Genomic DNA, 57671 nt, shown 5'->3' with positions numbered 1-57671 from the left:
ATTTGTCCTCGAGTTGGGTGGGGAAAGATATTTCCGTTGGCAACCTTTGAGCAAATCTTTAATCGCTGCCTAGAATTACCGAAATAACACGGGTACTAAAATATCCCTCCCTCAAACCCTCTCCCCGGAGAGGGAAACTTCATTTATTGAGAGTTTGTTGTTCCTCCCTCACCCTTTGCTATTTATTTTTAGAACTGATATTACCTCAAGATATGGCTAGAATCCCCTAGATTCCCAGCGCTGAAAGCGCCAAGGTTTTGACCAATAGGCTTTTATCTGTCTATTTCCTTCTTTCCAAGTGCATTGAATCTGAGAATTAGCAGGATTCGCACCACATTGGGGCTGAAGATTCAAAATACTAGAGATTTCCCTAGGATTAATCTGAGGATCGGAACCAAAACTTTTTTCGACAATTCTTCTCTCCACTGCCACCTTATTAGTGGGAGTCAGATGGAAATAATCAGACTGGGTAAGCAAAATCGAAGATAATAGAGTTTCAAACATTGTGATTAATCGCAACCTCAGAGATAAAACCAATAGATATCTCCAAAATTTATAACCGACATTCCGCACATCTTCACATACTTTTATATATTTTTACATTCCCCAAGATGTTTTATTGTTCTTCGATTCCCCAGTGCGGTTACTCAGGCCTAACACTCCCAGCTTAATCGGTACAAAAGAACTGATAATTGCTGCTGGCAACCCTGGCTGAAAACTGTCTTAATTTTGCCAGTTGACCTAGGTGAATTTGCCATAACATGGGATATGGTTGCCGCAAAAACCTAGGAGTTAGATCGTGACAGTAAGAGTTCGTATTGCCCCCAGTCCCACGGGAAATTTACACATTGGAACCGCACGCACAGCCGTGTTTAACTGGCTTTTTGCCCGTCATCACCGGGGGAAATTTATCTTGCGCGTGGAAGATACAGATTTAGAGCGTTCTCGACCAGAATATACGGAAAATATTCAAGCGGGCCTACAATGGTTAGGACTGAATTGGGATGAAGGTCCTTTTTTTCAAACTCAACGCCTTAATTATTATCGTCAAGCCATTCAAACCCTGCTCGATCGAGGTTTAGCCTATCGTTGTTATTGTACCCCGGAAGAATTGGAAAAAATGCGGGAAGAACAAAAAGCCCGCAATCTTGCCCCCCGTTACGATAATCGTCATCGTTATCTCACCCCCGAACAACAAGCTCAATTCGAGCAAGGGGGGAGAAAAGCAGTAATTCGTTTTATTATTGACGATGATCGAGAAATTATTTGGCAGGATTTAATCCGGGAAAAAGTTATCTGGAAAGGTAGTGATTTAGGTGGCGATATGGTGATCGCTCGTACCTCGGAAAATGGGGAGGAACAATTCGGTCAGCCTCTCTATAATTTAGCGGTAGTTGTTGATGATATCGATATGGAAATTACCCATGTTATTCGTGGGGAAGATCACATCGCTAATACGGCTAAACAAATTCTTTTATACGAAGCTTTAGGGGCAAAAGTGCCGGAGTTTGCCCACAGTCCTTTGATCTTAAATCAGGAGGGTCGCAAGTTATCTAAACGGGATGGAGTCACTTCGATCGATGATTTCCGAAAACTGGGTTTTCTGCCGCAAGCTTTGGTTAATTACATGACTCTACTGGGTTGGACTCCTCCCGATTCCACTGAAGAAATTTTTACCCTTGAAACGGCCGCAGAAGTGTTTAGTTTAGAACGGGTAAATAAAGCGGGGGCAAAATTTGACTGGACTAAACTGGATTGGATTAATAGTCAATATCTCCATCGTTTAACCGGTGAGGAATTAGTGCCTTTACTTCTCCCATACTGGCAAGAAGCAGGGTATAATTTTGATGCTGAAACCGATCGAGCTTGGTTGATCGGTTTGGCTACTCTCATCGGTCCGAGTTTAACTCGTTTAAGCGATGCTGTCGCTGAAAGTCGCTTACTTTTAACCCCTCTGGCTAATTATAATCAGGAGGCTTTAAGTCAATTACAATTAGAGGGAGTTAAGGATATTATCAAGGATATTCTCGCCGCTATTACTCCCGATTTGACTGGAGAAGTTGCCAAGGGAATTGTGGAGACCACAACTAAAGCCCATCGGGTTAAAAAAGGTCTAGTAATGAAGTCTCTGCGGGCCGCTTTGATGGGGGAGTTACACGGTCCTGATTTAATGCAGTCTTGGCTACTTCTCAATCAAAAAGGTTGGGATCTATCCCGTCTTCAGCAAGCAGTAAATAGTTAAATTGATTGGCTATCAGTTATCAGAAAATTTCTCGTATATTAGGGTTGACAAATGCCCTAATATTGTTATATACTTTTTAGTATAATGGGAATCCGTGTCGCCCTGCATACCCTGCTCGTGATCGATTACTGAGGGGATGGGGGTGAATTTTTCCCCTAGCTGTCAGGGACGATCTAGAAACTTTCTTAATTTTTAGGCATTATCCGCAACTTTTCCCTAAATATAGATTTGTTAATCTCCTGACAAAAACCTATGGGTGAAAAAAAACGAATTGGACTTCTCACCAGTGGCGGTGACTGTGCGGGTTTAAATGCCGCCATTCGTGCCGTTGTCCACCATGCCAGTGGCAATTATGGCTGGGAAGTGGTGGGTATTCGAGAAGCAACGAACGGATTAGTTAGCCGTCCCCCCAAAACCACTATCTTTGATATTGAAGGAGTCGATCGCCTGTTGGTGATGGGAGGAACAATTCTCGGTACTACCAATAAGGGGGATCCCTTCGCTTTCCCGATGCCCGATGGAACCTTGATCGATCGCTCTCAGGACATCATCGACGGCTATCATAGTCTGGGACTGGATGCCCTGATCGGCATCGGTGGCGATGGTAGTCTGGCGATTTTGCGCCGTATTGCCCAACAGGGAGGCATTAATCTGATTGGTATCCCCAAAACCATCGATAATGATGTGGGAGCTACAGAAGTCTCCATCGGCTTCGATACAGCTACTAATATTGCCACAGAAGCCCTCGATCGCCTCCATTTTACCGCCGCTAGTCATAACCGGGTGATGATTCTAGAAGTTATGGGTAGAGATGCCGGCCATATCGCCCTGGCTGCCGGTATTGCGGGGGGGGCCGATATCATTCTCATTCCCGAAATTCCCTACCGATTAGAGAAGATCTGCGAGAAGATCCGGCAACGGCAGCGTATGGATAAACAGTTTTCTCTGATTATTGTCTCCGAGGCCGTGCGTACCGAAACCGGCAATCGCCTAGTGCAAAAGGAAGCCCTAGGAGAAGATCGTCTCGGGGGTATCGGTCGCTATTTAGCCGAAGAAGTTGCTAGGGAAACTGGGGCCGAAACGAGAGTGACTTTCCTGGGCCATATTCAACGGGGGGGTATTCCTTCTCCGATGGATCGCTTACTGGGGGCGGCTTTTGGCGTAGCGGCCGTGGATCTGATCGCTCGGGGAGAATTCGATCGCATGGTGGCCTGGCAAAATCGGCAAGTGGTCAGTGTTCCCATTGAGGAGGCGATTAAAACCTATCGCGTCGTCGATCCCGAAGAAACTTTAGTCAAAACCGCCAGGGGTTTGGGTATTTGTCTAGGGGATTGAGATTAAATCTAGGGGAATCGGTGCGAGAATTAATTCTTAAGTATCGCCCTTTCCCCACCGATTAAAATTACCCCTCAAATAAAGATAAATTTTGATAATTATTTTTCGGCAATTTTGCCAGTAAACCTAAATGATTAATAGTTCGGTTAATGTAGCAGAAAGATTGTTAGAAATCAACAATCTTGATCGAGAATTATTTAATTATTTTCAAGACAAATTACTTGATTCTGAGCAATTATCTCGTACCCTAGTCAGTTTTCAAGGTAATAAGAACCAACCAGTTTATCGCTGGTATAAATATAAAGAGGGTTTTTCCGTTGATCTGATAGTTTATCTTCTAGAAAAATATGGTATCAAACAAGGAAAAATACTAGACCCTTTTGCGGGCAGCGGAACAACTTTATTTGCGGCGGCGGCCAGGGGTTTATCAGCAGATGGAATAGAACTATTGCCGATTGGACAAGAATTAATTATTACTAGACAAATTTTAGAAAATGGCTTAAATAGTGATGATATACATCGTCTAGAGTATTGGTCTAACCATAGCCTTTGGCAACAGGTAGATGACAAAGTTAAGTTATTAGAATTACCAATTACTCAAGGAGCATATCCCCAAGAAAATCAGGCTTGTATAGAAAGTTACTTAGGGTTGATTGCCCAAGAGAATGAGCGAGTGCAAGCGATCTTAAAATTTGCCTTACTTTCTATTCTCGAATCAATTAGCTATACTAGAAAAGATGGTCAATACCTCCGTTGGGATTATCGTTCTGGTAAACAACAGGGTAAAAATATATTTGACAAAGGAAAAATTTTAGACTTTAAAATTGCCCTACATAGCAAGTTACGAGAAATTCTCGCAGATTTAGAGCCTAGTCAGCAACAATTGGAACTTTTTTCTAGAGATTATCCTCGGGGAAAAATTCAACTATATCAAGGTTCTTGTCTTGAGATTTTGCCAGAGATTTCGTCAGAAAAATACGATTCTATTATTACTTCTCCTCCTTATTGTAATCGCTATGATTATACTCGTATCTACGCTTTGGAATTGGCTCTATTGGGAATAGATCAACTACAATTAAAACAATTACGTCAACAAATGCTTAGTTGCACTGTTGAAAATAAACCCAAAGAGTTACTAAAAATCAATGAACATTGGTCGCCAGCCATTGCCATAACTGATCGTCAAAAATTATTAGAAAGTATCCTAGGTTGTTTAGAGGAATTAAAATCAAGCAAGGCCTTAAATAACCATGGTATTCCTCGGATGATTAGGGGGTATTTTCTGGAAATGTCTTGTCTAATTTATGAATGCTTTCGGGTTATGAAATCCTCGGGTATTTTCTGTATGATTAATGATAACGTGCGCTATGCGGGAGCTAGTATTTCTGTAGATTTAATTTTGTCAAAAATTGCTGAAGAAATTGGATTTAAAGTAGAAAATATTTTAGTAGTTCCTCAGGGAAAAGGTAATAGTAGTCAGCAAATGGGATGTCATGGTAGAGAATCTTTAAGAAAATGTATTTATGTGTGGAGAAAGCCTTAATGGAAAAACCCTATCTCTTGCATTTAAACCAAAGTTGTGATTTGGAGACTACCTATGAAGCTATCCGTTCAGGATTTATTGCTCTAGCCTTAGAAAAAAATCAGAGAGCTACTCCTTTAATTGCAGAAGCAAGAACCTTAAAAATTATTGCACAAACCGTAAACAATCCTAGAGATTTACTAAACATCCCAGATATTCAAGCGGCTTTATTAACTGCATCGGGAATTTCTGATAAATCTAAAAATTATTTACATCCCCAAGACAAGGTAGAAGCAATTCAAGAATTAATTGTCAATTTTCTGGAACCTGCGGGGACTAATTTTGTCGAGGAGTTAGTCTATAGATTTCTATTGATTCGGGGTGACACTTTAGGAGGAATCATGAGAAACGCGGGTGGCTCCTTAGCTCAAAGTAAATTTACTCGTTCTCTATTAGCAACTTTAAGAGTAGCAGGAATTGCTTATGATTGGCTCAATTCTAGTAATAATCAATGGAGAGAAGCTGAAGAAATGACACCTAATCTAGAAATCTTGGTTAGAGGTGTTAGCTGGTTAAATAACAGCCAACCAAGAACAATAATTTATAATGTCAATGTTCCCATTGTTAATAACAGCAATATTCATTTGTGTCTTTTAAAATGTGATTCGACGCAATTAGCTAATCAAAAAAACAAAAAACAAACCTTACAATCTCCTGATTTATACATTGCTTTGGGAGAATTGAAAGGTGGGATTGATCCCGCGGGAGCAGATGAACATTGGAAAACTGCTCGTACTGCTTTGCAGAGAATTGATGATGCTTTTAGAAAAATATCTAAGCATCCTTATACTTTTTTTATCGGCGCTGCTATTGAAACAAAAATGGCCAGGGAAATTTATCAGCAATTAGAGACGAAAAAACTCACCAATGCCGCTAACTTAACCAATGATAATCAACTGGTTTCAATTATGCGTTGGCTATGCCATCTTTAACCTAGTTAATATCTAGAAAATTACCAGTCAAATAAAGTCCAGTTGGGTTGGTTAGCAACGCATAAACCACCCAATTCTGATTGGATGGCAAGAAGAATTAACCAGCCTAATCTTTGTGTCTTTGTGTCTTTGTGTCTTTGTGGTTATTTTCTGCGATCGCTTGTTAATTTTCCCTCAATCTTGGTCCCATTATTTGTGATAGTATATAGTTAGACTTCGACCATTTGGGAGAGGCAAACTATGATAGAGTATAATTTAGATGCCGCGCATAGCATTCTCTATATGCAACCTAAATCTGCACTTGCGGCGGAAGATTTCATCAAGATTGCGGAGGCAGTGGACCCCCACATTGAGGCCACTGGTGGCCTTGCTGGCGTAATCATCGAAGTTCCCACGTTCACTGGTTGGGAGAGTTTTGGTGCCTTGGTCGCTCATTTCCGGCTGATACGCGACCATCACAAGTACGTCAGTAAAGTTGCAGTGGTGACTGATTCCACTCTGGTTAAACTGATTGAAAGTCTGGCTTCCCACTTTGTCGCGGCTGAAGTCAGGCAGTTTCCTTGGGGGGAAACCGAGGTAGCGACTCAATGGATCTTGGGCGGCTCCTGATTCCCTTACAGTACAATGGACATTTCCAGAAATTAACCTCAATCTAGCCCGAATTTTGGAGATGTCTAATACACGGTTGGATCGATAGAGAAAGAATCCGAGTCATGAAATAGAAGGTAAAATACTGGTCTTATACCAAATCCGTTTTTAATAGTATGATTAACTCCCAAGTTATCAGGATTTAGGCATAATCGGTGGAGTTTTTGGGTTTCGTTGCGAGGGACTAACCGACAAAACTCACCCCATCACCAGCCAATTGACTTTTTGCCGCAAACCCTAATCAAAAAATCTCCCCGTAATAAGGGAGATTTTAGCTAATATCTAGAGTTATTACCCGAAAAATTACACTAATTTCAGATCGGGATAATTAGCGAGAATGTCATCTTGACTGAGAACATCACCCTCGCTTTGGGGGGTCCAAATCACTTCTACTGCTAAAAGTCGATCGCCTCCCATACTACCAATTTGTTGCAGGGCCTGTTTCAAGTCTTGGGAATCATTAATTTTGGGTAGAGAAAATTTACCAACAATGCCGGCTAAAATAGTCACCAAAATATAGCCTTCCGGTGCGGTTTTAGCTAATTCTCCGGCCGATTCGGGTAAAATATTTTCTGTAGAACCTTGACGCAGTTGATTATTGTAATTAGTTAAGGTTTCCGCCGTTAGTTTACCGCGTTCGTTGAGGGACCACTGATTAAACTTCGCTTCTGCACTGCTGAGGCTGGTTTGTTGGCAATCGACGTTACCATAAACCCAGTATTCCGGATGACGTAACAGGGCGAGGGCCGATTCTTGTAAGACTTCGACTCGTCCCTCGGAGGTGCTAGTATCGACAGTTAGGGCGATTTGATTTAATTCTTGTTGCAGATAACGGGCATTAGCCAACAAACCCACCTGTACTTTAGCCACGGAGACGGTTTCATAACCGGATTCTATCGTCATACCATTCTCGTCACTGCCTCCACCATTACGGAAAGCATTAACGAGGAAATTGGCAATAGCAAAAAAGATTAACAGAGAAATTAAGCCACCGCCACCACCACCCCAAAAGAAGGGTAAAAGGAAGGGAAAACCAATACCTCCACCGTAACCCGGGGAACTGTAACCACCACCTCTAGAAGGGCTAATACTGCGACTAGGGGCGCGAAAACTACCGCCCCCCATTCTACCCCCCGATGCCGCTAAAGCACTGGGAATAGAACCGAAAATCAGCGTTGTCACTAATCCCAGAACTAATAGCGGCTTGGCAAGCGATCGAACTTTAGTTAAAATTTTGTCAATCATAAGAACACCGAAGCAACCCTTTATTTACTAGCATAACCAGTTTCTCGCTCAGAGATAGACAAATCCCGAATAGGGATAACCGAATCAGTTATCAGTGATCAGTTATCAGTTAGAAGGTGTTGGGTATTGAGATTTTAGGGTTTTGGGGTTTTGGGGTTTTTTAGTTGAATTCCCCCATTCCCCCATTTCCCCATTCCCCCATTCCCCCATTCCCCCATTTCCCCAAATTTATGACTTGGAATTTCTCCCCTCCCACGGATTCGGACTTAGGCGATCGCGAAGTACCCTTAGAAAATCATCATCTCTGGGGTAAAAGGATTGCTTTACTGGTGACAGGAGGGATTGCGGCCATGAAAGCGCCGCTAATTGCCCGATCTTTGCGGAAATTCGGGGCCACAGTCGTGGCTTTTGTCTCGGAAGAAGCTTTAAGATACGTCACTAAGGAAGCTTTGGAATGGAGTACGGTTAATCCCGTAATTAGCCAATTAACGGCAAAAGCAGAACATTTAAGCGATCAATCTCCCTTTGATCTTTATTTAGTCGCTCCCGCTACCTATAACACCATTAATAAGTTTCGTTACGGAATCGCTGACGGAGTGATCACTTCATGCTTGGCCTCGGCCTTGGGACGACAGGAAAAGGGAAAAACTAAAATTCTGCTTGTCCCCACCATGCACGGCAGTTTACATAATGCTATTCTGAGCGAATCTTTGCAAACGCTTGATCGCTGGGGAGTTCAGATTATGCCACCCCGGGATGATTACGGTAAACACAATCTCCCCGGGGAAAAAGAGATTACCGTGGCAGCCTGTGGGATTCTCAGTAATTCTGTCCTGAAAAATATGCCGATTTTAGTCACTGGTGGACCCACACCCGTGATTATCGATAATATTCGTCGTTTAACCAATCGTTTTACCGGACAATTAGGGGCCGCTATTGCAGAAGAATTATACCTGCGCGGGGCCAAGGTGCAGTTAATCCACGGACGGGGCAGCTATACACCCCCCGCTTATTTACCCCATGAAATTATTGAAACTTATGACGAGTATCTAGGGAAGGTGATGGGAGAATTAGAGAGTAAAGATTATAAATTTGGCATTTTTTCGGCAGCAGTGGCAGATTATCGCTTAGAAAGCCCTTTTTCTGGTAAGATTCCCAGTGGAGGGCAGTTAAATCTTAATTTTGTGCCGACGGAAAAGGTGATTGACAAGGTGAGAGAAAATTTTCCCGATTTAGGGATGGTGACTTTCAAGTATCAGGAGGGAGTTAGTCAGGAGGAGTTACTGGAAATCGCCCGTAAACGCCTAGAAAAGGGCTATCAGGCCGTCATTGCTAATAGGGGTGAGGAAAAGGGCGATCACGGGGAACAGGTGGCTTATTTGGTGACAAAAGCGGCACTGGGGAAATTTATCGGCAAAAAAGCGATCGCTATTGGCATCGCCGAATATTTAGAAGAGCGAGCCAAAAATGTTACAATCAAAAAAATTTAATATTTTTTAATATTAATTTGCAAAAATTTAGGGTAATACAGTCATGGGTAACATCAACTTCGTCAAAGAGAATAAGATCGTGGTAGCGGCAGATGGAGCGAATTTACGAGAGAAAGCAATCCAGAATGGCGTTGATATCTACACTTTTGGCGGTAAATTGATGAATTGTGGCGGTTACGGTCAGTGTGGTACTTGTATAGTGGCAATTGTCGAGGGGATGGAAAATCTCTCCGCTAGAACCGACTTTGAGCAGCGCTGTCTGAAGAAAAAACCCGAAAATTATCGTTTAGCCTGTCAAACCATGGTTAATGGCCCTATTAGCGTCCAAACTAAACCAAAATAGCATTTATCGGTTTTTTAGCTGCGGCCTGGTCGGTGATCACTGATAACTGATCACCGATCACTAATACAAACTAACTAGGAACAATATTTAAGAAAGCATCGAAGTCTTTTAATGCTTCTTGGAATTGATTAGCAGCGAGACTAGCATCTTTTTCTTTGGCTGCCGCATCGATACGTTCAAAGTGAACGAAAAGATTTTTCGCTAACTGCTTGGCTTTTTCTTGGTCTTTGGGCAGTAAATTACGCGATAATCCTACCATTTCCTGACGCAATTGCCCCAAAGGGCCGTGGATATAGGTGCGAGTATCTACCCAATTTTTGTCAGCGATGAGGTCTTGCAAAACGCTCATTTTTTGGCGAAATCCTTCTATGGGTTGGATGTAAACCTGTAACTGTTCGATTTTTTGCGGACTATAGACGGTGGGGATAGTTGCTTGGGGACCACTGCAACTAACCAGCAGCGTAGTAACTAGGACTAAAACTAGGGAAATAATCGAGCGAAGACGTGGCATTGGTTTATATGTACTATTTAACAAACTATTGACGTTCTCTCCCTTAACCAGTCAAGGTATCGGGACGATTTTTACTTTATCAGAATTTTGGGTTTAAAACCTCGCCCCTTTTAGGGTATCCATTGGTCACATCTTTCATTAACAAAAAGAGAAGAAACTTAAAAAAGGGCTCTTCTCGACTTTGTGTGATAAGTTTAACTTATATAGTAGCGATCGGTCTTTGTGTCCTCTGTGTCTCTGTGGTTCGTTCCACTGAAAAGTTCCTGAACAGTAATGATTGTAAAGGAAATGGAATGACGGGACGCATTAGCAATAACTTGGGGATGATTGCGAAGAATTAGGGAAATATGGTCAGTATCGAGAATATATTGAGACACAAATCTTTATCCTCTACAGATAATATGAGGGATCTACTTCACTGTCATCATCTAAAGGGTGAGGGGTTATCTAGAGGTGTTGTCCATGATATCGTTTCAATTTGGCTAATTTGTTCGATAAAGGTTGTTTGTAGTTGGGAAATGGCTTCTTCTTTGGTGGGTGCTTGGACTCGAAAATGAGGCAATTCAGCGATAGATACAGCATATTGACCATTTTTAAGGGTTTCTATCAGTATTTTTACCTTTAGATTAGCTGATGGTTGGGAGGGTGGGATATTGAGATTGATGACCATAGCATTTTGTTGATTTATCGCTTTACTTCCTTATTTTATTGGAAGTCATGATAAGTATGAGGCATTTTTTGGTAAGTTAGGATTTAGAGAGTTGCGTTGCCGAAGGCAGACTGTGTGATCACTCGTTTTCAATTATGGGTAATATCAATTATGGCTAAAATGTTTCCCCCAGATGCGCCTTCTAATCCTAATTTACGGGGAGAATCAGACGTATATCATTTACTATCTCAACTTGACGATGATTTTTACATTTTTCAAGACAGATACTGGATTTTTAAGAATAAATATGGAGCTAGAACTGAAAGAGAAACGGATTTCTTGTTAGTTCATCCCCAGAAAGGTCTATTGATTATTGAAGTCAAGGGAGGAACTCGATTTTCTTACGACGGGGAACATGATAAGTGGAAATCGGGAGATAATATTTCTTATCAAAATCCCTACAAAAAACAATTAGCTAACTCAAAGAATTTGCCGTTATTCCTAAAAAGTAAACTACCTAGTTTGACAAATCGTTGGATAACTTGTGGATATGCAATTTGTTTTCCTCATATTGATATTTTAGAGGGAAATTTAGCTCCCTTTATGGAAAGAGAAGTTACTTTATTTAGAGATGATCTAAAAAATCTAGGTGAGAAAATCAACGAAATATATAGTCATTATAGTAATAATAGTCATAAACATCTTGGTAAAAATATAGTAGAAGAAATTAAAACTTTAATTACCCGTAATTCAGAATTTAGAAAATCCCTCAGTGCAGAACTAGAAGATGAGAAACAAACTATAATTAAGCTGACTAAAGAGCAACAAGAAATTTTAGATGGTTTTTATAAAGTTAAAACTCCAATCCTTATTGATGGACCTGCGGGAACAGGAAAAACTCAACTCGCAATCTCACAAGCTATTTCAGATATTCAATCTGATAGATTAGTTTTATTCATTACTAATTCTCAGGATTCAAAAGATTATATCTATAAGGAAATTTCGCTTAATGTTGCAATTAATAATGATCTTTTAAAGATATTTACGCTTAAAGAACTTAGTTTATTACAAAAAGTTTTAGAAAATAAAGAAAATTTAGAAGAAGTCAGAATTATTATTGATGAGGCACAACAATTAGATGGTGATTTTTTAAGAAAAATAGCTGACTATGCTAGTCAAATGTTTAATCGATCAATTTTAATTTTTAAAGATGATTCTCAAAAAACTAATGAAAATGATATACAAGAGATATTTAAACCCTTTAATTATACCCTGCAAAAAGTAATCAGAAACACAATTAATATTTTTGATTCTTACGAAGAATATATTAGTCCAACCTATAAAGTAAAAAAGCCTGTCAGACAGTTTAAGGAAGTCATCACAGATTATTACATAACTGATGAAGACTTAATTAAAGCCATAAAAAGCAATATTTTGGCATTAATAAACGATGAAAAGGTTTTACCTAAACACATAACAATCCTCTTTTCTAAACAACCAAGTCAAAACTTTCTTGACTCGATAGCATCAAAAATTTCTACTTTCAAATTTAAGCGATTCTCTCTCGCTAGTCCTCAAACAATTACTTGGTCAACTATTTACGATTTTCAAGGCTTAGAAAATCATATAATTTTATTAGTGGAATTAGAACCAGAACCCATTTCTGAGACCATTCGCTTAAGAAGATTAAGATATATTGGTCGCTCAAGAGCTTGTAGTATTTTATACATCTTTTTAAGAAAAGATATGTCTTCAGATATAATTAATATTGCCGATATATTTTAAAATTTGTAAAAGTCATCAAGTCATCTAATCCTTCACTCTCACTATTCTAATCCTTCACTCTCACTATTATTCGATAGCTCAGTAAAATCAAAGTAATCACAAAAGTTGAAATTATCTTTATGGGAAAAAATTGATGACAAAACCCTTGAAATAGTATGAGAAATTGGTCGAGGTAAATAATTTTCTACATTTTTACGAAATAAATTTTCATCAAAAGTCTGGCCATTATCTTGATGAGATAAGATCCATAATGCGTACAATGCGTTGAGATTTAAGTCAATGGATTTTGTAGAAAGAAAGGTTTGAAATTGAGCAATTAGTTTTTCACGCAATCTTTCATCATTTTTAATCATCATGAGAATATATGGCGGATCTTTTTTTCGAGGTTTTACTAAATGATGAATTAATCTTGTTCTGGCATAATCCATGATATTTTGATTCTTAAAAATATCATTCATTGCTTTGTATGCGGAAAATATTATGTTATTAGGAAATCCAAAGATAATAAATTTAACAACAGTCCAAGTATTTTTTTTGATTGTTTTTGGATACTTAAAAATGATTTCTGGGATTTTATTGATTAATTGTATAACCAAGTTTTCATCGTAATCATGATCATCTTCTAAAGAAAATAAATAATTAGTTATTCGATGACAATCTTTTTCTTGAAGGTTGGCTGTAAGATTAATAGTATTTATGTCAAAATCTTCATCTTCATCTTTTTCTGTTTTCTGATTATCTTCCCAATGTTCCTCATTTATAAGTTCATTACCATAAGCTATTTGATGATCTTTTCTAAAAAAATCTTTGACATATTTAGGATTATGTATAATTTCCGTTTTTGCCGAGTTTAAGTTTAGTCCTATCCTATGTAGTTCTTCTTGCAAAATATTAACCGCTTTGATTACTTCATCTTTAGTATTAGTAATAATTTTAATATCATCAACGTATCGAGCATAATGAAAGCCATAAGCAATCATCAATTCATCTATTTTACTTAGTAAAATATTTGCCAAATAGCCATCAGTTATATTACCTACTAAAAGTCCTTGTTCTTTTTTTTCTAACTTTAATAATTTATCAACAACTGAGTAAAATTCAATTTCTGGCTGCAATATTTTCTGCAACAACGGTTTATATTTTTGAGGTAGAATACTCCCTGTTAAATCAAAAAGATTATTGATTAAGTAATTAGGTGATACACTATCATAAAATGATGTTATGTCGGCGTTTAATAAATAAGACTTTCTCTGCTCTTTTTTAAATTCTTTAATAAGATTTTCCCCCCATTGGATGAATTCTTTATATTGACGATCATAACGTTTAAACAAATCGATAAATCCACTGAGTGATCGTTGAGTTCGGTTAGCATAGCTTGTTTTAATAAAAGAATTTTCAACTGCCAAGGAGAGGACATTAATCAAATGATATCTAATTGCATATTCTTTGAAAGGCAAATATACACATCTTCTAATAAAGAAATCTTCTTTGGGATAAGTATAAGCAAATGACTCATCTGGTATATAAGGTTGTTTTAAAGAGTAGATATTTTTAATATATTCAACTAAAGGGTTGATTTTATTTTGATTTTTACAATTGATACTTAGTTCAAAAAAATTACAAAATTGATCGTCATTAAGCCTACTATTCATTGCATAGTAAATCGACATTTTAATTAATTTTGTATCCGTTAAATAGTCTTCTATGTTAAAATTAAGCATAAATATCCTCTTGGCTCTAAATCTATATTAGAGCTATATTGCTATTTATTTTTCCCTTAGAGTCAAATTTTTTAAGATTCTTTCGATGTTTGCAGTTTCTCATCTCAGCAAAAGAGAGAAAACAGCGATCGCAAACTGCGCCTTCAAATTCTTCAAACTCCCACAAAGCAGCAATCTTAAACTTTTTCTCACGATTTGGACATTTAGACAACAACTTTAAGTCATGCTTCTCACACCTCCCAACCGACTTAAACTGCCATTCAATCCTATGACAAAGCAACTCATCATTTCTGTTCAAACTGTTTCATAAAAGCTCGATCGATCCGATCTTTCCATAACCATAATAACGGTGATTGCCACGCGAAACTGCCCCAAGATGCGATCGCTTGTTGGTCTCCTGTGCCGATTAAACTCAGATAATTTTTCTGGGGAAAATAGGGTTTTAGGGGCTGATTTTGCAGAATTCTTGCTAAATTATCGAACAGTGGTTTTCCTTGTCGGACGGCAAAAACTCCCGCTTTCGGACGGGGATAATCTGGAATCGTGGCAATATCTCCCACGGCAAAAATATGGGGATGGGAAAGAGATTGCAGATAATTATTCACTAAAATAAACCCTTTTTCATCTGTCAGTAATCCTGACGCTTTTATCCAACTAGGGGCCGAGGCAGTCGTTACCCAAACTGTATAATCCATGGGCAAAATTAACCCCGATGAACAGATAATCCGATCTGCTTGCACTGCTGTCACATCCGTTGATAAATATAATCTAATTCCCCTTTGTTTAAAAATATTCTCTAAACGTTGACCGACCCAATTATTATGGGCTGGTAGGAGTTTTTTTCCTCGATGAATTAGAGATAAATTCAAATTACTGCTAGAGTTGAGAATTTTGGCCAAACGGGACTGCATATTTAAAGCTAATTCGACCCCGCCTGCGCCACCACCAACAATGACGATATTGAGAGGATTATTAGGGTTACTAACCGCTTTTTTGAGGATTTCTTGCCATCCTTCCCGAAAAATCGGCACTGGTTTGGCGGGGATAGCGTACTCTTTAGCACCGATAACATTATCCACTGCCGGAATGCTGCCGATATCGATCGAGAGATAATCAAAGGGAATCTGTAAAGAATTATTACAAATTACTTGACATTTTTCCGTATCTATAAAATTAGCCTTGGCTAAACAGAATTGCGCTTGAGAATACCTAGCTAGAGAAGGTAAATCGATATGAGTCTCGGCAAAATCATAAAAACCGGCGATGTGGCCAGGTAACATTCCCGAATAGGGGGTATGGGTGACATCGCTAATTAAAGTTAATTGAACGTTTTTTAGGGGTGATTGCCCCCAAAGACGAAGGGCGATCGCATGACTATGGCCACCACCGATAAAAACTAGACGCTTGACTAAATCCATAAAAAAAGGGGATTGCTGCCGGAAAAGTTAAATTCTAATGAATATATGTTCTGACACAGAAATTCTGTTGCAAGATCGAGGGTAGATAGACAAAAACTCAAGGCATCGGGGCCAGGAACTTTTAACCAATGACAGTAAATTGGGATTTTGATCTTTTCGGACTCGATATTCTTAAGCAAATTCTATCTAGTATCTTCGCTTCCCAATAGAGAGAAGTCTATGCAAGAAGTTTATATCGTGGCCGCTGTCCGGACTCCAATTGGTCGTTTTGGTGGGGGATTAATGGGATTATCCCCGGCGGATTTAGGGGCAACAGTGATGAAATCCGCCCTAGAAATCGCTAATTTGCCCCCAGAAGCCCTAGATTTGTACATTTTCGGCAATGTTTTGGGATCTGGTCATGGTCAGTTAATTCCCCGACAAGCGGCGATTAAAGCGGGAATTCCCGTAAGCGTGGACGGATATCGGGTGGATATGGTTTGTTCTTCGGGAATGATTGCCGTTAGTAACGCTGCCACCTCAATCCGCGCCGGAGAAGCGGATCTCGTCCTCGCTGGTGGTATAGAATCCATGTCCCAAACTGGCTTTTTTCTCTCCCATCGGGCCCGGTGGGGTTATAAATTCCTTATGGGTGCGCCGGAACAATTAACGGATTTATTACTGCACGATGGCTTAACCGATGCTACCACGACTGAGGGCATGGGTTCCCAAGTTGATCGCCTCTGTCTCGATCGCGGGGTTTCTCGGCAAGCATTAGACGAAATTGCCGCCTTATCCCACCAAAGAGCGGCCACAGCCACAGAAAAAGGCTGGTTTAAGGGCGAAATCGTGCCAATTGAGCTTAAATCTAAGAAAGGTTCCACAATTATCGCTCAAGATGAGGGTATTCGTTCCGATAGTACCCCAGAAGGGTTAGGAAAACTGCGGCCGGCTTTTAATCCATCGGGAGTTTTAACCGCAGGGAATAGTAGTCAGATTTCCGATGGGGCCGCCGCTATCCTTTTAGCCAGTCAAAAAGCTGTGGATCAGTACGGTTTAAAACCAATTGCCAAAATCCTTGGCGGCGCTGTGGGTGCTGGAAAAACTGATCGCTTTCCAGAGTTCCCCGTCCTAGCGGTGAAAAAATTACTATCATCTTTAGATAAAACGATCGAAGATTTCGATTTAGTGGAAAATAACGAAGCTTTTGCCTTAAATAATCTGCTTTTTGAGATGGATCTGGGGTTAGCGAGGGAAAAACAAAACGTTCACGGTGGTGCGATCGCATTGGGTCATCCCATCGGCGCTTCCGGAGCGCGAATTCTGGTGACGTTAATTAACGCGTTGAAAGTACAGGATAAAACCCTCGGTATGGGGGCCATCTGTCATGGGACCGGTGGCGGAACAGCGATCGCAATTGAAAGAGTTTAGGAGGAAAAAGCTATGGTATCTCTCGGACTAGAGGAGAAAGTTATCGTCGTTACCGGCGGAAATCGAGGCATTGGGGCGGCTATTGTCTCTCTTTTGATAGAATTGGGGGCCAAGGTGGCTTACACGGATTTAGTCACCGATAATCCCCAGGGTTTAGGCATTGTCGCCGACGTGACTAAGTTGGAATCCATGGAAGCGGCAGCTCAACAAATTGAAGCGGAATTGGGACCGGTTTACGGTATCGTCGCTAACGCGGGGATTACCAGAGATAACTTTTTCGCTAAATTAACGCCGCTAGATTGGGATTTAGTGATTAATGTCAACTTAAAAGGGGTTAATCACACGATTAAGCCGTTTATTGAGGGAATGTACGAACGACAAGCGGGATCGATCGTTTGTATTAGTTCTATTTCCGGTGATCGCGGTAATGCCGGCCAAACTAATTACGCAGCCACAAAAGCGGCAGTTATCGGTTTAGTCAAATCCCTAGCGCGAGAAGCTGCCCGTTATAATATTCGCGCCAATGCGATCGCACCGGGGTTTATTAACACGGAAATGACTTTAGCGATTCCCGATAAGGTTCGCGATAAAATCACCGCCGAAATTCCCTGTCGTCGCTTCGGTGAACCCGCAGATATCGCCTGGGCAACTGCCTATTTACTCTCTCCTATTGCCAGCAGTTATGTCTCTGGAGAAGTCCTCAGAGTTAATGGGGCCCACCACACCTAATCAGTTATCAGTTATCAGTTATCAGTGGGTAAGTTAAGTAGGTGGATGGAATTAAATATAAGATGAACGTAGGTTGGGTTGAAGCATGAAACCCAACGCCCGATTATGTTACGCTACCGCTAACCCATCCTACAAATAATTGTGCTTAATCAGTTATCAGTGGGTAAGTTATCAGTTATCTGTCTTCTGTCTCGGAGTCTCGACTAGGAAATTAATTTTACACGACTACTTATCAGTTATCGGGTGTAGAGTGGGTTAGTAAACTAGCGAAATTAGAGTTAAAGGAAAAGGGCAAAAATAATGGATAAACCGACACAAGCTTGGAGTGAGATGGCCACCGATTACGTCAATCTTTGGACAGAAACCGGGGCAAAAATGTGGTCAAGTTGGTTTGATATGATGGGAGCGATACCGACTCCTATGGGCAATATTAAACCAGAATTACAACAGGCAACCCAGCGCTATTTTGATAATCGGGATTTATTGATCAAATTCCTAAAATTATCGGTGGAAGCTTGGGAAAGTATCTTCCCGAAAATGCAAACAGGAGAAGACTGGCAAACAATTTTAGATAATTATACCCAACAGATGCGCGGTCAACTGAATAGTTTTACTACTACCACTTCCCAAAGTAGTCAAGATGTCAGTCAACTATGGACAATTTACCTGCAACAATTACAAAGTCTCAATCATTTATGGTTCGATCCTTTCGTCCTGTCAAATGACACAATAACCAAAGCTTGGTTAGGTAATACTTCTTCCTTGATCGAACTCAATAATATCTATTGGCAGAAGTTTTATGATGAGACTTTTGGCCAATGGTTACAGATGCCTTTATTGGGATTGCCGCGAGAATTTAACCGCAAATTACTCGATAGTTTTGAAACTTGGCGCGTTCTTTATCAAGCTAGTATTAACTATCAAATTGTGCTGGCTGATATTCAAGTTAAATCCTTTGAAGCTTTAACTAAAAAATTAGTTTTCTTAGCAGAAAAAGGTCAACCTGTCAAGGATTGGCGAGAATTTCAAGATGTGTGGAGTGTCGTCGCTGATGATATTTTTGAAAAGGCTTTTTGTCAACCAGAAAACCTAAAAGTAAGGGGAAAATTTATTAATTCCCTCAATGATTATCGCCTCAAACAGCAGGATTTAATGGAAATTTACCTGCGATCAATGAATCTGCCTACCCGCAGCGAAGTCGATGAAATTCATCGGACTATCTATGAATTACGCAAAGAGGTAAAAAGTCTCAAAAAAGCTTTAGGAGAAAAAAAAGAAATAGAAAGTAACAATTAGTTAATTGTGCTTGACAATCAGTTATCAGTTATCAGTTATCAGTTATCGGATTGCAGTTTTAAGTATATAGTGTTAGGTGAAAACTTCGGAACTTTCTTTTCACTGATTACTGTTTACTGTTCACTGCTCACTGAAAAATCCCCACTTTTCTAGGAGAATTAAATTATGTGGCCATTTTTGACGCAAGTGAAACTGGAAGATTTTACCCAAGATTATCTAGAATTAACTCAAAAAAATCTCAAAGGTTTAGACAATCTCAAACGAGTTAAAGAAGAAGATATTCAGTGTGGAGTCTCGGAAAAAGAAGCAGTTTATCGGGAAGATAAAATCATTCTCTACCACTTTAAACCCGTGGTCGAAAAACCCTTCGAGATTCCCTTGTTGATGGTTTATGCTTTGGTCAATCGTCCCTACATGGTAGATTTACAGGAAGGGCGTTCTTTAGTAGCAAATCTGCTGAAATTAGGCTTAGATATCTACTTAATTGATTGGGGATATCCCACCAGAAGCGATCGCTGGTTAACCCTTGATGATTATATCAATGGTTATGTCGATAATTGCGTCGATTTTATTCGTCAAAGTCATCATCTCGACAAAATTAATCTGTTAGGAATCTGTCAGGGGGGAACCTTTAGTTTATGCTATAGTTCCCTCTATCCCGATAAGATAAAAAATCTGGTGACAATGGTGACACCGGTGGACTTTTATCAAACCGAGACCCTCTTAAATATGCGGGGGGGATGTTCCTTGGGTTCCGAAGCATTAGACATCGATTTAATGGTAGATGCTATGGGCAATATCCCGGGAGATTTTCTCAACTTAGAGTTTCTGGAATTGAAACCTTTACAGTTAGGTTATCAGAAATACCTTGATTTTCCTGACATCATGGAAGACGAATCAAAATTAGTTAATTTTCTGCGTATGGAAAAATGGATTTTTGATAGTCCTGACCAAGCGGGAGAATCCTATCGACAGTTTCTCAAGGATTTCTATCAGCAAAATAAACTGATTAAAGGGGAAGTGATGTTAGGAGATAAACGGGTAGATTTACACAATCTGACCATGCCAATTCTCAATCTTTATGCGGATAAAGATCACCTTGTACCTCCCGCTTCTTCCCTCGCTTTAGGGAATTATATCGGTACTTCTGATTATACCGCTTGTGCTTTCCCCGTCGGACATATCGGAATGTATGTCAGTGGCAAAGTGCAACGGGATTTACCCCCCGCTATTAGCGATTGGTTGAAAGCAAGAGCTTAACAATCCTTGCAGCTATCCCCTTTTCCAATTTGGGAGAGGGGTTTAGCACTTTTTTTCTCTACGGGTGTAACACAATACAACACATCGACTAAAAAAAATCTACAGGCAGTAAAATAAACTTTTGTAACAGAGGATGTTAAGCACTGTTGCAAGATCGGGCAGAATCGGAGGATATCGTTCCTTTCAGCTAAACCCCTGTGGTACACTGCAAAGCGTACTCGCTCGTAAGTATGTAGGAGAAAACCTGAGTGTTAAGAGTCGCTGTTGTGGGTTCAGGGCCGGCCGGTTCTTCGGCGGCAGAAACATTAGCTAAAGCAGGCATTGAAACCTATTTATTTGAACGCAAATTAGATAATGCTAAACCCTGTGGTGGAGCGATTCCTCTCTGTATGGTGAGCGAATTTGACCTACCTCCTGAAATTATCGATCGCCGGGTGAGAAAAATGAAAATGATCTCCCCCTCTAACGTCGAAGTCGATATTAATCTCGATAATCAAGACGAATATATCGGAATGTGTCGTCGGGAAGTCCTCGACGGTTTTATGAGAGAACGCGCCCATAAATTAGGAGCGCATTTAATCAACGGAACCGTTTACGGTCTCGACATTCCCACCAATAGCACCGATCCCTATACCCTACACTACGCCGATCACTCCCACGGCAATTCCCAAGGGGAAATGAAATCTCTGAAGGTGGATGTGGTTATCGGCGCCGACGGTGCTAATTCCCGCATTGCCAAAGCTATTGATGCCGGGGATTACAACTATGCGATCGCTTTCCAAGAACGCATCCGTCTCCCCCAAGATAAAATGGCCTACTACGAAGATCTGGCCGAAATGTATGTAGGAAAAGACGTATCCCCCGACTTCTACGCTTGGGTATTCCCCAAATACGATCACGTCGCCGTCGGTACTGGCACAATGAAGGTCAATAAAGCCATGATTAAAGACCTACAAGCTGGTATTCGCGCTCGCGCGGCCCGTCGTCTAGAAGGAGGCGAAATCATCCGCGTGGAGGCCCACCCCATCCCCGAACATCCCCGTCCTCGTCGTGTAGTCGGTCGCGTGGCCCTCGTAGGCGATGCTGCGGGAACAGTTACTAAGTCTTCGGGAGAAGGCATCTATTTCGCCGCTAAATCAGCGCGGATGTGTGCCGAAACCATTGTCGAAGTCACCAACGGCGGCCAACGTATTCCCACAGAGGACGAGTTAAAACTCTACCTCAAGCGTTGGGACAAGAAATACGGTATGACCTATCTGGTATTAGATATCCTGCAACGGGTTTTCTACCGTACCGATGCCACCCGGGAAGCGTTTGTGGAAATGTGTTCCGATAAGGATGTACAGAAGATGACTTTTGATAGTTATCTCTATAAAACCGTTGTTCCCGCTAATCCTCTCGTACAGATGAAGATTACCGCTAAAACCATCGGTTCTCTCCTGCGCGGTAACGCTTTGGCCCCTTAAAATCCATTGATAACCAGAAAACCCAATCCTCCCATGGCGGTGGTTGGGTTTTCTTTTGGGTTGTCCCTTCTTGTCTTCTCTAATTCAAATAAAAATGTCGAAAAAATATTTGATACTAAATCCGCTGAGTATAGGCTACATATCAGTAGAGGCACTCCTGCAAGGGGAGTGACTGTTAAATTATGACAGATGTATTAGCAGCTGCGTGTAAGCATCTCACCGAAAAACTAATGCGCGGGGGGTTTGGGGGCGGCGCCACGCCCCCAACGGGGGGTTTGGGGGGTAGAACCCCCCAAAGGCTTGGATTGAGAGATAAAATCGGAAGTAATACGGTCATCCGTTGAGTATGGACTACATATCAAGAGAGGCACTCAGGCAAAACGGAGAATAAATAATCAGTTTTTAATAACTGGATTTAGTATGATAAGCTGTTAAGCAATTTAAATGCGCGGGCAGCTGACAGTACAGTTTATGCCCTTTTGTTAAAGGGGAAGTCAAGATAGATGGTGTAAATGCGCTACTATTTAATGGTAAAGCCGTCCTCAAGAGACGGGGTGTCGGACTCAATTTTTCGATGACCAGAGTAAATCCGAAGTTAATTATTCATGGGGGAGCGAGTTCCCTAGAGGACAAAGGTGGTTTAGAATCAGTGCGCGATTCTCTCCGGGGGATTGTTAAGAATATTTACAACCTCCTTGACAATGGTGCTAGTGCTGTGGAGGCGGTGACAAAAGGATGTATGTTACTGGAGGATGAACCGCGATTTAATGCTGGGACTGGTTCGGTGGTGCAATCGGACGGTCAGGTGCGAATGAGTGCAGCCTTGATGGATGGTCGTCATCAGCGTTTAAGCGGTGTCATTAACGTCTCGCGGGTACAGAATCCCATTAGCCTAGCCCACTTTCTCCAAAGTCAAGAGGATCGCATTCTCTCGGAAATTGGGGCTGCAGATCTGGCCCGAGAATTACAAATTCCCCTCTATGATCCCCTCACCGATTATCGGATTCAAGAATGGATGGAGGAAAGAAAGACGAATTTTAATCGCAAAATGGCCCGTTTATTCGCCGATTCGTCAGCACGACGGGGAACTATCGGGGTGGTGGCCCTTGATCAACAAGGAGACATCGCCGCCGGAACTTCTACCGGAGGTAAGGGATTAGAAAGAATTGGTCGCGTTAGTGACAGTGCCATGCCGGCCGGCAATTATGCCAATCCATGGGCCGGAGTAAGTTGTACGGGGGTCGGGGAAGATATTATCGATGAGTGTTTAGCCGCTAAGGTAGTCATTCGCGTCACCGATGGTTTTTCCCTCGCCGCTGCCGTGGAGAAGTCCATGCACGAATCCCAAACTAATGGTCGGGATCTGGGCATGATTTCCCTTGATCGTCAGGGGAATATTGTTTGGGGAAAAACGGCGGAAATTCTCTTGGCTGCCTATCACGACGGTCAGGCGATCGGTGATACCCTAGAATGGCACGGTGAAAACGCGGGTTTAATCGGTCATGTCGCCGTCGGATAGTGGAACAAACCGCGATCGAGCCTAGTCTTTTCGGTTAATCTCTGCAAGATACTTCTTCTCGAAAATCTCCGTGTGGCAATACATTATTCCTATTTTTGACCCCGATGTGAAAAACTGGTCAGCCGAAGCGCGATTATTGCGCTGGATGACTTTTTTGTGGCTGTCAGTCGGGTTAGTGGTGCTTTTTTCCGCTTCCTACGCTCTGGCTGACAGTCGTTTTGATAACGGACTATACTATTTTATCCGCCAATTAATCTGGCTTTGGATTGGCTTAATTGGCTTTAATTTCCTGGTGCGATTGCCGATCGAGAAACTCCTCAAAATTGCACCCTGGATGATTTTATTAGTTTTAGGATTAATTTTGATCACTCTCATCCCCGGTTTGGGAGCTAATATCAATGGTGCCACCCGTTGGATTAAAATCGGGCCGATTCTCTTGCAACCGTCGGAATTTATGAAACCGTTTCTCGTCCTGCAAGGAGCGGCGGTTTTCGGTGGATGGCCGCGTTTAAATGTCAATCAACGGTTAACTTGGATTGCTATTTTTGGCCTAATTCTAGCGGGCATCCTCTTACAACCTAACTTGAGTACCACTGCTCTGTGTGGTATAACTCTCTGGCTGATCGCTCTTGCCTCCGGTCTGCCTTTATCCTACATGACCAGTAGTGCTTTACTGGGTTTAACTATGGCCGTGGTCAGTGTTACTTTCCGCGAATACCAGAGAAAACGGATTTTATCTTTCTTAGACCCCTGGCAGGATCCCCGGGGTGATGGTTATCAATTAGTGCAGAGTTTACTGGCGATCGGTTCTGGCGGAACCACTGGCAGCGGTTACGGTTTATCCCAACAAAAATTATTTTATCTACCCTTCCCAGATACGGATTTTATTTTCGCTGTCTTTGGCGAGGAATTTGGTTTTATTGGCGGTATTTTACTGTTAATTATGCTATTTCTCTACGCTACTCTCGCTCTAATCGTGGCGGTTAAATGTCGTCATCGCATCAAAAAATTAGTGGCGATCGGGGCGATGGTTATTTTAATCGGTCAATCTCTGTTAAATATCGGTGTGGCCACTGGTTCTTTACCCACTACTGGCTTACCTTTCCCTTTCTTTAGTTATGGCGGCAGTTCCAGTTTAGCCAGTCTCTTTTTAGCAGCCCTCTTAATCCGCGTCGCTAGGGAAGAAAATGACCCCGATCCAGTTCCCACAAGTAAAAAAAGTCCTCAGAAAACTGTCTCGGTTTTCAGTCATCAGTAAGGGGGGTGGGAATTATGAATTATGAATTATGAAGTGGGGAAGCTGTCTCATCACCCTATCACCCTATCACCCTATCACCCCAAAACCCTAACACCTTATCTCCTGACGACCGACTCCTAACCCAATGTTCGACAAAGATAAGCAAAAATTATTGATTAACTCCACAAACTTGAGAATATTTAAATTAACATTCCGCAATATTTACAAATTCTTAAAAATTAATTGAGAAAGATTTTTATTTAACAACGATGTTATGATGGTTACAGCGATTTTACTGAATTTCATAATGGGTTTTTCTGTGCTTTTTCGGGCCGCAATGGTTGAAACCCTTGCCACACCTAGAAGGTAATCCTCATTAAGACAGGTAAATGAGTCAATTTCACCCACAACGATGATCTTTTTTTTGTGTAGTTTTATTGCAAAAAAAAAGTTTTTTTGACAAAAAGCACAAAGTATGCTGCTGTCAACGGACTTCGTGGGTGTTGGGGGAGAGAGGGGAGAAGGAGAGCAGAGAGAATAAATAAAAACAATCTCCTGATTACTGATCACTGATTACTGATTACTGATTAGGTGTCACCTTATCAATAACCTTGAGAGTCCCGTCATCCTTAACAGTCCAGACATCGTAACTACCGACCACATCGCCATTTTCGTCGATATCCACATTACCACTGGCCCCCTGATAGTTAATATCTTCGCCTTTGCGAATCATTTCCATGGCTTGACAAGCATCGGTTACTTCCGTCCCAGGTCCATTAGCCACCTCACGAATCTTGCTTTGAATCCCTTCCCCGGTGTTAGATTTAGCCGCCTCGGCTGCTAACATCAATAAAATCGCCGCGTCCCAAGTATGGGGAACAAAAGCGGTGACATCCTTGCCAGTTTTTTCTTTCCAGAGAGTAGTAAAAGCGCTTAAAGCTTGACCGTCGGCCCCGGGGACAGTGCCTAGGGCCCCAGCAATAATTGACTTACCATCAGTTCCTTTCCCCACCTGTTTGGTGAAATCTTCCGAATAAACCCCATCGGTGAGGAGGACAGTAACTCCTTTGGTCAATCCCTGTTTATAGGCCGCTTGTAGCAATAAACTGCCCGTTTCAGCGTAAAGGACTGCCGCTACAGCATCCGGTTGGTTAGCGAAGGCAGCCGCCGCTTCACTATCGAGAGTGGCAGCTTTCGGGTCATAACGGACGGGATTTTGCTTATTAGTGATAGTGCCGCCTAATTTATCGAAAGCGCTCACGAATTCCCGTTCAAATCCCACTCCATAATCGTTATTGATCACGACGGTGGCCACATTTTGAAAACCCTTTTTCTTAGCTAGGACTGCTAAAGCTTGAGCTTGGTAGGTATCCGGGGGAGCCGTCCGCGCCCAAAAACCTTTAAAATCGCCTTTTTTCGCCCTGTCAGTAAATACAGGACTGGTGCTACCCGGAGAGACTAACATAACTTTCTTTCTCACCGCCACATCGACGGCTGCTCCTGAGACGCTACTGGCAAAGGAACCGATCACACCGGCTACTTTATCCACCTCCGCTAGTTTCGTCATCGCTGAAGCACCGGCGGCGGGATCGGTTTGGTCATCTTCTTTCACGAGGGTGACGGGTTTGCCATTGACTCCACCACAGGCATTGATAGTCTCTACCGCTAGGGCAGACGCTTCGGGCATATTTTGACCAATAGCGGCTAAATCTCCAGTAATGGGCAGTAAAGCCCCTAATTTTAAGCCTTGATCACCGGGGGTAGTGGTGGTGGGACTAGAGGCAGTGTTATCGGGGGTTTGGGCATTATTACAAGCGGTTAAAAAATTAGCTAACAGGCTGATGCTCAGGGTTAGGGCTAGGGGCGATCGAATATATCTCTGCATGGCAGTAAAATCAAGGATGAGTTAAGGTTGCAAGGCTGAAAAACCCGGACTGGGAAAATTCTAATCGATGTTAGCATTCTCTCCAAATCAAACAGGTTTTCATCTTAATTTAGATATTGATGGAAAAAATGGCTAATTTGTTCGATTTATGCCGTGGGAATTATAAATTATGAATTATGAATTATGAAGTGGGGAGCAGGGAGCGGGGTAGTGGGGATAATAAGTAAAAATAATCTCCTGAATCCTGCCCCACCAACAAACTTTTTCAGTAAACCCACTTAGGAAGCTTTGGCTAAAACGGTGTTCTGGTTTAAAAACTGAATTGCCGTTTGGTATTGACTATCTTTTTCGGTGCCGATTTCCTGATAGGTGATCGGTTCCTGTGCCACCACTTGATCCGGCATAATTCCTAACTTATGAATATCATGGTGAGCGGGAGTTTCATATTTCGCTACGGTAATCGCTAATCCTGCCCCATCGGGTAACTCGAATAAAGACTGAATTAATCCCTTACCGAAAGTCTTTTCTCCCACTAAAACCCCTCGTTGATTGTCCTGTAATGCTCCAGCTAAAATCTCGCTGGCGCTGGCGGTTCCCTGATTGACTAAAACCACTAAAGGCGAGTCGGTTAAAGCATTGCCAGCAGCGGCAAAACTATCGGCAATTCCCTCGCGATTAACCGTATAAACAATCGTTCCCTGATTAATCCACATCCGAGCGATTTCTATGCCAGCTTGCAGTAAACCACCGGGGTTATTTCTTAGATCCAAAATATAACCCTTTGCTCCTTGTTTTTGTAGGTTCGTCACCGCTTCCGAGACTTCTTTAGCAGCGTTAGCACTAAATTGATTTAAGCGCACATAACCGATGGGCAAGGAACTAGAATTTTTATCCAAAACCGCCACCACTGGACTTAAAGAAATGCGTTGACGGGTTAAAGATAGGGTTTTTGGTTGACTTTTTTGATCGGGAAGAATGACTAAGGAAACTTCTGTTCCGGGGGTTCCGCGCATTTTGGCCGCCGCCGCATCGAGAGTTAAAGTAGTGGTATCGATGCCATCAATAAACAAAATGCGATCGTGGCTAGTCAAACCAGCGGCCTCGGCAGGAGAACCGGCAAGGGGGGCAACCACTTCTAAGTAACCATTGTCGGGATTGATATTAATTTGCAGTCCTACCCCCGATAATTCCCCCGTGGTGCTAATTTGTAGGTTATGGTATTGATCCGGTCGCAGGAGACGGGTAAAGGGTTCATCGAGAGTGGCTAACATCTGTTCGATGGCATTATAGGCCGCCGTCCGATCGTTAAGGGGTTTTTTGATGAATTGTTCCCGCACCTGCCACCAGTTTTGATGATTAAAGGTGTCATCATAATAGGATTGGTTGACTAATCGCCAAGATTGCAGTAGTAATTTTTGTTCTTCGCTAAAGGCGGCTGCTGTGGGTGTCCATGCCATCCAAGTTAGACAAAACCAAAATCCCACCAATAATCCCGCCCACAACGATTTTTTTCTCATCTTGCTTCTCTTATAAATCCAGTGCTGATCTGCTGATTATTTTCAGTATAGTCTTTTCTCTGAAATCGATTCTTATCTGGTAACTCTTTCCCTTGAAGGCATTGCCATAAAAAAGAGGGTAGTTATGGTTAACTACCCCAAAAAATCCTACTAAATCGGTGTTATTGAGCGATCGCTTAATTGTTCAGCCACTAGACAGCCACAACTTTTTTGCTGACTTGGGTTAATTGCCCTTTAGCATATTTGGCTGCGTAGTCATCGAGGGACATTTGTTTGATTTTGCTGGCGTTACCGGCGGTACCAAATTGTTGATAGCGATCGGCACAAACTTTCTGCATATAGGTGATCGAGGGTTTCAGGAAGAAACGGGGATCAAACTCTTTCGGGTTGCTGAATAGTGCTTCACGAACTGCGGCAGTAATTGCTAAACGGCAGTCGGTGTCGATATTGATTTTACGCACACCACTCTTGATGCCTTTTTGGATTTCTTCCACGGGAACACCGTAGGTTTCAGGGATAGCGCCACCGAATTGGTTAATTAATTCGAGGAGATCTTCAGGAACCGAGGAAGAACCGTGCATGACCAAGTGAGTATTGGGTAAGCGGTTATGAATTTCTTCAATACGGCTAATAGCGAGAATTTCGCCGGTGGGTTTGCGGGTAAATTTGTAAGCGCCGTGGCTAGTACCAATGGCTACTGCTAAAGCATCTACTTGGGTTCTTTCGACGAAATCCACCGCTTCATCGGGATCGGTTAACAGCATCGAGTGATCTAATTCTCCCTCAAAACCGTGACCGTCTTCTGCTTCTCCTTTACCGGTTTCTAAGGAACCTAAACAACCGAGTTCCCCTTCCACACTAGCACCGATCGAGTGGGCAACTTTTACTACTTCAGCAGTAACGTTAACGTTATACTCGTAGGTGGCGGGAGTTTTAGCATCCGCTTCTAAGGAACCATCCATCATGACGCTGGTGAAACCGTTACGGATCGCCGAATAGCAGGTGGCGGGTTCATTACCGTGATCTTGGTGCATCACGATGGGGATATGAGGATAGGTTTCCACCGCGGCGGTGATCAAGTGACGCAGGAAGTTTTCCCCTGCATATTTGCGCGCACCGCGAGAAGCTTGTAGGATAACGGGGCTGTCGGTGGCTGCCGCCGCTTGCATGATCGCTTGGATCTGCTCCATATTATTTACGTTAAAAGCGGGGATGCCATATCCGTTCTCAGCCGCGTGATCCAACAATAACCGCATGGGGACGAGTGCCATATCCTTTACTCCTTAATCTATTTCTTGTTTTTTGTCTCTTTAAATTCAAGAAAGTTAATTCTCTTACCTGTTAATCTTAAGATAGTTTTTACACTTTGACGATCCCCAAAAAAAATTTTTCCCAGTTTCGTCCTAAGATGACCACAATCTCCGTTGCGCTGGTCCGTTGAGTAGTTCGTGTGTATCAAATAACAGACTGGGAATCGGCAATTTTTCCGGGCAGCGAGGTAAACAATCACCACATTCAGTACAATTATTGGCCTTGCGTCCGGGGAACCAATGACCGGCATTTTCCAGCATTCGATAGCGATACTGGCCAAAATCGGTCATTTCGTAAGCTACTGCCAGATTCCGCAGTCTCAACACTTCGGGGATATTAATATTTTCAGGACAGGGTAAACATTGATAACATTGGCTACATAAATCTGTAGCCAATTTATCGGTTAAATGTGTCTCTAAACGCTTAAAAACGGCAATTTCTGCCGCATCTAGGGGCTGATCTTCTTCGCATACGTTAATAATTGCCTCTAATTCCTCTGGTATCGCTGCCCCGACGCTGAGGGTAGTAATGCGCGGATCGCTCAATAAAAAGCGATAATTTAGCTCTAGGGGTGAAAAAGGGGCGCATAATTCCTCTAGCTTCTTGGGAGGTCTGTGGAGATTACCTCCCTTATCAGCAGGGGAGATAATAAACACACCCATGTCCTTTGCTTGGGCTAAAGCGATCGCTGGTTGCTGTCTTTGCCAAAAAAAATAGTAATGGATATTGACAAAAGCGAAGAAATCTGTATTGATCGTCTCGAGAATAATTTCTAGGGGTGCATGGGTAGAAAAGCCAATATGACCGATTTTTCCAGCTTCTTGGGCCATAAAAACGGCTTTCATGCAGCCTTGCGGGTCTTTAATCCAGTTTAAATGCTCGCGGGTGTTAATACCGTGAATTGCTAGACAATCGAGGTAATTTAATTGTAATCGTTCTAGGGATTCGCCGATCGCTTTTTCCATAGTTTGGCGATCGGGAGTGGGAACCAATTTCGTGGTCAGATAAACCCGCTCCCGCACTCCTTGACGCTGCAGGTAGCGACCGAGAAAAACTTCGCTATTACCGTAACCTCTGGCCGTTTCTAGGTGATTAATCCCCAATTCTAAGGCGCGATCGAGTGTTGCGGCAAATACCGACTCTGAGGACAAACAGCGCATTGTCCCCAGGGAAAACAGCGAAAATTGCCAATTAGTACGGCCAAATCGTCGATAACGCATTGATTCAGTTATCAGTTATCAGTTATCAGTTACCAGTTATCAGTTAAGTAGGGCTTGCTGAATAAATCTAAAAACCTTGTTGGATAAGAATTTTAGACTTTTTTCCCATCAAAAAGTGCCAGACACTGGGGTGATCGGGGGGAAGTTTAGGCACTTTTTCCCTGAAAATTAGGTAGTTGACCACCTGAAAATCGCTAAAACCCTACACCCTACACCCTACACCCCACACCCTGCCCCCACGAAAAACTTTTTGCCGCAAACCCTAAGTAGGTAACCTCAGTTCGGGATAAGCTAAAACCCTGATGCTACCGTAGCCTGAAACTCCTATTCTTTCGTGGAAGCTATGGCAAAATTCCCTTATCCCGAACTGACGTTAAGATACAGTCTTATGGGCGAGTGAGTGGAACGAACCACTCCAGACACAAAGGACACAGAGATCGATCACTACTATATAAGTTAAAATTATCGCACAAAGAATAAGACAGCCACTGATAGAGCTTACAGTATAGTGATTAATAGAAGCATTTTGCAAAGAATTATCGAGATAAAGAATGGATATTCGATCGACTGACACCTCGCTCCTTACTTGGACAGGAGATACTTTAGCCCTAGGTTTACCAGAAGGAGCCATAGAGATTGCAGGAGAATTGGCAGAATTGAACGATAAACTGGGGGGAATCCTAGAGGATCTCATCTCCGAGACGGAATTCGAGGGAAAATTAGGCAGTAGTGCGGCGACTCGTCTAGGTGGTGGGGGTCCGATTCGCAAATTAATCCTGGTGGGATTGGGAAAAACTGCCGATTTCGACCTGCAAACCCTGCGTCTAGCGGCCGCCGCCATCGCTCGTCTGGCCAAACAACAAAAAAGCCAAGCTCTGGCCATCAGTTTACCGGTAGTTGGGGATCAGTCCGCCACTGCCGGAGCAATCACGGAAGGGCTGCTGCTGGCCAATCATCAGGATACCCGCTTCAAGTCCACTAAGGAGGAAAAAGGAGCCAAATTAGCAACCGTCGAGTTATTGGGTTTAGGAGAGCAAGCATCTGCGATCGCCAAGGCCGAGCAAATCTGTTCCGGGGTGATTCTGGCCAGAGAATTAGTCAATGCTCCCGCTAACACCGTTACCCCCCTAACCATGGCAGAAACCGCCGAGCAAATTGCCACCGAATACGGATTAAGTCTTAATATTCTGGAACAGGAAGAATGCGAAAGCTTGGGTATGGGAGCCTTCTTAGGAGTAGCCAAAGCCTCGGATATTCCCCCGAAATTCATTCATTTAATCTATAAACCCCAAGGAACCCCGAAACGTAAACTAGCAATCGTTGGCAAAAGTTTAACCTTTGATTCCGGCGGTTTGAATATTAAAGGGGCCGGCAGCGGCATCGAAACCATGAAAACGGATATGGGGGGTGGTGCCGCCACCCTAGGCGCGGCCAAGGCGATCGCCCAATTACGGCCAGAAGTGGAAGTACACTTTATCTGTCCGGCTACGGAAAATATGATTAGTGGTCGCGCTATGCACCCCGGGGACATCTTAACCGCTTCTAATGGCAAAACCATTGAAGTCAATAACACCGATGCCGAGGGACGATTAACCCTGGCCGATGGCTTGGTTTTTGCGGAAAAATTAGAGGTGGATGCGATCGTGGATCTAGCCACTTTAACCGGGGCCTGTGTCGTCGCTTTGGGGGACGATATCGCCGGTTTATGGAGTAGCGATGAGAGTCTCGCAGCTCAAATCCAAGAGGCCGCTAAATTAGCTGGCGAAAAATTCTGGCCGATGCCCCTAGAAGAAAAATATTTCGAGGGGCTGAAGTCTCCAATTGCCGATATGAAAAACACTGGCCCGCGCCCCGGCGGTTCCATTACAGCCGCTTTATTTTTGAAGCAATTCATTAATAATACTCCCTGGCTGCACCTAGATATCGCAGCTCCCGTCTGGTCCGACAAAGAAAATGGCGTTAATAATTCCGGGGCCACCGGTTTTCCCGTCCGCACTCTAGTTAATTGGGTGATGGCCAATAATTAAGTTATCGGTAAGCGGTAAGCGGTATTAGGTGAGGAGTATTTTCACTGTTTACTGTTTACCGATCCCTGAAAAATCTGCCCCACCCCTCACCCCTATCTCAAGGTCGCGAGAGGACTCCCGTTAAACTGCGTAGCGGTTAACGGGAGATGAATCGCGACCAGAATGAAACTAACGCAGTAGCCTTTCCACTTTTGGGGAGTTTTGGTTCTCGACGTATTTTTTTAGTTGTTCGACAGTAACGTCGCCACAACTAGCCACGAAATAAGCTCCCGCCCAAAAATAGGGTTTGTTGTCGAAATACTTTGCCGCCAAATCCGGAAATTCTTGTCTAATTAAGCGACTACTAACTGTTTTAAGGTTAGCGATTAGTTTGGTCCATGATTGTAATTAGTTGATATACTAGGCAGTAAGTGTTACAATTTAACTATACATCACATCACGAAACTAACGACAGTGATAACGCTTACCTACCAGTACAAACTAAAGGTAAACAAGAAACAGGAACGAGAGATTGTCCACATTCTTGATGTTTGTAAGAGCGTTTATAATTACGCGCTCTCGGAACGGAAAGATTGGTTAAACTCTCGAAAGTGTCTTGCGGATCGCTGTTCGCTAGTTTCTGAGTACATAATTCCTGCGGATCAACCCTATCCAAATTACTTCGTTCAAGCTAAAAATCTAACGGAAGCTAAAAAAGTTTACCCGATATTAAAGACGGTTAACGCTCAAGTCTTACAGCAAGTTTTAAAAACTGTAGATAAAGCGTTTGACCATATAAAATCGAAAGGCTTCGGCTTTCCTAGATTTAAGAAAAAGATGCGAAGTTTTGTTTTCCCCGCGCTCTCGAAAAATTTTCTAGGTGACGAATACTTAAATTTTCCACAATTGGGAAAAATTCGGATTAGGAAATCTAGGGAGTACCCGTCTGGGTTTGAGCCTAAACAAGCTCGAATTATCCAAAAAGCGTCGGGATTTTACGTTTTGGTTTCTTTCCAATCTACGGAATTAGTTCCCGATATGACAGTAGGGAAGACCTGTTTAGGAATTGACGCGGGAATTGAGAGTTTTGTCGCTACTTCACGGGGAGATTTAATCAAAGCCCCTCGATTTTTGTTGAAAGTACAGAGTAAGCTTAAATTGCTACAAAGACGCTTGAAACATCAAGTCAAAGGCTCGAACAATTGGTTGAAACTCCAAGATAAGATAGCGAGATTACACGAAAAAGTGTCTAATACTCGTAGAGATTGGCATTTTAAGTTAGCTCATTACCTTTGCGATCTCGCTGATAATATCTTTGTTGAAGATATTAACTTCGTTTCCTGGTCTAGAGGGATCGTTAGAAAACAATCTCTGGATTCAGGTATCGGTAGTTTTATTAACGAGATATTACCGTTTGTCGCTTGGAAACGGGGAAAATATTATCTTAAGGTTGATAAAAACGGAACCTCGCAAGAGTGTCCGAATTGTGGCGCAATTACTGGTAAAAAAGCGTTATCGGAAAGAGTTCACCGGTGTGATTCTTGCGGCCACATTGAACCGAGAGATACGGCATCAGCGAAGGTAATTGAGAACCGAGGAAAAAACGCGGTCGGACTGACCGTGTTAGAAAACGCTCGCGGAGGCGATTTGACGGGGATCGACTGGGTTAAACTCGGTCGATCTAGTTAAAAGCCTAAGAACCGAGAATCCCCCGCTACACCGCGCGAGCGGTTAGCGGGGGAGAGTCAATCCCCGATAACTGATAACTGCTAGACTAATTGGGTGATGCTTGCAAGATTAATAAAACCAGTGTCGAGATTAGAATGCAGGGACTTTTAAGAAAACTTTGGCGTGCGATCGAAAACTTTTTTACCCGACTTTTGGGGGGACAAGGGGGAAAGGGGAAAGTACAAGCGATCGAATCTGTTCCCCTAACCGATACAGATTACGAGTTTCTCTATATGCAGTTACTCGATGGAGTGTCCCACGGTTGGCACGAAGGCAGAATTCTGAGATTTTTTGAGAAACTGGGCGATCGAGGTCGGCAAAAAGATTGGGTAGAATGGTTAGAGCGCTTTGGGACACGTCTGCAATCCTCCGCTTCCCTTAACCAACTTCTCGCCAGCAGAATGATCCGTTTAGGAGAATTAGCCCGCGCTTTCCCCGGTATTGAACGTATTGGTGAAGCTTCCTACGAGATCGGTTATCAACTCTACACCAAAGAAACTGCCACTTTAATCTGGGAATACGCCGGCGACGATGAGGACCTTGGCAGTTATTCCCTGCCGCAACCCCCAGAAAATCTCTTATATTCGGGTGAAACTAGCGATTTTAACGGTGCTGACTCGGAAAATCCCCAATTAGAAACCCTCACCCTCGATGAATTATTTAACCGTCTGCACAACGATCCTACCCTAGCGGGCCAAATGGCCGAACAATTAGGCATCGAAAATAAGGACGCAGAAAGCATTATTAATAGTCTGATCGCTCAATTTTCCCCCCAGGAGGGTAAAAACCCTGAAACTGCCGCAGATTGGTTTAATCAGGGCTTAGAACAGGCAAATTTAGGCAATTGGTCAAATGCGATCGCTGATTGGGAACAGGCCTTGACGATCGATCCCCAATTAGCCTCGGCCTGGCATAATCGTGGTGGTGCCTTAGCCATGATCGGTAACTACGAAGAGGCGTTAAATAGTTATGATCGCGCCCTAGAAATCACCCCCAACGATCACCAAGTCATTAACGCTAGAGGCAGCGCCCTATACGGACTGCAACGTTGGCAAGAAGCCTTAGAATGTTGGCAACAGGTGCTAGAAGCGGACGATAATTTTTATCAAGCTTGGTACAATCGCGGCAGTACCCTAGAAAATTTGGGCGAAACCCAAGCAGCGATCGCCTGTTATCAAAAAGCTTTAGGGATTGCGCCGGATTTTGAGCTTGCCCAAACTCGTCTAGAGGCTTTACTAGAGCAAAAACCGCCCGAAGACGACGGTAATCCCCCTGCCTGATTCAATCTGAACTTGAGCAGTCAACAGCCTACAATGAGGAGAGGATAGAGACTAATTTTAATGAATCAGGCCCAGCAATGAGTATAAAAAGCAAACCTCCTTCACAATCCCGCCTGATCGGTAATGTTTTATTAGCCGTGGGCGGCTTATTTCTGATTGTTAACCTCCTTTTTCCGCAATTATTTGGCCCTAGCGTCCCCAAAGTTCCCTATAGTCTTTTTATCGACCAAGTGGAAGATGGCAACGTCGCTAGGGTATCCGTGGGACAGAATGAGATTCGTTATCAGCTTAAAAACGACCAAGAGGGCAACTACGGACGAATTTTCAGCACTACACCGATTTTTGACCTAGAATTGCCCAAACGTCTAGAAGCCAAGGGCGTAGAATTCGCCGCCGCACCACCACCAAAAAATGGCTGGATTGGTAGTGTCCTTAGTTGGGTGATTCCTCCCCTGATTTTTGTTGGTATTTGGCAATTTTTCCTCGCTCGCAGCGGTGGCGGTGGTCCAGCTGGGGCTTTATCGATTACCAAAAGTCGCGCTAAAGTCTATGTGGAAGGAGACACCACCAAAACCACTTTTGAAGATGTGGCCGGTGTGGAAGAAGCGAAAACCGAATTGGCCGAAATCGTCGAATTTCTCAAATATCCCCAACGTTACATTCAAATCGGGGCGCGGATTCCCAAGGGTGTCCTCTTAGTCGGTCCGCCGGGGACAGGAAAAACCCTGCTGGCAAAAGCAGTCGCAGGAGAAGCGGGGGTTCCTTTCTTTAGTATCTCAGGTTCGGAATTCGTGGAACTCTTTGTCGGTGCAGGGGCAGCCCGAGTGCGGGATCTGTTTGAACAGGCCAAGAAAAAAGCCCCCTGTATTATTTTTATCGATGAATTAGACGCGATCGGTAAATCTCGCGCTAACGGTAATTTTATGGGGGGTAACGATGAACGGGAACAGACTTTAAACCAATTATTGACGGAAATGGACGGTTTTAACGCTGGTGATGCGACGGTGATCGTGCTGGCCGCCACTAATCGCCCCGAAACTCTTGATCCCGCCCTTTTACGCCCCGGCCGTTTTGATCGCCAAGTGTTAGTTGATCGCCCCGATCTGGCTGGACGCTTAAAAATCCTCGAAATCTACGCAGGTAAGGTAAAATTAGGCTCGGATGCAGATTTAAAACAGATTGCTACCCGTACCCCCGGTTTTGCTGGTGCTGACTTAGCTAATCTAGTCAATGAGGCCGCTTTATTGGCAGCCCGCAATCAACGCAGCACCGTCGCCCAAGAGGACTTTAATGAGGCAATCGAGCGGGTAGTGGCCGGTTTAGAGAAGAAAAGCCGGGTTCTCTCGGAAAAAGAGAAGAAAATCGTCGCTTATCACGAAGTTGGTCACGCTCTCGTCGGTGCAGTTATGCCGGGGGGTGGTAAAGTTGCTAAGATTTCGATCGTGCCTCGCGGCATGGCAGCCCTCGGTTATACCCTGCAAATGCCCACGGAAGACCGTTTCCTTATGGATGATACGGAATTACGCGACCAAATTGCTACTCTTTTAGGCGGTCGGGCTGCCGAAGAAATTATCTTCGGTAGTATTACTACTGGGGCAGCTAATGACCTGCAGCGGGCGACAGACTTGGCCGAACGCATGGTGACAACCTATGGTATGAGTAAGACCTTGGGTCCCCTAGCCTACGAAAAAGGTCAACAGAATAGTTTTCTGGGAGATGGCATGATGAATCCCCGGCGTTTGGTGAGCGATGATACGGCCAAAGCGATCGATAATGAAGTGAAAGAGATTGTCGAAAATGGTCATCAGCAGGCCCTGGATATCCTTGCTCAAAATCGCGATTTACTCGAAGAAATTGCCCAAGAAATCCTCAGTAAAGAGGTGATTGAAGGGGAACAATTGCAAGCACTGCTCGAGCGCGTTAAACCCCTCGATCGAGAACCTGTTACTGTTTAGATTGATTTGATTTTTGCCTTACCCCATCTTGAAGAAAGATGGGTTTTTTGCCATTATACTAAATCCAGTTATTAAAAATTGATTATTTATTCTTCCTTTTGCCTCTCCGCAGTCCCAGAACCCTACAGCGTTCCAATTAATCTTAACCCCTATTAGAGATTAATACTTTGTAGGGTTGATTCATGAATCAACCCTACAGCGTTCCCATTAATCTTAACCCCTATTAGAGATTGAAACTGGGAGGCAAAAATCAGCGATACTGATATTGAGATCACGATGGTGAATCCAGAAGAGCTAAAGGAGACAGAAAATGGCTAACGAAACCGTCACTTATTCCCTAGAAGCTGTTTTGACAAGGATTGAGGGGAAAATCGACTCTCTGGAAAAACGGATCGATGAGAGATTTGATCAGGTAGATGAGAGATTTGATAAGATAGAAGAACGGTTGACAAAAGTGGAAATAGGACAAGTCGAACTCAAAGGGGAGATTAAAGCCTTGGATGAGCGACTAACCACAGAAATTAAAGGGTTAACTGCAAGAGTTGCCTATCAGGAATTTACCAATCGGGGGATTCTCATCGCTCTGGTTGTAGCCATTTTAGGAGGGGCTGCTAAACTTTTTGGTTTTTTCCCCAATCCCTAACAGCGATCGCCCTAAAATGCTGTAGAATTAACTTGACAAATATTAAAACGCAGCCAAAGACTCTCTGGGAAATGCAGTTAAATAATTGGATGGCAACCTAAAAATATGAGTGAATTAACTATTCGTCCAGCTAAAATTACTGGTGTCATCCCAGATTCGATCGCCGCCGAGATAGGTTTTGAAATCGGGGATGCGCTCGTCTCTATTAATGGTAATCGTCCCCGGGACTTAATCGATTATCAATTTTTATGTGCCGATGAATTTTTAACCCTAGAAGTGCTTGATAGTCAGGGCAAAACTCACCAAGTAAAAATCGAAAAAGATTATCATGAAGACTTAGGTTTAGAGTTTGAAACTGCCCTTTTTGATGGCTTAATTCAGTGTAATAATAAATGTCCTTTTTGCTTTATCGATCAACAACCAGAGGGCAAAAGAGAAACTTTATACTATAAAGATGATGACTATCGCTTAAGTTTTCTCTATGGCAGTTATTTAACCTTAACTAATCTCACCTCAAAAGAATGGCAGCGGATCGAAAAGATGCGAATCTCACCGCTTTTTGTGTCCGTTCATGCCACGGAACCCGATCTGAGAATTCGTCTCTTAAAAAATCCCCGCGCTGGTCAAATTTTAGACCATTTAAAATGGCTACAAGCCAGACAATTACAAATTCATGCACAAGTGGTAGTTTGTCCCAATATTAATGATGGAATTCATCTCGAAAGAACCCTGTTAGATCTGGTTTCTTTTCATCGGGGAGATATTCCCTGTGTGGAGTCGATTGCCGTAGTTCCCGTGGGATTAACCCGCTTTCGTCCCCAAGAAGATGAATTAATTCCTGTTAGCCAAGAAAAAGCGCGAGAAGTGATTGAACAAGTCCAAACTTTACAGAAAAAATTTCGTCAAGAATTTGGCAGTAATGTGGTATGGTTAGCCGATGAATGGTTTTTAATTGCCCGAGTCGATTTACCCCCTCAATCTCACTACGAAGACTATCCCCAAATCGGTAACGGAGTTGGCTCGATTCGTCAATTTATTAGGGATTTCCAGAAGACAGCTAAGAAGTTATTGCCTGCTCAAATTACTCCCTCTAGACGGTTGGTATGGGTAGTGGGAAATGCCGTAGAACAAGCTTTTCAACCCCTAGTTAAACAGTTAAATAAGGTGCGGGGTTTAACCGTGGAATTAGTGGCTTTAAATAGTGATTATTGGGGGCAGGAAATCACGGTTACGGGTTTATTAACTGGGCAAGATATTCTCAAAGGATTACAAGGTAAAAATCTTGGGGATGGGGTTTTATTACCTTCTCTCATGCTTAAGCATGGGGAAGCGGTATTTTTAGATGATATCACCCTAGAAACTGTTATTAATCAGTTAAGAGTCCCTATTTATCCAGTCCTGGGAGTGGAGGAATTAATTAAAACTTGTCTTACTCTCAATCCTTTCTCTGACTTTCTCTCACATATAGGTGAGCAGTAAAAGTGATTAAAAGAGGGCGAATGCAATTCGCCCCTACAATAATATTATTGCGCCAATGGTAGGGGCGCATCGCGTGCGCCCAAAATGTAATATAGATATTTCGACCAAATTGATTTGAGTTTTTACTGAGCGGTATTAAGTAAAAAATTGCCGTTTTCTTGGCACTGATAACTGATTACTGATTACTGATTACTGATAACTGTCTTAGCCGATTTCCGCATTACCTGTACCTTGAAACATCAGCCAAGAGAGGAAAAAATTAGCCACAAAAATCGCTAATAAAGAAGTTACCACAGCCGTGGTAGTAGATTGACCAACTCCTTTAGCACCGCCGGTGGTGGTTAAACCCCAACTGCAGCCGATAATGGCAATTAAAACCCCAAAAATTAGCGACTTTAACATAGAACTAATTAAATCCCATGTTTCCATAAAATTTTGGGCTGATTGTAAAAATAGGGAATAGGAAATGCCGTAAAGACTATCAGAAATAAATAAACCCCCCAGTAGCCCTGTGACTAAAGAGATAATAGTGAGCAGGGGTAACATTAAACTACAGGCAATCACCCGGGGAATGACCAAATAATCGATCGGATCGGTTTTTAAAATATATAAAGCGTCAATTTGTTCTGTTACTCGCATTGTACCAATTTCGGCTGCAAAAGCCGAGCCAACTCTCCCCGCCACCACCACCGCAGTTAAAACCGGGGCTAATTCCCTGGTTAAAGCCAAGGAAAGGACTCCCCCAACAAAACTACCCGCCCCAAAAAAAATAAATTCTCTGGCTACCTGAATAGTGAAAACCATACCCACAAAAGCAGCAGTAATTAGGGCAATTGTCAAGGATTCTGGTCCCACAATACTCATTTGTTCAAGAGTATTACGCCGGTGGATTTTGCCATTAAGAATATGTAAAAAAGTTTGTCCCGCTAACAAACCGGCAGCCCCCAAACGCTGAAACCATAAACTTAAACCACCGGCAACATCACTTTTTCTTGGCATTTGTCGAGGGACTATCGCTAAAATCTAACTTATTATAGGCGAGAATTCCCTCTGATACTAAATCTGGTTATTAAAAACTGATTATTTATTCTCCGTTTTGCATGAGTGCCTCTTGCCTTTTGCCTGTCCTGATATGTAGCCTATACTCAAAGGATTTAGTATGATTATCCCTCGATTGTGGCGACTTGCTTTGATGCCACTCGATCGAGGGATAACAAACCATGGTTTTGTGCTGCCAGCAGGGGATAATAGAATTATCTAGTAGCCGTCAGCTATCAACCCTGATTCTTTATCCATGCCAGATTTAGCCAAAATTATCCTGAAAAACCATAAAATTGATGCTGTTAAACGATTCCATCCTTGGATATTTTCCGGGGCGATTAAAGAGATGGCGGGAGAAGTCAAAGAGGGTGCTATCGTTGAGGTTTATAGCGATCGAGGCGAATATCTAGCCACTGGACTGTATAATCCTAGCAATATTGCCGTTAAAATTCTTTCTTTCCAAAAAGTCAGCGATATTGCTCAATTATTTCTCGAAAAATTCCAGAATGCCTATCAGCTGCGGCAACAAATCGGTTTAGTGGATAACCCGAAAACTAACTGTTATCGCTTAATTAACGCTGAAGGAGACGGTTTACCTAGTTTAATCGTCGATTGGTACAATGGCACGGCGGTTATTCAAGCTTATTCCTTAGCTTTATACCAACGTCTCGATCTGATTGTCGATTGTCTGAAAACTATCTACGCTGACAATTTACGGGCAGTTTACGATAAAAGTGCCGCAGTTTTAGCGAAAAGCGCCCATACTTCCGAGAATAAATACTTATTTGGTCAAAAAACCAGCGATGAGGTGTTAGAGTCCGGCCATCGCTTTATTATTGATTGGGAAAAGGGACAAAAAACGGGATTTTTCCTCGATCAAAGAGAAAATAGAGCTTTATTAGCCCAATATTGTCAGAATAAACGGGTTTTAAACACTTTTTCTTATTCTGGCGGCTTTTCCGTCTATGCTATGCAAGCGGGGGCTGCCCTAGTCCATTCCGTTGATAGTTCCCACGGTGCGATCGATCTTACCGAAAAAAATATCGCCCTGAATAATCTCAGCGAAGTTCCCCATCAATCCTACAGCACCGATGTTTTTAACTTTCTGCGCGACTGTCAGGAGGATTACGATCTGATTGTCCTCGATCCCCCCGCTTTTGCCAAAAGTATCCAATCCCGTCATCAGGCGGTTATGGCTTATAAAAGATTAAATCAGCAAGCTTTCCAGAAAATTCGCCCCCAAGGTATTATTTTCACCTTTTCCTGTTCCCAAGTGGTTAACGAAGAACATTTTCAGGGGGCTGTCATGGCTGCCGCTATTGAATCGGCTCGCCCAGTGCGAATTTTAGCACGTTTAAGCCAACCGGCGGACCATCCCACCAGTATCTATCACTCGGAAGGTTCCTACCTGAAAGGATTGGTTTTAGCGGTGGATTGATGGAAAATTAAACGATTACCATCCGGATCATAGATGTAGATTTCCCTGCCGTGGGAAGCCTGGCTAATTTCTCCCCTAGCACCATAGCCGATTTCGCTCCAATGCTCGATCGCTTTTTCGAGACTCTCCACCTCGAAACAAATGCTCATGCCACTGCCCCTAGAATCGCCAAATTCCTCTCTGTGGGACTCTTTATGGCAAAAAAGACCTAATTTAAGGTTAATCAGCCTAAATTCCGCATAAACGGCGGCAAGGTAGGGGCTTGGTTCCTGCTGCAACAGTTGACGATAAAACTGCACCGAGCGATCAAAATTACTCGTTCCTAGAGCAATAAAAGCCTCTGTGTAATTGAATGGACTATCGGGGGGGTTATTCATCGGGGTTGGCAAGCTTTTTCAGTGATCGGTAAACAGTAAACAGTAAACTGATAACAAGAGCCGAATCTAAAACCTAATTGGTTGAACGAAAAGCTTTGATGTGCTTAGTTTATAACCTTCTTTTTAGGTAGGAGAATTGCCAGATTCTCTCTTTTGCCCGTTGCATTCAGAAGCTGATAACTGACAAAAAAGGCTGAAAATGCTTCAGCCTCGTCTAAAAAATCAGATTTTACCCGCAAAATTAAGGAATAGGATTAGCCGGCTCCTTGCCTTCCAGGGTTTCGGGAACAGCTTCCGTCTTACCAAAAGCGACTCTGAGGAAGGGAGGAGCGAGGAAAGTGGTCAGGATTACCATAATAATAATCGACACCTCTAAAGGCTTATCCAAAATTCCGCTGGCCGAACCAATCCCAGCAAAAACTAGACCCACCTCACCCCGGGGAATCATGCCCACACCGATGGCGAGGCGATTGATTCCGGATATGCCAAAAACTGCCCAGCCCGTCACCAGTTTACCGATAATCGCCACAACCATCAAAAAGACAGCGATCAAAAGTCCAGCCCGATTCTCCGGTACCGTTGGGTTTAAAACACCGAGATCGGCACGCGCTCCCACCGTCACAAAGAAAATCGGTACAAGCAAATCGGCGATCGGTTTGATCAACTCATCCAACTCGTTGCGGGTATCGGTTTCATCAAGAACCAAACCGGCGGCAAAGGCCCCTAAAATCGCTTCAAGATGAATAGCATTGCCCAAAAATGCCATAAAGAAAGCGAAGACAAATGCGGGAATAACAATATTTCCCCGAGTTTTCAGCCGCTCCACGATCGCCACAAAACTTTTGTTAAAAATACCTCCCAACAAAATTGATCCGATCAAAAAGGCCGTGGCACTGACGATTAGGTAAATAACATTGACCACATCAATCTCACCAGTTTTGGCCAAACTAGCGACCACAGCCAGAACAATAATACCAAGGACATCATCGATCACCGCTGCACCGACAATAATTTGCCCTTCTTTGGATTTGAGTTGACCTAACTCGGACAACACCTTCGAGGTAATACCGATACTGGTTGCTGTCAAGGCAGCCCCTGCAAAAATCGCCGGGATAGCCGCCACATGAAAGACGAGCATTAACCCGGCCGTACCTGCCGCAAAAGGTGCCGCAACCCCCACACAGGCCACAACCGTGGCTTGAATTCCCACTTCCTTGAGTTGTCGGAGGTCGGATTCTAGGCCAATTTCAAACAGCAGAATAATCACACCGATTTCAGCTAGAACCGAAATCACTTCACTTTGGGACTCAAAGATCCGGTCCACGGCAGCCGGGGCCAATTGATTCAATCCTTGCAGTACCGTCATAATCAGCGAGTCAGAGGCCGATAGTCCCCCTTCGGGAAAGATGAGCAGATGCAAGGCCGAAACGCCGACAATCACACCGGCGACCAGTTCTCCCAGTACGGGAGGAAAATCTAATCGTCTGGCGGCCTCTGCGCCGAGCTTGCTGGCCAGATAAATCACCACCAGTGTCAGCAATACGCCAGAGAGAATAATCGGTGAATCCTCGGCCACAACGGTGGCAAGCAAGGGGAGCGGAGTCATGGGGGCTGCTATCTCCCCAATCAAAGGAGGCAGAATAGGGGACAAAATCATCAGTTTAAAGGGATGAGGGTTAAAGGTTTCAGGTGGTCATAAAACTGGGGGATAGGAAAAAGGGCCACCGCTCAAGGACAGTCAGGCTGCAGATGGGGTGGCCCGGATCAAGACAAGCTTAGTTGTCTAGATTTCACAGCCCTCTGGTCCACAGAAACTCTGTCCGTACAGAACCTCCGCATCACAGAGATAGATCATGCCCGCAAAATTGAGGAAAAACTGATCGGCAACCTGCTTGGCAATATTTTGGGCCATAATTCGATCGGGGGTAAGTATCTCGAACTTAACATTCGTATCGGTTTCGGAAACGTGGGGTTGTCCCGACGAGCGCACGTTGCGACTGCCTTTACCGCCAGTATCCATCACCGTGTAACCGGTCGCCCCGCATTCTTCGATGATCTTGGCGACTTTTTTCAGCAAAATCTTTTCTGTGACGATGACGAGCTTTTTGGCTGGTTTGGCCATGTTGATTATCTCCTTAAATGTGTACACTTATTTGCTTGGTAGGCCCCGTCAAGGGAGCGCCCACCGACCACAATCCTAGCCGCCGCTGAGGGCCTGGGCGAGACCAAGGAAGAACGGGATACATAAGCCGATCGCTACGGGCGTACCGATGGCCGTGGACGCACCTATATAGGCGGAGGGATTAGCCGAGGGGATACCGGCCCGCAACGTGGGCGGCCCAGAGATGTCGGAACTAGAGGAAGCGATGACGGCCAGAACCACGACACCGCCCCAACTGAACCCGGTGGCGTAGTGGGCAATCATGCCGAGACCGAAGGCGATTAGCCCATGCACAAAGGGTGCTAGTACGCTATAGACAACATACCACTGGGCTACCTTACGCAGTTCACCCACCCTTGACCAAGCCTCCATCCCCATGACCAGCATCAAGATCGAAAGCAAGCCGCGAAAGAGGGGATCGTAGAAGCTTTTATAGACAGTTTCCGGCTGGGTGAAGATGCCCAAAGCCAGACCTAATAACATGGCCGATAGGGCAGGTCCGCGAAGGCTTTCTTCAATGATCGGCCAAATCTTGACCCGATTATCCGCTGGCTGCTGTAGGCTGAGATATTCCTGCCGACTGCTGGGATAACCCTGCTGATCGGAATAATCCCCGGCCGCCACCGGCTGCTTGCTAAAAGACTCGTGGTCGTGGGCCGCTTCTTTCTGCTTCTTCTTGTTAAGATAAATGTTAGCCACCACGATCGCCGTTACCAGCGCCGGGATATCCATAAAAGGATAGAGTGCGCCGGCCCAGGCCTCGTAGGGGATCTTTTGTTCTTCCAGTACCGTCAGACCGGCGGCCATAGTCGAGCCACTCACGGCTCCAAATAATCCCCCAGTAGCGATCGCATCCACCACTTTCACCTTGGGCAGATTGGCTAAGGTATAGCGCGCGACGAAGACCACAATAATCCCTACTATGACGGCAAAGATCATTGGTAATACCATTTCCGTCAGGTTGGAATTGCGGATGGCAATCCCGCCGGTCAGACCGATTTTGGTCAGCAGCATGAAGACGATGATCGTACAAATCGACTCTGGAATGACCAATTCACTCCCGAGAGCAGCAATGATCATGCCACCAATCAAAAAGGCCAGTGTTGGGGACTGCAACTGCTGGATAAAGTCCATGACAAACAATGAGAAAAAATCCACGAATACCTCCTTACGCCTCCCCTGATGAGGAGTATTAATACAAATGAACTTTCAAGAGTTAAAGAAAATAAGGGTCAGGTGCTTCACCCCAACAGCAGGCGTACTTCCCAAAGCGGTTAAATTTATGTCGGGTAAACCCCTTGATTAACCTCAAAATCCTCTGGTTCTTGGTGAGGATGGGTCTTGACAAAAGTTACCGCTTGTTGTAGGGCGATGGTTCTGTCCATTAGCACATGATCGGGGGGGATTTGGGCTAAAATGCCGAGACGTTCCAAACGATGCTGGATTTTGCTGGTGGCACCAACGATAAAGACTTGTAAACCTTTATCGATCGCATCTTTAATCGCATTTTCGATCGCTAAAGAAGCTGTCACCCCTAACAAAGGCACATCACTCAAGTCCAAGATTAAAACATCCGCTTCCTTCATGGCTGTGTGTTCTCTGGCGATCGCTTTCGAGACTCCAAAGATCATCGGACCACTGAGATAAAATAGGATGATGCGACCGTTAGCTTGGTTGAGTAACCGTTTTTCTTCTGGACTTAGGAGAATCTCGTCATCGTTATCGGTGATCGTTTTCACTTCCTGCGCTTGCAGTTCACTGAGGCGATCGATGGTGAGAATATTAGCAATAAAGACCCCCACACCCACAGCAACGATCAGATCGACGAATACTGTTAATAACAGTACACCGTACATGATTAGCGTCCCTTTTAGAGAAATCTTGTGGGAGCGTTTCAGGAAACTCCAGTCGAGAATATCGATCCCCACTTTTAGGGCAATCCCCGCTAATACCGCCATGGGGATACTCTTAGTTAAACCGGCGGCCCAGAGAACGACGACTAATAAAATTAAAGCGCGAGTAATGCCAGAAAGGGCAGTGGTCGCACCGGTTTGAATATTGACGACAGTTCCCATCGTGGCCCCGGCACCGGGTAAACCGCCACAGATTCCTGATACTAAGTTACCAATACCTTGACCAATCAATTCTTTATTCGATTTGTGTTCGGTACGGGTCAAACTATCGGCAATTACCGCCGTTAATAGGGTATCAATACAACCCAACATCCCTAAAACTGCCCCATCCACCAACATTGTGATCATTTGGGCAGCACTAAAGGTGGGCATTTGCAAGGTGGGTAAACCCACAGGAATATCCCCAATCCGGCGAATTTCAGCACCTTGGAAGAAAAACAGCGAAATCAGAGTTCCTATCACCAAAGCTAATAACTGAGGGGGGACAAAACGCTTGAATTTCGAGGGCATCAGAAAGATGATCGCCAAGGTGATCGCCCCCAGAATGGCTTCGGGGGGATTGATATTAGAGAGTAGTTCCGGGATTTTCTGCACTGTGCCTAAAACCCCTCCTTTGGGGGCGGCTTGCCCTAAAAATGGCGGAATTTGCAGAATAATCAGGATTACCCCGATCCCAGACATAAAGCCAGAAATAACGCTATAGGGCATCAGGGTGATGTATTTACCCATTTTGAAGATACCGAACAGAATCTGGAAAATGCCCGCTAACATGACTACCGTAAAGGCCATGGGTAGGCCTAATTCGGGATTTTTGGCGGTTAAACTGGCCACGATCGCCGTCATTACTACCGTCATCGGCCCCGTTGGTTCCGAAATTAACGTGGGTGTGCCACCAAAAAGGGCAGCAAAAAAACCCACACAGACAGCACCGTACAAACCAGCGATCGCTCCAGCCCCAGAAGCTACACCGAAAGCGAGAGCTAGAGGGAGAGAAACGATGGCAGCTGTTAGACCACCGAATATATCGCCCCGCAAATTGTCAAAGTGAATACGATTGGTTATTTCCATGAGAATCCAACTGAGCAAAGGGTTTTTTGCCACAACAAAGCCGGCGGTTGAGAGACCAGCCTTGATAGACAAAAGTTTATGGTTTTTAAAGATCGATTGTTATAAATCTATACTAGAACGGATATCTTGACAAGCAAATTTTATAAATTGAGTTTAAATCGATATATCTTTACAAAAGTATTGATTTAAACCTATGATGTAAGCGGTGTGGGGAGGTTTTCACTCGTTCCCCTCCATTCCTGCTTCTGTTTAGCAAAGCTCCTCAAGGCAGTAACAGAAGTGTAGCTCTCTAGAGGCCTCTCTTGATTCACGCCACTTTACATCAACTGATTGTCTTTGAAGCGACCGCTCGTCATGGCAGTTTCACCAGGGCTGCTGAAGAACTATCGATCACCCAACCCACCGTTTCTACCCAGATGAAACAACTGACTAAATCAGTGGGTCTGCCCTTATTTGAACAGATAGGCAAACGTTTGTATTTAACCGAGGCCGGACGCAGTTTATTAGTCACCTGTCAGGCAGTCCTCAAGGATCTTGATAACTTTGAGATGGCGATCGCTGATATCAAGGGCATTAAACAGGGTAAACTGCGTTTAGCGGCGGTATCCACAGCCCAATATTTAATCCCTCAGATCCTAGGTCCTTTTTGTCAACAGTACCAAGGGGTAGATGTGTCCCTAGAATTGACCAATCACCAAGACCTAGAAGCAAGGATTATCAATAATGTTGATGACCTATATATTTTAAGCGAACCCCCCCAAGATCTAAACCTGGAGATTCAACCGTTTCTGGAAAATCCCCTTGTGGTCATTGCACGCAAAGATCACCCCCTAGCGGGACAGAAAAAAATTCCGATTAAACGGCTGCAAGGGGAACCTTTTATTATGCGGGAAATGGGATCGGGAATTAGACGGGCAGTACAGCAAATTTTTCTCGATCATGGTATCACTTTATCTCTGCGTTTGGAAATCGGCAATAATGAAGCCATTAAACAAGCGGTCGCCGGTGGTTTAGGAATTTCGGTTCTGTCTCAGCACGTCTTAAATTTAGATCCTCCCAATGGGGAATTTACCATCCTTGACGTGGAAGATTTTCCCATCCAACGCCATTGGTATGTGGTTTATCCCAAGGATAAAAAACTATCCGTGATCGCCAAGACTTTTCTTGATTATCTCCTCTCAGGGGAATTAGGGGCATAAGCTAGGGTCTGCTGAAAAACTTTTTCGTGGGGGCAGGGTGTGGGGTGTGGGGTGTGGGGTGTAGGGTTTTACCCATTTTCAGAGGGTCAATTACCTAATTTTCAGGGAAAAAGTGCCTAAATTTCCGAAAAAGTGCCTAAATTTCCCCCCCGATCCCCCCAATGTCTGGCACTTTTTGATGGGAAAAAAGTCTAAAATTCTTATCCAACAAGGTTTTTAGATTTATTCAGCAGACTCTAAGTACCCACAGACCCCCGATCAAGTCGAATTCGGTAAGCGCAAGCGCTCGATCTATCTCCCATCCGAAAAGGTGGAGATCAAGAACTCGATCGCGCGGGGAAACCGATCGGCGAGATCCTCAAGGCGATCGATTCTCCCAAAACCCGCCAGGATTTAATCCTCATAAATGCGGCACTCTAAGGCATCAGGATTGGCTTCGCAGTAGGACTGAAGTGAGTTAGTCCCCTGTTTTTTGACCCGTTGATGGGAGGCTTCCGCTTGGAGTTCCTCAACCACATCCCAGGCCGCAGCGCAATCGGGAGAGGTTTCACCCTTGGCCGCACAAATTGCCCGTGCGTCTTCCCGGGCTGCTTCAATTTCATCTTCAATGAACAACCGCTTGGGCTTTTCAACAAAATCGCTCTTGAAGAGAATATCACTGACAGAAATAATACCCAGCAAAGTTTTGCCCTGAATCACTGGTGCGCGGCGAATGCGGGTTTGAGCAAATAACCGGGCTACATATTCCACCCCCAGTTCGGGATTGACCACCACACAGGGCTTGGCCATAATTTCATAGACCCGCATAGTTTTAGGATCGTGGCCAAAGGCCGCCACTTTGTAAACGATGTCGGTTTCGGTGACAATTCCATAGGGGTCCTGTTCATGGCGCGGTTCGACAATCAACCCCCGCAGTTGTTTTTCTTTCATCAATTTCACGGCATCGGCAACCGTTGCCGAACCACGAATGGTGACAACGTTTTGGGTCATAATTTCTTGAGCTTGCAGCATAGGAGTTGGATGGTGTTGTTAAATTAAAGAACTGGTATAAACGCAAAAGTTGACTAGGGTTGGCCCGATAGCAATTTCCTAGACTCTTGTGGGCTGAGTGCCACTTTGAACACAGATGACAAAGACCAATGGGCGATCGCTGGTTGGGTTTGGGACGGGGTGGCGGCGGCTGTGTTCCCCTGAGTGCCTGGAGCATAGGCCTCCAGCACAGCGCCATTTTGCCAACACATGGCGATGAAATAATCACACACTGGGCATTCCGTCTGAGCAACTTGCCGGGCCGGACACTTATATCCTGCGGGCAGGCGATCGCTCAAGAGCCGTTGAGCTACGCTGCCACAGTTGGGACACCGGATTTCTATAAGCTTGTTCATCGCCATACCTCAAAATTAAATAGTGGTGTGAGAAGGAAAGGGTCAACTTCGGACGTTTGCCCAGAGTGTTTGTTCACAGTGGAAGACTATAATTGTCGTTCTACGGCTGCCGTAAATTCTTCATAGGGTTTAACCCCAACTAATGTTTCTATCAATTTCCCCTGTTTAAATACCATGACAGCCGGAATACTTTTAATTTCAAAGCGTTTGGCCACGGGTTTGTTACTGTCCAGGTCAAGTTTGAAGACTTTGGCGCGATCGCGATAGTCATCAGCCAATCGATCGATCAACGGAGCCACCAGTTTGCAAGGTCCACACCAGGTTGCCGTGCAATCTACCACCAACAGAGATTCACTCTTTAAGAGGGAATCAAATTCAGTTTCATCTTGAATAAATGTAGCCGTACCCATGTTTATATCTCCAGATTGATGCTGTGTAACTTAGTACAAATTCTCTGATCGCTGCGTTTTACAATATAAATTCAGCTTTGAACCGCTCCTCATCTAAAAATGCTTGGCCTTTGACCCTTTAACTTTGTCCGCCTCCCGGGGGTATCGTCTATAGTTTGGTTGTCCCAGACATCGATGGTGACATCTAGTCCCTGCTCATGCGCGGGTTTTAATTTGTAAGTCGTCATCGGCTGCCCCCAATCAAAACAAATTTGCGACGTTAAGTTGCGATAATATGGTTTTGCAAGTTGTTGCATTTAGATACCCTATGACAGCGACCCCTTCCAACGATTTATCTGCCTGGGAGCGGCTAGAACAAGGCAGACAAGCAAAAGCAAGCAACGGTGGTTATGCGGGCTACGGCTCCCCTGCCTTTGGACAACGATCGATCGATGGGGAATTAGTGGATGATCCGGAAGAGTGCCGGGTCATTGAACTGATTCGCCGTCATCACAAATCAGGGAAATCCTTGCAGAAGATCGCCGATTGGCTTAATGAACAGGGCTACACCACCAAACGCGGTCTACCATGGCAGCGTATTTCCGTAAAGCGGGTGCTGGATCGACTTTATGGAAAGGTGTCCAGAATTTCCGGAGTAACCCTTCAGGCCGACCAGAACCCGGAAGTACTCACCCCAGCGTCTGGTGATGCCGCCCCTGAAACCATTAGAGGCTGAATAACCCCTAAATAAAAAGTTTCAGGCTTTAACCTGTTACATCCCTCTATGATACACCGAAGTGGGTCTAAAATCTTTACGAGTTTAATAAAAATTGTAACAAAACGTTACATCTTTTAGGAAAAAGTTAAATGACGCTACACTTTGAGATAGTTTTAGAACGGGTTTTGGCAACTCTGAGAGTCTGGGTTCTTTGCCCAGTGGCTGTTCTGTCTATCTTGGCCTTTGCGATTGCAGGATGGTGCTGATGTCCCTCGATACACCTCTGAGTTGGGCCCCCGATCTGGAAAAGGCGATCAATCGCCACCCCTTGACGGTGCCGCCAACCACTTCCCTGGCAGATGCGATCGCCATGATCGGTCAGGCCCATAGTCGTCTGTGTTTGCTCACCGATGACCTATCTCCTCTAGCTCCTCCGGCCGGAGAAGCGCGTGTTAGCTGTCTGCTGGTGGTGCAGGGGCAAGAGTTATTAGGAATTTTGACAGAACGGGATGTGGTGCGACTCACCGCCCAAGGAATTAACCTGTCCGAGACAACCGTTGCCGATGTGATGGTGCATCCCCTGATCACGTTGCCCCAGCAATCTGCTCAAGACATTTTTGCTGCCCTGTTTTTGTTTCGGCGCTACCGCATTCGCCATTTGCCGATTGTCGATGACCAAGGACACTTAATCGGGGTGATTTCCCATGAAAGTATTCGCCAGATATTGCGTCCGGCCAATCTGTTGCGGTTTCGTCGCGTATCCGATGTGATGACCAGTCAAGTGGTACAGGCCCCACTCACCGCCACAGTCTTGCAATTGGCCCAGTTAATGGCGGAACATCGTGTCAGTTGTGTGGTGATCACCCAGAGAAATTCCGAAGACAATGACTACCCTGTTGGTATTGTGACAGAGCGAGATCTTGTCCAGTTTCAAGCAGTTCAAATCGATCTGCACAAAACTAGGGCCCAGACGGTGATGAGTACGCCGTTATTTCTCCTCAGTCCCGAGGATTCCCTGTGGACGGCCCATCAGGAAATGCAAAAACGGCGGGTGGGGCGTTTGGTGGTTTCTTGGAACTGGGGTCGGGGGTTGGGTATTGTCACACAAACCAGTCTGTTAAGGGTTTTTGACCCGATGGAAATGTATGGGGTGATTGAAAATTTACAACAAACCATTCAACAGCTAGAGTCCGAGCGATCGCCCTCCCTTCCTTCTCCACCGGCGGACTTATTACCCCAACGGACCCGCACCCCATCAGAAAAAGAGAGCGCTGGCGATCGCGAATTATTACTAGCCTTGCTGGACAATGCCTACAAAGACGTAAAGTATATGTTGGCTAACTTAGATATTGTCGTCGAGCAGCGGCGATCTTTGCTTCAATCTGTTCTAGATAAGCTTGAGTACCTCGGCCGTGAAATTAGCTCTTAGTAAGCTGTTCGGATCTCTTAGGTTTGGTGGGTAAAATGTATTCTAAGATACATTCCTCCTAGCGAGGGAGTGGAAGGAACCACAAAGACACAAAGAACACAAAGATTGATCGATCATAGAGTAAGTTAAACTTATCACACAGAACCTAGAAGCTCCTTGGATTGAGTGATAAAACCGAAAGTAACGCCCAATTTTAGGAGAAAGTTTCCCATGAAAAATTCCAAATTAGTAGATTTACAAAAATGAGATGCACCCAATCAAAGGCACATCTATCTTATACTTTAATAAGTACCTAAGTAGGTAGGTGTTAAAAGTTTTCATATCCTCCCGCCTATCGGCGCCCCCCTTATCAAGGGGGGATTAAGGGGGGATCTGCGCCCCCCTTATCAAGGGGGGATTAAGGGGGGATCTGCGCCCCCCTTATCAAGGGGGGATCAAGGGGGGATCTGCGCCCCCCTTATCAAGGGGGGATCAAGGGGGGATCAAAGGCACAATCTATCTTCAATTTAATAATTATAACCACTCATTTAATAGGATAGTTACACAACGTAAAAATTGATTAATTCAGGAGTTATTATTATGCTAGACCAAATGATGAAGATGTTGGAAGGGCAACAAATAGGCCCCTATCGTCTTAATAAGTTTCTCGGTGCCGGTGGTTTTGGGGGTGTATTTCATGCTAGTGAAATGGTCAGAAATACATCGGTCCAAGAAGTTGCTGTTAAAGTTATTCCCGAAAGTAGCGATGATAAATTAATTGAATTAACAAATGCCAGAAAGTTAGAACATTCTAATTTAATTAAGGCTTATTCGGTGGGGGAATTTACTTTTCTCAATACGGAGATGCTTTATTTAGTGATGGAATTGGCACAGGGTAGCCTAGAAAATCACATTGCCAAAGGCGGTTTATCATCAAGTGAGATTAAAAATATTGCTGCTCAAGTCGCCCAAGGTTTAAATTATCTTCATGGACAAAATAAAGTCCATCGAGATTTAAAACCGGGTAATATCCTCAAGGTTAATCAACAATACAAGTTAGCAGATTTTGGCTTAATTAGAACTTTAAATAACAAAAGCCACACTCAAACAGTCCACAATAGCGGTACAATTATTTATATGCCTCCCGAAGCCTTTAGGGGGGATATTTCATCAGCTTGGGATTTGTGGTCATTAGGTATTATGTTAATCGAAATGACCACTAATCAACTTCCCTATAAGTTTAATAATGATATTAACCAGTTAATGGCGAAGGTGATGAATTGTGAGCTACAAATCCCCAGTTTACCGAAAGAGTTTAAACAGATTATTGAAGGGTGTTTGCAAAAAGATAGAAAACAAAGATGGACAGCACAACAGGTTTTAAATGCCTTACAACCTGTGGGATGGAATTCTCCCCCGTCACCTCCACCAGCACCGGCAGCAGTCAAAAAGCCTGTTTCACCTACTCCATTTACCGAAAAACTACCCAATCGAGTAACACTGGAGATGGTGAGCTTACCAGCAGGTCAATTTCTCATGGGTTCTCCTGATAGTGATTATGAAAAGCCTCCACACCAAGTTAAAGTCAACAGTTTTGCGATCGGGAAATATCCAGTGACTCAGGCACAATATGAAGCGGTAATGGGAACCAATCCCTCTCACTTTCAAAACAATCCGCAAAATCCGGTAGAAAAGGTTAGTTGGGATGATGCTCAAGCCTTTTGTCAGAAATTGAGTCAAATAACCGGGAAAACCTATGGCCTACCGACGGAAGCGGAATGGGAATATGCTTGTCGTGCGGGGACTACTACTCGCTATTATTTCGGTGATGATGCTAGTCAGTTAGGAGATTACGCTTGGTATATCGCAAATTCTCAGAGTAAAACTCATCCTGTGGGACAGAAAAAACCCAATGCTTGGGGACTCTATGACATGAGTGGCAATGTTTGGGAATGGTGCGAAGACGATTGGCATGATAACTATATCGGAGCGCCGACGGATGGCAGTGCTTGGATAAATAATAATGATAATGATTATCGCATACGGCGGGGCGGTTCTTGGTACTACGATCCAAATAACTGCCGTTCTGCTTACCGCAGCAACTACAACCGCCGCGGCCTCACCGACGACGACTTCGGTTTTCGGGTGGTGTGCGGTGCTGGGAGGACTCTATAACCCTTTTTCCCTTTTTACCCTTTTTACCCTTTTTCTCTTTTTCCCGCCGCTAGGTGGGTCGATTTTTTTTTGAGATTTTCTAGGGTGCGTCCTGGGGAGCTTTTCGCTTTTGCCAAACTAATTTTGTCTTAACGAAACAGCATCAGCACAATTTCTAGAAATAGCTCGTTTTCTGAAAAGCCATTGGTCTTACTATGTCCTCTGAAATCACCATCAGGCTGGCTTTTGTGGTAAGATGTGTTACTTAACGTACTTTTTCAATTTATTAAGGTAATACCTAACGGATAAGTTTTGTCTATTATATAGATACAGGAGAGCCGAGTAACCATAGCAGGGGGAATCGAAAGCAAAATCTATCTGCAATTTAATTAGAAGCACTTAAGTAGCTGGTTATAATTAAATTAAAAATGGATTTTAGGTTCGATCCCTCCTTGATAAGGTAGGGTTGATTCATGAATCAACCCTACCCTTAATAACGGGAGTGTCTGATAATTTTTAACGCCTACCTACTTACTTATAATTATCTGCGAAAAAAGTTTAGTAATTTCACTGCAATTATAACAGGATTGTCGATGACTAATTTAAAAAAATGGCAAATTATTAAATCTGAGCTAGTTTTTCATAATCGTTGGTGTCAAGTCCGTCAAGACGTGGTGAAGTTGTCCTCTGGACAAGTTATCGACGATTATTTTGTTAATATTCGTCCTGAAATTGTGTTAGTTGTTCCAGTTACTGGGGATAATCAATTGGTTTTTGTTCGTCAATATCGTCACGGAGTTAAGGAAATTTTATTGGAATTTCCCGCCGGAGCAGTAGATGCGGGTGAAGATAATATTACTGCGGCAGCGCGTCGAGAATTCGAGGAGGAAACTGGTTATCAAAGTGATTCTCTAATACCTCTAGCTGTTTTGTATGATAATCCCGTTAAAGATACTAACAGAATTCACATTTTTTTGGCTCTTAATGCTATTTCCACCGGTCAACAAAAGTTAGATGTTACCGAGGAAATTGAAGTTATTCTTCGACCTTTACAGGAAATTAATCCCCAAGAAATTACCGTCTCTGGTAGTTTAGCTGCTTTCTATTTAGCGAGGGATTTTTTAAAGCAAAATTAAGGAGTTATAGCGGTTATATTAATAGGTAGGTAGGAAGTTTTCGTTTTCGGGAGCCAGTTGTCAGGAGATTATTTTTATTTATTCTCCCCAATTCATAATTCATAATTCATAATTCATAATTCATAATTCATAATTCATAATTCATAATTCATAATTCATCATAATTCATAATTCATAATTCATAATTCATAATTCATAATTCATAATTCATAATTCATAATTCATAATTCATAATTCATAATTCATAATTCATAATTCATAATTCATAATTCCCACTGTCTATGAGTAATTTTTTTATGATTGCTGGCTTTATTCTATCAGCTTATGCAATCGTTGCCAACGATTCCCTACAGACTTTAGGGACTTTTTTAAGTGCCAATGAAGAACGTCCCTGGTGGATTTTATGGCTGTATTCCAGTATAATCTTAGCCTCGATTTTTATCGCTGGTTGGTACATTAATCAGGGAGATGTGGCTTATAATCGACTAGAAATGATTCCCTTACCAGAAAATTTTACTTGGATTTATATCGTTCCTCCCTTAGCAATTTTAATTCTCACCACTTGGGGAATACCCGTGAGTACAACCTTTTTAGTTTTAACAGTTTTTGCTCCCCAATCTCTAGATGAAATGTTAGTTAAATCCGCTTGGGGTTATGCTCTTGCTGTTATAGTGGGGTTAGTCATCTATCGAATTATTTATCGATTAGAAAACTTTTTCCTAGAAACAGTTAATAAAGAACCTCAAAAAATCTGGGTGGTTTTACAGTGGTTATCCACCGGGTTTCTCTGGAGTCAATGGTTAATGCAAGATTTTGCTAATATTTTCGCCTATCTTCCCAGAAAGTTAGCAGCAACATGGTTAGTTTTATCTCTAACAGTTATGCTACTCCTGCAAACCATCATTTTTATTAATCATGGTGGTCAAATCGAGAAAATTGTCACTAGCAAAACTAACGCCCATGATCCGCGTTCTGCAACAATTATTAACTTGATTTATGGCTTAATTTTACTGTTTTTTGTTGGCTATAATCATATTCCCATGAGTACCACTTGGGTATTTTTAGGTTTATTAGGAGGTCGAGAAATTTCTCTGACTTTAACCAGAGAAACCCCTAATTTAGCCGCCACGGGTAAATTGGTTTTAGGGGATGCCTTGAAAGCTTTTATCGGTATGATTGTTAGTGTTGCTATCGCTCTTGCTTTACCTCTACTCGCTCAAAAACTTAACTATCTATAGGGAATTATGAATTATGAATTATAAATTATGAATTATGAATTATAAATTATGAATTATGAATTATAAATTATGAATTGGGGAGCTTTTTTTCAGTTATCAGTAAACAGTTAACTGAAACCTGACATCTGATAACTGATATTAGTGGTTGTACCGCATAAGATTAAGAAAAGGTCTATTTTCAAAACTTAAGAATAACAAGATTGA

Annotated in this window: 50 protein-coding genes and 1 pseudogene (2 of these 51 cut by a window edge); 30 read left to right on the top strand and 21 right to left on the bottom strand. The window is 43.4% G+C overall.

Going from position 1 to position 57671, the window contains the following annotated elements:
* A protein-coding gene (locus LW728_RS03060) for an NAD(P)H-quinone oxidoreductase subunit N (protein WP_002747620.1) crosses the window boundary here: on the top strand, positions 1-73 show its end. The gene continues 404 nt to the left of window position 1, outside the view; only the last 73 of its 477 coding nucleotides appear in the window; the start codon falls outside the window, past its left edge; its stop codon occupies positions 71-73.
* 143 nt (positions 74-216) lie between these two features.
* On the opposite strand, the gene LW728_RS03055 is transcribed toward LW728_RS03060, so the two are convergent.
* Positions 217-504, bottom strand: a complete 288-nt coding sequence (locus LW728_RS03055) for a hypothetical protein (protein WP_287765130.1) — start codon at positions 502-504, stop codon at positions 217-219.
* Between the two features lie 295 nt (positions 505-799).
* Here LW728_RS03055 and gltX point away from each other — a divergent pair, with 295 nt between their 5' ends.
* From gltX to LW728_RS03030, 5 genes are all read left to right on the top strand, one after another.
* Positions 800-2242: a glutamate--tRNA ligase gene (gene gltX, locus LW728_RS03050; RefSeq protein WP_287666463.1), complete on the top strand. Its 1443-nt coding sequence runs from the start codon at positions 800-802 to the stop codon at positions 2240-2242.
* A 252-nt stretch (positions 2243-2494) separates the two neighbouring features.
* A complete protein-coding gene (locus LW728_RS03045; RefSeq protein WP_002801066.1) occupies positions 2495-3577 on the top strand; it encodes an ATP-dependent 6-phosphofructokinase in 1083 nt (360 codons plus the stop codon).
* Between the two features lie 130 nt (positions 3578-3707).
* A complete protein-coding gene (locus tag LW728_RS03040) occupies positions 3708-5120 on the top strand; it encodes a DNA methyltransferase (protein WP_287765127.1) in 1413 nt (470 codons plus the stop codon).
* The gene (locus LW728_RS03035) at positions 5093-6091 is read left to right on the top strand and encodes a type II restriction endonuclease (RefSeq protein ID WP_287688586.1); all 999 of its coding nucleotides are present in this window, start codon (positions 5093-5095) and stop codon (positions 6089-6091) included. The genes LW728_RS03040 and LW728_RS03035 overlap by 28 nt, the downstream gene beginning before the upstream one ends.
* Before the next feature lie 240 nt (positions 6092-6331).
* Positions 6332-6700: a SpoIIAA family protein gene (locus tag LW728_RS03030; RefSeq protein ID WP_002801062.1), complete on the top strand. Its 369-nt coding sequence runs from the start codon at positions 6332-6334 to the stop codon at positions 6698-6700.
* A 342-nt stretch (positions 6701-7042) separates the two neighbouring features.
* On the opposite strand, the gene LW728_RS03025 is transcribed toward LW728_RS03030, so the two are convergent.
* The gene (locus LW728_RS03025; protein ID WP_194016841.1) at positions 7043-7984 is read right to left on the bottom strand and encodes a DUF1517 domain-containing protein; all 942 of its coding nucleotides are present in this window, start codon (positions 7982-7984) and stop codon (positions 7043-7045) included.
* Positions 7985-8214: 230 nt separating this feature from the next.
* Between LW728_RS03025 and LW728_RS03020 the strand changes: the two genes are divergently transcribed.
* The gene (locus LW728_RS03020; RefSeq protein ID WP_287765124.1) at positions 8215-9474 is read left to right on the top strand and encodes a phosphopantothenoylcysteine decarboxylase domain-containing protein; all 1260 of its coding nucleotides are present in this window, start codon (positions 8215-8217) and stop codon (positions 9472-9474) included.
* A 43-nt stretch (positions 9475-9517) separates the two neighbouring features.
* Positions 9518-9817, top strand: a complete 300-nt coding sequence (locus LW728_RS03015; RefSeq protein WP_002801057.1) for a 2Fe-2S iron-sulfur cluster-binding protein — start codon at positions 9518-9520, stop codon at positions 9815-9817.
* A gap of 70 nt (positions 9818-9887) precedes the next feature.
* Here LW728_RS03015 and psbQ read toward each other — a convergent pair whose 3' ends face one another.
* The gene (gene psbQ / locus LW728_RS03010) at positions 9888-10328 is read right to left on the bottom strand and encodes a photosystem II protein PsbQ (protein ID WP_002737745.1); all 441 of its coding nucleotides are present in this window, start codon (positions 10326-10328) and stop codon (positions 9888-9890) included.
* A 122-nt stretch (positions 10329-10450) separates the two neighbouring features.
* On the opposite strand from psbQ, the gene LW728_RS03005 reads away from it, so the two are divergent.
* The gene (locus LW728_RS03005; protein WP_409770010.1) at positions 10451-10669 is read left to right on the top strand and encodes a hypothetical protein; all 219 of its coding nucleotides are present in this window, start codon (positions 10451-10453) and stop codon (positions 10667-10669) included.
* An 83-nt stretch (positions 10670-10752) separates the two neighbouring features.
* Here LW728_RS03005 and LW728_RS03000 read toward each other — a convergent pair whose 3' ends face one another.
* Entirely contained in the window at positions 10753-10998 is a 246-nt protein-coding gene (locus tag LW728_RS03000; RefSeq protein WP_002773261.1) for a hypothetical protein, read from the bottom strand.
* Between the two features lie 150 nt (positions 10999-11148).
* On the opposite strand from LW728_RS03000, the gene LW728_RS02995 reads away from it, so the two are divergent.
* Complete coding sequence (locus LW728_RS02995) at positions 11149-12762, top strand: nuclease-related domain-containing DEAD/DEAH box helicase (protein ID WP_002801055.1); 1614 nt, start codon at positions 11149-11151, stop codon at positions 12760-12762.
* 41 nt (positions 12763-12803) lie between these two features.
* On the opposite strand, the gene LW728_RS02990 is transcribed toward LW728_RS02995, so the two are convergent.
* Complete coding sequence (locus LW728_RS02990) at positions 12804-14483, bottom strand: RNA-directed DNA polymerase (protein WP_287765122.1); 1680 nt, start codon at positions 14481-14483, stop codon at positions 12804-12806.
* A 284-nt stretch (positions 14484-14767) separates the two neighbouring features.
* Complete coding sequence (locus LW728_RS02985; RefSeq protein WP_287765119.1) at positions 14768-15901, bottom strand: FAD-dependent oxidoreductase; 1134 nt, start codon at positions 15899-15901, stop codon at positions 14768-14770.
* Positions 15902-16120: 219 nt separating this feature from the next.
* On the opposite strand from LW728_RS02985, the gene phaA reads away from it, so the two are divergent.
* From phaA to LW728_RS02950, 7 genes are all read left to right on the top strand, one after another.
* Complete coding sequence (phaA, locus tag LW728_RS02980; protein WP_287765116.1) at positions 16121-17311, top strand: acetyl-CoA acetyltransferase PhaA; 1191 nt, start codon at positions 16121-16123, stop codon at positions 17309-17311.
* Positions 17312-17323: 12 nt separating this feature from the next.
* On the top strand, positions 17324-18040 hold the full coding sequence (gene phaB, locus LW728_RS02975) for an acetoacetyl-CoA reductase PhaB (RefSeq protein WP_002801052.1): 717 nt from the start codon (positions 17324-17326) through the stop codon (positions 18038-18040).
* Positions 18041-18340: 300 nt separating this feature from the next.
* Positions 18341-19336 (top strand): class III poly(R)-hydroxyalkanoic acid synthase subunit PhaE, encoded by a 996-nt coding sequence (phaE, locus tag LW728_RS02970; RefSeq protein ID WP_002801051.1) that lies wholly within the window; start codon positions 18341-18343, stop codon positions 19334-19336.
* A gap of 165 nt (positions 19337-19501) precedes the next feature.
* Positions 19502-20596, top strand: a complete 1095-nt coding sequence (locus LW728_RS02965) for a class III poly(R)-hydroxyalkanoic acid synthase subunit PhaC (RefSeq protein WP_110545588.1) — start codon at positions 19502-19504, stop codon at positions 20594-20596.
* Between the two features lie 248 nt (positions 20597-20844).
* A complete protein-coding gene (gene chlP / locus LW728_RS02960; protein WP_002735532.1) occupies positions 20845-22062 on the top strand; it encodes a geranylgeranyl reductase in 1218 nt (405 codons plus the stop codon).
* 574 nt (positions 22063-22636) lie between these two features.
* On the top strand, positions 22637-23581 hold the full coding sequence (locus tag LW728_RS02955; protein ID WP_149974207.1) for an isoaspartyl peptidase/L-asparaginase: 945 nt from the start codon (positions 22637-22639) through the stop codon (positions 23579-23581).
* Between the two features lie 70 nt (positions 23582-23651).
* On the top strand, positions 23652-24839 hold the full coding sequence (locus tag LW728_RS02950; protein WP_287765112.1) for an FtsW/RodA/SpoVE family cell cycle protein: 1188 nt from the start codon (positions 23652-23654) through the stop codon (positions 24837-24839).
* A gap of 559 nt (positions 24840-25398) precedes the next feature.
* On the opposite strand, the gene LW728_RS02945 is transcribed toward LW728_RS02950, so the two are convergent.
* The 4 genes from LW728_RS02945 to LW728_RS02930 form a co-directional block, all read right to left on the bottom strand.
* On the bottom strand, positions 25399-26703 hold the full coding sequence (locus LW728_RS02945) for an ABC transporter substrate-binding protein (RefSeq protein ID WP_287765110.1): 1305 nt from the start codon (positions 26701-26703) through the stop codon (positions 25399-25401).
* Positions 26704-26981: 278 nt separating this feature from the next.
* Positions 26982-28220 (bottom strand): carboxyl-terminal processing protease CtpA, encoded by a 1239-nt coding sequence (gene ctpA / locus LW728_RS02940; RefSeq protein WP_002801046.1) that lies wholly within the window; start codon positions 28218-28220, stop codon positions 26982-26984.
* Positions 28221-28411: 191 nt separating this feature from the next.
* Entirely contained in the window at positions 28412-29491 is a 1080-nt protein-coding gene (gene fba, locus LW728_RS02935) for a class II fructose-bisphosphate aldolase (protein WP_002744497.1), read from the bottom strand.
* Positions 29492-29623: 132 nt separating this feature from the next.
* Positions 29624-30751, bottom strand: a complete 1128-nt coding sequence (locus tag LW728_RS02930) for an aldo/keto reductase (RefSeq protein WP_287666487.1) — start codon at positions 30749-30751, stop codon at positions 29624-29626.
* 551 nt (positions 30752-31302) lie between these two features.
* Here LW728_RS02930 and LW728_RS02925 point away from each other — a divergent pair.
* Positions 31303-32778, top strand: a complete 1476-nt coding sequence (locus LW728_RS02925; RefSeq protein ID WP_287765107.1) for a leucyl aminopeptidase — start codon at positions 31303-31305, stop codon at positions 32776-32778.
* A 168-nt stretch (positions 32779-32946) separates the two neighbouring features.
* Here LW728_RS02925 and LW728_RS02920 read toward each other — a convergent pair.
* Positions 32947-33153, bottom strand: a pseudogene (locus tag LW728_RS02920) (IS200/IS605 family transposase); the annotation flags it as partial.
* Between the two features lie 78 nt (positions 33154-33231).
* On the opposite strand from LW728_RS02920, the gene LW728_RS02915 reads away from it, so the two are divergent.
* From LW728_RS02915 to LW728_RS02895, 5 genes are all read left to right on the top strand, one after another.
* Positions 33232-34446, top strand: coding sequence for an RNA-guided endonuclease InsQ/TnpB family protein (locus tag LW728_RS02915; RefSeq protein ID WP_287666493.1), 1215 nt, complete (start codon positions 33232-33234; stop codon positions 34444-34446).
* A 134-nt stretch (positions 34447-34580) separates the two neighbouring features.
* Positions 34581-35765: a tetratricopeptide repeat protein gene (locus LW728_RS02910; protein WP_002801042.1), complete on the top strand. Its 1185-nt coding sequence runs from the start codon at positions 34581-34583 to the stop codon at positions 35763-35765.
* 77 nt (positions 35766-35842) lie between these two features.
* Positions 35843-37720, top strand: a complete 1878-nt coding sequence (gene ftsH4, locus LW728_RS02905) for an ATP-dependent zinc metalloprotease FtsH4 (protein WP_002736707.1) — start codon at positions 35843-35845, stop codon at positions 37718-37720.
* A gap of 310 nt (positions 37721-38030) precedes the next feature.
* Positions 38031-38363, top strand: a complete 333-nt coding sequence (locus LW728_RS02900; protein ID WP_002751577.1) for a DUF4164 family protein — start codon at positions 38031-38033, stop codon at positions 38361-38363.
* A 105-nt stretch (positions 38364-38468) separates the two neighbouring features.
* Positions 38469-39842, top strand: a complete 1374-nt coding sequence (locus tag LW728_RS02895; RefSeq protein ID WP_287666499.1) for a TIGR03279 family radical SAM protein — start codon at positions 38469-38471, stop codon at positions 39840-39842.
* Positions 39843-40046: 204 nt separating this feature from the next.
* Here LW728_RS02895 and LW728_RS02890 read toward each other — a convergent pair whose 3' ends face one another.
* Positions 40047-40841, bottom strand: coding sequence for an MlaE family lipid ABC transporter permease subunit (locus LW728_RS02890; RefSeq protein WP_287765104.1), 795 nt, complete (start codon positions 40839-40841; stop codon positions 40047-40049).
* A gap of 295 nt (positions 40842-41136) precedes the next feature.
* On the opposite strand from LW728_RS02890, the gene LW728_RS02885 reads away from it, so the two are divergent.
* Positions 41137-42321: a class I SAM-dependent rRNA methyltransferase gene (locus LW728_RS02885; protein ID WP_002801032.1), complete on the top strand. Its 1185-nt coding sequence runs from the start codon at positions 41137-41139 to the stop codon at positions 42319-42321.
* On the opposite strand, the gene LW728_RS02880 is transcribed toward LW728_RS02885, so the two are convergent.
* The 5 genes from LW728_RS02880 to bicA all read right to left on the bottom strand — a co-directional run bounded on the left by LW728_RS02880 (position 42288) and on the right by bicA (position 47840).
* Positions 42288-42698, bottom strand: coding sequence for a VOC family protein (locus LW728_RS02880; protein ID WP_287765101.1), 411 nt, complete (start codon positions 42696-42698; stop codon positions 42288-42290). The two genes, LW728_RS02885 and LW728_RS02880, sit on opposite strands and share 34 nt — an antisense overlap.
* A 241-nt stretch (positions 42699-42939) precedes the next feature.
* Entirely contained in the window at positions 42940-44355 is a 1416-nt protein-coding gene (locus LW728_RS02875) for a cation:proton antiporter (protein ID WP_287765099.1), read from the bottom strand.
* A gap of 126 nt (positions 44356-44481) precedes the next feature.
* Positions 44482-44820 (bottom strand): P-II family nitrogen regulator, encoded by a 339-nt coding sequence (locus tag LW728_RS02870; protein WP_002801029.1) that lies wholly within the window; start codon positions 44818-44820, stop codon positions 44482-44484.
* A 75-nt stretch (positions 44821-44895) separates the two neighbouring features.
* Positions 44896-46017, bottom strand: coding sequence for a sodium-dependent bicarbonate transport family permease (locus LW728_RS02865; protein ID WP_287765098.1), 1122 nt, complete (start codon positions 46015-46017; stop codon positions 44896-44898).
* A gap of 122 nt (positions 46018-46139) precedes the next feature.
* On the bottom strand, positions 46140-47840 hold the full coding sequence (bicA, locus tag LW728_RS02860) for a bicarbonate transporter BicA (RefSeq protein WP_287765135.1): 1701 nt from the start codon (positions 47838-47840) through the stop codon (positions 46140-46142).
* Between the two features lie 302 nt (positions 47841-48142).
* On the opposite strand from bicA, the gene LW728_RS02855 reads away from it, so the two are divergent.
* Positions 48143-49039, top strand: a complete 897-nt coding sequence (locus LW728_RS02855; protein WP_002801026.1) for a LysR family transcriptional regulator — start codon at positions 48143-48145, stop codon at positions 49037-49039.
* Positions 49040-49432: 393 nt separating this feature from the next.
* Here LW728_RS02855 and LW728_RS02850 read toward each other — a convergent pair whose 3' ends face one another.
* The 3 genes from LW728_RS02850 to trxA form a co-directional block, all read right to left on the bottom strand.
* Positions 49433-50050 (bottom strand): CP12 domain-containing protein, encoded by a 618-nt coding sequence (locus tag LW728_RS02850; RefSeq protein WP_287670209.1) that lies wholly within the window; start codon positions 50048-50050, stop codon positions 49433-49435.
* A 53-nt stretch (positions 50051-50103) separates the two neighbouring features.
* A complete protein-coding gene (locus LW728_RS02845; protein WP_353736986.1) occupies positions 50104-50430 on the bottom strand; it encodes a hypothetical protein in 327 nt (108 codons plus the stop codon).
* 80 nt (positions 50431-50510) lie between these two features.
* Positions 50511-50834, bottom strand: coding sequence for a thioredoxin (gene trxA, locus LW728_RS02840; protein WP_287765095.1), 324 nt, complete (start codon positions 50832-50834; stop codon positions 50511-50513).
* 274 nt (positions 50835-51108) lie between these two features.
* On the opposite strand from trxA, the gene LW728_RS02835 reads away from it, so the two are divergent.
* From LW728_RS02835 to LW728_RS02815, 5 genes are all read left to right on the top strand, one after another.
* On the top strand, positions 51109-51549 hold the full coding sequence (locus tag LW728_RS02835; protein ID WP_334311557.1) for a recombinase family protein: 441 nt from the start codon (positions 51109-51111) through the stop codon (positions 51547-51549).
* A gap of 238 nt (positions 51550-51787) precedes the next feature.
* Positions 51788-52960: a CBS domain-containing protein gene (locus tag LW728_RS02830; protein ID WP_287765093.1), complete on the top strand. Its 1173-nt coding sequence runs from the start codon at positions 51788-51790 to the stop codon at positions 52958-52960.
* A 579-nt stretch (positions 52961-53539) separates the two neighbouring features.
* Entirely contained in the window at positions 53540-55114 is a 1575-nt protein-coding gene (locus LW728_RS02825) for an SUMF1/EgtB/PvdO family nonheme iron enzyme (RefSeq protein WP_287765091.1), read from the top strand.
* A gap of 572 nt (positions 55115-55686) precedes the next feature.
* Positions 55687-56229, top strand: coding sequence for an NUDIX hydrolase (locus tag LW728_RS02820; protein WP_287765089.1), 543 nt, complete (start codon positions 55687-55689; stop codon positions 56227-56229).
* A 296-nt stretch (positions 56230-56525) separates the two neighbouring features.
* Positions 56526-57467, top strand: coding sequence for a hypothetical protein (locus LW728_RS02815; RefSeq protein ID WP_287765133.1), 942 nt, complete (start codon positions 56526-56528; stop codon positions 57465-57467).
* Positions 57468-57652: 185 nt separating this feature from the next.
* Here LW728_RS02815 and LW728_RS02810 read toward each other — a convergent pair whose 3' ends face one another.
* Positions 57653-57671 carry the 3' end of a TIGR04168 family protein gene (locus LW728_RS02810; protein ID WP_287765087.1) on the bottom strand. It continues 923 nt past the right edge of the window, so the window shows 19 of its 942 coding nt (coding positions 924-942); its start codon lies beyond the right edge, outside the window; its stop codon occupies positions 57653-57655.

Source organism: Microcystis sp. 49638_E5 (assembly GCF_021300285.1).
Classification (GTDB): domain Bacteria; phylum Cyanobacteriota; class Cyanobacteriia; order Cyanobacteriales; family Microcystaceae; genus Microcystis; species Microcystis aeruginosa_C.
Note: the sequence above shows the minus strand (reverse complement) of the source record. Positions and strands in the feature narration are given on the sequence as shown.

What these genes read in the sequence shown, in the direction of transcription:
- LW728_RS03055 (WP_287765130.1), bottom strand. Translation starts at nt 504, where the DNA reads ATGTTTGAAACTCTATTATCTTCGATTTTGCTTACCCAGTCTGATTAT.
- LW728_RS03045 (WP_002801066.1), top strand. Translation starts at nt 2,495, where the DNA reads ATGGGTGAAAAAAAACGAATTGGACTTCTCACCAGTGGCGGTGACTGT.
- LW728_RS03040 (WP_287765127.1), top strand. Translation starts at nt 3,708, where the DNA reads ATGATTAATAGTTCGGTTAATGTAGCAGAAAGATTGTTAGAAATCAAC.
- LW728_RS03035 (WP_287688586.1), top strand. Translation starts at nt 5,093, where the DNA reads ATGTATTTATGTGTGGAGAAAGCCTTAATGGAAAAACCCTATCTCTTG.
- LW728_RS03030 (WP_002801062.1), top strand. Translation starts at nt 6,332, where the DNA reads ATGATAGAGTATAATTTAGATGCCGCGCATAGCATTCTCTATATGCAA.
- LW728_RS03025 (WP_194016841.1), bottom strand. Translation starts at nt 7,984, where the DNA reads ATGATTGACAAAATTTTAACTAAAGTTCGATCGCTTGCCAAGCCGCTA.
- LW728_RS03020 (WP_287765124.1), top strand. Translation starts at nt 8,215, where the DNA reads ATGACTTGGAATTTCTCCCCTCCCACGGATTCGGACTTAGGCGATCGC.
- LW728_RS03015 (WP_002801057.1), top strand. Translation starts at nt 9,518, where the DNA reads ATGGGTAACATCAACTTCGTCAAAGAGAATAAGATCGTGGTAGCGGCA.
- psbQ (WP_002737745.1), bottom strand. Translation starts at nt 10,328, where the DNA reads ATGCCACGTCTTCGCTCGATTATTTCCCTAGTTTTAGTCCTAGTTACT.
- LW728_RS03000 (WP_002773261.1), bottom strand. Translation starts at nt 10,998, where the DNA reads ATGGTCATCAATCTCAATATCCCACCCTCCCAACCATCAGCTAATCTA.
- LW728_RS02995 (WP_002801055.1), top strand. Translation starts at nt 11,149, where the DNA reads ATGGCTAAAATGTTTCCCCCAGATGCGCCTTCTAATCCTAATTTACGG.
- LW728_RS02990 (WP_287765122.1), bottom strand. Translation starts at nt 14,483, where the DNA reads ATGCTTAATTTTAACATAGAAGACTATTTAACGGATACAAAATTAATT.
- LW728_RS02985 (WP_287765119.1), bottom strand. Translation starts at nt 15,901, where the DNA reads ATGGATTTAGTCAAGCGTCTAGTTTTTATCGGTGGTGGCCATAGTCAT.
- phaA (WP_287765116.1), top strand. Translation starts at nt 16,121, where the DNA reads ATGCAAGAAGTTTATATCGTGGCCGCTGTCCGGACTCCAATTGGTCGT.
- phaB (WP_002801052.1), top strand. Translation starts at nt 17,324, where the DNA reads ATGGTATCTCTCGGACTAGAGGAGAAAGTTATCGTCGTTACCGGCGGA.
- phaE (WP_002801051.1), top strand. Translation starts at nt 18,341, where the DNA reads ATGGATAAACCGACACAAGCTTGGAGTGAGATGGCCACCGATTACGTC.
- LW728_RS02965 (WP_110545588.1), top strand. Translation starts at nt 19,502, where the DNA reads ATGTGGCCATTTTTGACGCAAGTGAAACTGGAAGATTTTACCCAAGAT.
- LW728_RS02955 (WP_149974207.1), top strand. Translation starts at nt 22,637, where the DNA reads ATGACCAGAGTAAATCCGAAGTTAATTATTCATGGGGGAGCGAGTTCC.
- LW728_RS02945 (WP_287765110.1), bottom strand. Translation starts at nt 26,703, where the DNA reads ATGCAGAGATATATTCGATCGCCCCTAGCCCTAACCCTGAGCATCAGC.
- ctpA (WP_002801046.1), bottom strand. Translation starts at nt 28,220, where the DNA reads ATGAGAAAAAAATCGTTGTGGGCGGGATTATTGGTGGGATTTTGGTTT.
- fba (WP_002744497.1), bottom strand. Translation starts at nt 29,491, where the DNA reads ATGGCACTCGTCCCCATGCGGTTATTGTTGGATCACGCGGCTGAGAAC.
- LW728_RS02930 (WP_287666487.1), bottom strand. Translation starts at nt 30,751, where the DNA reads ATGCGTTATCGACGATTTGGCCGTACTAATTGGCAATTTTCGCTGTTT.
- LW728_RS02925 (WP_287765107.1), top strand. Translation starts at nt 31,303, where the DNA reads ATGGATATTCGATCGACTGACACCTCGCTCCTTACTTGGACAGGAGAT.
- LW728_RS02910 (WP_002801042.1), top strand. Translation starts at nt 34,581, where the DNA reads ATGCAGGGACTTTTAAGAAAACTTTGGCGTGCGATCGAAAACTTTTTT.
- ftsH4 (WP_002736707.1), top strand. Translation starts at nt 35,843, where the DNA reads ATGAGTATAAAAAGCAAACCTCCTTCACAATCCCGCCTGATCGGTAAT.
- LW728_RS02900 (WP_002751577.1), top strand. Translation starts at nt 38,031, where the DNA reads ATGGCTAACGAAACCGTCACTTATTCCCTAGAAGCTGTTTTGACAAGG.
- LW728_RS02895 (WP_287666499.1), top strand. Translation starts at nt 38,469, where the DNA reads ATGAGTGAATTAACTATTCGTCCAGCTAAAATTACTGGTGTCATCCCA.
- LW728_RS02890 (WP_287765104.1), bottom strand. Translation starts at nt 40,841, where the DNA reads ATGCCAAGAAAAAGTGATGTTGCCGGTGGTTTAAGTTTATGGTTTCAG.
- LW728_RS02885 (WP_002801032.1), top strand. Translation starts at nt 41,137, where the DNA reads ATGCCAGATTTAGCCAAAATTATCCTGAAAAACCATAAAATTGATGCT.
- LW728_RS02880 (WP_287765101.1), bottom strand. Translation starts at nt 42,698, where the DNA reads ATGAATAACCCCCCCGATAGTCCATTCAATTACACAGAGGCTTTTATT.
- LW728_RS02875 (WP_287765099.1), bottom strand. Translation starts at nt 44,355, where the DNA reads ATGATTTTGTCCCCTATTCTGCCTCCTTTGATTGGGGAGATAGCAGCC.
- LW728_RS02870 (WP_002801029.1), bottom strand. Translation starts at nt 44,820, where the DNA reads ATGGCCAAACCAGCCAAAAAGCTCGTCATCGTCACAGAAAAGATTTTG.
- bicA (WP_287765135.1), bottom strand. Translation starts at nt 47,840, where the DNA reads ATGGAAATAACCAATCGTATTCACTTTGACAATTTGCGGGGCGATATA.
- LW728_RS02850 (WP_287670209.1), bottom strand. Translation starts at nt 50,050, where the DNA reads ATGCTGCAAGCTCAAGAAATTATGACCCAAAACGTTGTCACCATTCGT.
- LW728_RS02845 (WP_353736986.1), bottom strand. Translation starts at nt 50,430, where the DNA reads ATGGCGATGAACAAGCTTATAGAAATCCGGTGTCCCAACTGTGGCAGC.
- trxA (WP_287765095.1), bottom strand. Translation starts at nt 50,834, where the DNA reads ATGGGTACGGCTACATTTATTCAAGATGAAACTGAATTTGATTCCCTC.
- LW728_RS02835 (WP_334311557.1), top strand. Translation starts at nt 51,109, where the DNA reads ATGGTTTTGCAAGTTGTTGCATTTAGATACCCTATGACAGCGACCCCT.
- LW728_RS02830 (WP_287765093.1), top strand. Translation starts at nt 51,788, where the DNA reads ATGGTGCTGATGTCCCTCGATACACCTCTGAGTTGGGCCCCCGATCTG.
- LW728_RS02825 (WP_287765091.1), top strand. Translation starts at nt 53,540, where the DNA reads ATGCTAGACCAAATGATGAAGATGTTGGAAGGGCAACAAATAGGCCCC.
- LW728_RS02820 (WP_287765089.1), top strand. Translation starts at nt 55,687, where the DNA reads ATGACTAATTTAAAAAAATGGCAAATTATTAAATCTGAGCTAGTTTTT.
- LW728_RS02815 (WP_287765133.1), top strand. Translation starts at nt 56,526, where the DNA reads ATGATTGCTGGCTTTATTCTATCAGCTTATGCAATCGTTGCCAACGAT.